This window comes from Kutzneria buriramensis (genome assembly GCF_003387475.1).
Classification (GTDB): Bacteria; Actinomycetota; Actinomycetes; order Mycobacteriales; family Pseudonocardiaceae; genus Kutzneria; species Kutzneria buriramensis.
On record NZ_QUNO01000023.1, the window covers coordinates 1 to 57,671 of the forward strand.

The 57,671-nt window shown below is 67.3% G+C and carries 28 protein-coding genes and 4 pseudogenes (1 of these 32 running past the window's edge); 18 read left to right on the forward strand and 14 right to left on the reverse strand.

Features of this window, described 5'->3' with window-relative positions; translation table 11 throughout:
* Nucleotides 1-291: 291 nt before the first annotated feature.
* The 6 genes and pseudogenes from BCF44_RS46640 to BCF44_RS46665 all read right to left on the reverse strand — a co-directional run bounded on the left by BCF44_RS46640 (nt 292) and on the right by BCF44_RS46665 (nt 11,241).
* Nucleotides 292-1,445: pseudogene (locus BCF44_RS46640) on the reverse strand (IS701 family transposase).
* Nucleotides 1,446-1,505: 60 nt separating this feature from the next.
* Nucleotides 1,506-2,311, reverse strand: a pseudogene (locus BCF44_RS46645) (IS701 family transposase); the annotation flags it as partial.
* Between the two features lie 1,169 nt (nt 2,312-3,480).
* Nucleotides 3,481-4,542, reverse strand: a complete 1,062-nt coding sequence (locus BCF44_RS46650; protein WP_116181010.1) for a Wadjet anti-phage system protein JetD domain-containing protein — start codon at nt 4,540-4,542, stop codon at nt 3,481-3,483.
* Entirely contained in the window at nt 4,539-8,966 is a 4,428-nt protein-coding gene (locus BCF44_RS46655) for a coiled-coil domain-containing protein (RefSeq protein WP_116181011.1), read from the reverse strand. The genes BCF44_RS46650 and BCF44_RS46655 overlap by 4 nt, the downstream gene beginning before the upstream one ends.
* Nucleotides 8,963-9,679 (reverse strand): hypothetical protein, encoded by a 717-nt coding sequence (locus BCF44_RS46660; RefSeq protein WP_116181012.1) that lies wholly within the window; start codon nt 9,677-9,679, stop codon nt 8,963-8,965. Before BCF44_RS46660 ends, BCF44_RS46655 begins: the two co-directional genes overlap by 4 nt.
* A complete protein-coding gene (locus BCF44_RS46665) occupies nt 9,676-11,241 on the reverse strand; it encodes a hypothetical protein (protein WP_147328929.1) in 1,566 nt (521 codons plus the stop codon). Before BCF44_RS46665 ends, BCF44_RS46660 begins: the two co-directional genes overlap by 4 nt.
* 334 nt (nt 11,242-11,575) lie before the next feature.
* Between BCF44_RS46665 and BCF44_RS46670 the strand changes: the two genes are divergently transcribed.
* The 5 genes and pseudogenes from BCF44_RS46670 (at nt 11,576) to BCF44_RS58240 (ending at nt 16,932) form a co-directional block, all read left to right on the forward strand.
* A complete protein-coding gene (locus BCF44_RS46670; RefSeq protein ID WP_116181014.1) occupies nt 11,576-12,754 on the forward strand; it encodes a hypothetical protein in 1,179 nt (392 codons plus the stop codon).
* A gap of 671 nt (nt 12,755-13,425) precedes the next feature.
* Nucleotides 13,426-13,991: pseudogene (locus BCF44_RS46675) on the forward strand (transposase); the annotation flags it as partial.
* A 194-nt stretch (nt 13,992-14,185) separates the two neighbouring features.
* Nucleotides 14,186-15,871 (forward strand): PP2C family protein-serine/threonine phosphatase, encoded by a 1,686-nt coding sequence (locus BCF44_RS46680; RefSeq protein WP_246016211.1) that lies wholly within the window; start codon nt 14,186-14,188, stop codon nt 15,869-15,871.
* A complete protein-coding gene (locus tag BCF44_RS58235; protein ID WP_246016212.1) occupies nt 15,868-16,470 on the forward strand; it encodes a cobalamin B12-binding domain-containing protein in 603 nt (200 codons plus the stop codon). The genes BCF44_RS46680 and BCF44_RS58235 overlap by 4 nt, the downstream gene beginning before the upstream one ends.
* A 156-nt stretch (nt 16,471-16,626) precedes the next feature.
* Entirely contained in the window at nt 16,627-16,932 is a 306-nt protein-coding gene (locus tag BCF44_RS58240) for a cobalamin-binding protein (RefSeq protein ID WP_246016213.1), read from the forward strand.
* 583 nt (nt 16,933-17,515) lie between these two features.
* Here BCF44_RS58240 and BCF44_RS46690 read toward each other — a convergent pair.
* Nucleotides 17,516-19,879, reverse strand: coding sequence for an SdrD B-like domain-containing protein (locus BCF44_RS46690; RefSeq protein ID WP_246016214.1), 2,364 nt, complete (start codon nt 19,877-19,879; stop codon nt 17,516-17,518).
* Between the two features lie 380 nt (nt 19,880-20,259).
* Here BCF44_RS46690 and BCF44_RS46695 point away from each other — a divergent pair, with 380 nt between their 5' ends.
* A complete protein-coding gene (locus BCF44_RS46695) occupies nt 20,260-20,952 on the forward strand; it encodes a hypothetical protein (RefSeq protein ID WP_246016215.1) in 693 nt (230 codons plus the stop codon).
* Nucleotides 20,953-20,959: 7 nt separating this feature from the next.
* Here BCF44_RS46695 and BCF44_RS46700 read toward each other — a convergent pair whose 3' ends face one another.
* On the reverse strand, nt 20,960-22,183 hold the full coding sequence (locus BCF44_RS46700) for a right-handed parallel beta-helix repeat-containing protein (protein ID WP_246016216.1): 1,224 nt from the start codon (nt 22,181-22,183) through the stop codon (nt 20,960-20,962).
* Nucleotides 22,184-22,578: 395 nt separating this feature from the next.
* Here BCF44_RS46700 and BCF44_RS46705 point away from each other — a divergent pair, with 395 nt between their 5' ends.
* Complete coding sequence (locus BCF44_RS46705) at nt 22,579-23,520, forward strand: Dyp-type peroxidase (protein WP_246016217.1); 942 nt, start codon at nt 22,579-22,581, stop codon at nt 23,518-23,520.
* A gap of 22 nt (nt 23,521-23,542) precedes the next feature.
* Here the strand turns inward: BCF44_RS46705 and BCF44_RS46710 are convergent, their stop codons facing one another.
* Nucleotides 23,543-25,117: a helix-turn-helix transcriptional regulator gene (locus tag BCF44_RS46710; protein WP_246016218.1), complete on the reverse strand. Its 1,575-nt coding sequence runs from the start codon at nt 25,115-25,117 to the stop codon at nt 23,543-23,545.
* 661 nt (nt 25,118-25,778) lie between these two features.
* Between BCF44_RS46710 and BCF44_RS46715 the strand changes: the two are divergent.
* Nucleotides 25,779-26,048 (forward strand): annotated as a pseudogene (locus tag BCF44_RS46715) (transposase); the annotation flags it as partial.
* Nucleotides 26,049-26,091: 43 nt separating this feature from the next.
* Here the strand turns inward: BCF44_RS46715 and BCF44_RS54980 are convergent.
* Nucleotides 26,092-26,373: a hypothetical protein gene (locus tag BCF44_RS54980; RefSeq protein WP_147328930.1), complete on the reverse strand. Its 282-nt coding sequence runs from the start codon at nt 26,371-26,373 to the stop codon at nt 26,092-26,094.
* Nucleotides 26,374-27,249: 876 nt separating this feature from the next.
* On the opposite strand from BCF44_RS54980, the gene BCF44_RS46725 reads away from it, so the two are divergent.
* Complete coding sequence (locus BCF44_RS46725) at nt 27,250-27,780, forward strand: HhH-GPD-type base excision DNA repair protein (RefSeq protein ID WP_379801285.1); 531 nt, start codon at nt 27,250-27,252, stop codon at nt 27,778-27,780.
* A 442-nt stretch (nt 27,781-28,222) separates the two neighbouring features.
* Here the strand turns inward: BCF44_RS46725 and BCF44_RS46730 are convergent, their stop codons facing one another.
* From BCF44_RS46730 to BCF44_RS46745, 4 genes are all read right to left on the reverse strand, one after another.
* On the reverse strand, nt 28,223-34,312 hold the full coding sequence (locus BCF44_RS46730; RefSeq protein WP_116181020.1) for a hypothetical protein: 6,090 nt from the start codon (nt 34,310-34,312) through the stop codon (nt 28,223-28,225).
* 66 nt (nt 34,313-34,378) lie between these two features.
* The gene (locus BCF44_RS46735) at nt 34,379-36,595 is read right to left on the reverse strand and encodes a hypothetical protein (protein ID WP_211353559.1); all 2,217 of its coding nucleotides are present in this window, start codon (nt 36,593-36,595) and stop codon (nt 34,379-34,381) included.
* A complete protein-coding gene (locus BCF44_RS46740; protein ID WP_211353560.1) occupies nt 36,592-42,570 on the reverse strand; it encodes a DEAD/DEAH box helicase in 5,979 nt (1,992 codons plus the stop codon). The genes BCF44_RS46735 and BCF44_RS46740 overlap by 4 nt, the downstream gene beginning before the upstream one ends.
* A gap of 581 nt (nt 42,571-43,151) precedes the next feature.
* Nucleotides 43,152-44,405 (reverse strand): PIN-like domain-containing protein, encoded by a 1,254-nt coding sequence (locus BCF44_RS46745; protein WP_116181022.1) that lies wholly within the window; start codon nt 44,403-44,405, stop codon nt 43,152-43,154.
* Between the two features lie 132 nt (nt 44,406-44,537).
* On the opposite strand from BCF44_RS46745, the gene BCF44_RS46750 reads away from it, so the two are divergent.
* From BCF44_RS46750 to BCF44_RS46790, 9 genes are all read left to right on the forward strand, one after another.
* Nucleotides 44,538-45,341 (forward strand): WXG100 family type VII secretion target, encoded by an 804-nt coding sequence (locus BCF44_RS46750; protein ID WP_116181023.1) that lies wholly within the window; start codon nt 44,538-44,540, stop codon nt 45,339-45,341.
* 12 nt (nt 45,342-45,353) lie between these two features.
* Complete coding sequence (locus BCF44_RS46755) at nt 45,354-45,980, forward strand: hypothetical protein (protein WP_147328931.1); 627 nt, start codon at nt 45,354-45,356, stop codon at nt 45,978-45,980.
* Complete coding sequence (locus tag BCF44_RS46760) at nt 45,977-46,759, forward strand: PP2C family protein-serine/threonine phosphatase (protein WP_116181025.1); 783 nt, start codon at nt 45,977-45,979, stop codon at nt 46,757-46,759. Before BCF44_RS46755 ends, BCF44_RS46760 begins: the two co-directional genes overlap by 4 nt.
* 159 nt (nt 46,760-46,918) lie before the next feature.
* On the forward strand, nt 46,919-47,761 hold the full coding sequence (locus BCF44_RS46765; protein WP_170218133.1) for an FHA domain-containing protein: 843 nt from the start codon (nt 46,919-46,921) through the stop codon (nt 47,759-47,761).
* Complete coding sequence (locus BCF44_RS46770; protein WP_116181027.1) at nt 47,761-49,248, forward strand: serine/threonine-protein kinase; 1,488 nt, start codon at nt 47,761-47,763, stop codon at nt 49,246-49,248. Before BCF44_RS46765 ends, BCF44_RS46770 begins: the two co-directional genes overlap by 1 nt.
* A gap of 122 nt (nt 49,249-49,370) precedes the next feature.
* Nucleotides 49,371-55,502 carry an Ig-like domain-containing protein gene (locus BCF44_RS46775; RefSeq protein ID WP_116181028.1) on the forward strand — a complete coding sequence of 2,044 codons (6,132 nt, stop codon included), beginning with the start codon at nt 49,371-49,373 and terminating at the stop codon, nt 55,500-55,502.
* A gap of 13 nt (nt 55,503-55,515) precedes the next feature.
* Nucleotides 55,516-56,484: an AAA family ATPase gene (locus tag BCF44_RS46780; RefSeq protein WP_116181029.1), complete on the forward strand. Its 969-nt coding sequence runs from the start codon at nt 55,516-55,518 to the stop codon at nt 56,482-56,484.
* Nucleotides 56,481-57,656, forward strand: a complete 1,176-nt coding sequence (locus BCF44_RS46785; RefSeq protein WP_116181030.1) for a DUF58 domain-containing protein — start codon at nt 56,481-56,483, stop codon at nt 57,654-57,656. Before BCF44_RS46780 ends, BCF44_RS46785 begins: the two co-directional genes overlap by 4 nt.
* On the forward strand, nt 57,653-57,671 hold the 5' end (the start) of the coding sequence (locus tag BCF44_RS46790) for a transglutaminase TgpA family protein (protein WP_147328932.1). The gene runs 2,210 nt beyond the window's last position; 19 of the gene's 2,229 nt are visible here — the first part of the coding sequence; it begins with the start codon at nt 57,653-57,655; its stop codon lies off the right edge, out of view. The genes BCF44_RS46785 and BCF44_RS46790 overlap by 4 nt, the downstream gene beginning before the upstream one ends.

The window sequence follows — 57,671 nt, forward strand, 5'->3', positions numbered from 1 at the left end:
GTGGACAAGCCTGTCACTCGACGCTTGGCAAGCACAGCAGCACGATCCACACCAAGATCATCTCACTCGTGATCCACAACCATGCACGAGGTCGTAAGCGATGTCTCGTAACCGGATCACAGACGCCATGTCGTGATCGTTGATCATGGTGGGATGTAGGTCATCTCGGCATCGCGCTCGGAGTGGATCGCCCCGTTCACCGGCCTACAGCACAGACGTGCTCGGGGTTGGACAGCCAGCGGTGTACCAGGTTGATCAACAACCATCGAATCTCCGGTAACGTGTAGCCGATCATGCCCTCCTCGCCGGTCCCGATTCCCCTTTTGTCGCAACAGCTCTGGCTACCGCCAGCCAGGCCAGCGCGAGCATGAAGAACGTGACGTGGGCATACCACGCCCGCCAGGACCGGACCTGGTAGTGATCAAACCCGGCCTCGTTCTTGGCCTGCTGGAAGCACTCTTCGACATGCCGACGACTGCCGACGACCCAGGCCAGGTCCACCAACCGTGAGCGTCGCGGCCCGTGGCAGACGTATTAGGCGATCTCGTGCTCGCCCTTGCTGTTGCGGGTCAGCGAGCGGCGCGCCATTAGCCAGTGCCCCCGGCCAGCCCGCCAGGCAGACCGGATCGGGACCCTTGCCCAGTCGTACTCGCGCGGGCCGTGCGCTCCGGCGCCGACCGACAGTCGCCGCCACGCCCGCGTCGGCAGCGCCGCGATCAGCTCGTCGACCCGACCGCGATCCCTGGCCGGCGTGGCCAGTGAGTCCTTGCACCGGATTGCCAACACGTAAGGAACGTCCTGGTCTTCCAGCCAGTCCCGAAGGTAGACAGCCTGTCCGTAGGCATCATCGGCGGTGACCCACGCGAACGGCACCCCCACCTCGATCGCGCGGGCCAGCATCGCGATCAACTGCCGGGGTTTGGTCGCGAACTCGACCTCGTCGGGGACGCCGGCGGCGCGGCAGCGGTCCCGATCAGTGGTCCAGGACTCGGGCAGACACAACTCGCGGTCGATCAGGGTGTGCCCATGGCGGGAGGCGTAGGCCAGGAAGGTGCCGATCTGGCAGTTCTCCGCGCGCCCCGCCGTGCCAGAGTACTGCCGCTGCACGCCGGCCGATCGGCGGCCTTTCTTGAGGAATCTGGTCTCGTCGCCGATCAACACGCCTTGGGCGCCGCCCAAGTGCTCGATCACATAGTCCCGGACGTCGTCGCGGACCCCGTCGACATCCCAGTCCGCCCGGCGCAGCAGGCGCTGCATCCCGTCCGGGACACCTCACCGGCGCGCTCGGCCAGGGTCCACCCGTTCTTGCGTTCCAGTCCAGTGACGAGGCCGGACACGTGCTCTCGCACCCGCGCGCGGGGGGGCGGACCGGGGGACCGGCCCGCGATCCGTTGGTGCACCCGGACTAACGCCGCGACCACGAGATCAACTACAACAGCCTCTATGATCCACTACGCATCAACCAAGTGCCGTTGCAGTACTACTCCAGCCGTAGATCGTGATCTTCATGGCTCCTGGAGCGATTGTCGCTGGTAGTGGGCTTGTTGGACGCGGTATTGGTGGCGGCGGCCCAGTATGACCAGTGCAGGATGTGCGCGATGTTCGCGGCCGGGGTGACCACGAGCGCGTTGCAGAGATGACGGATCTCGTTGAGTGTCAACGGGATCAGTCCGGAAGGGGCGGGACTGGCGCGGGCGGTGACCCTCACGATCGCGAGGAAGGCGTGCGCGAGCAGCACCAGGGTGGTCCAGCGGTACCACGATCTCCACGTGCGGCACTGGTGCTCGTCCAGACCGGTCTGCCCCTTCGAGGTTTGGAAGGACTCCTCGACCGTCCACTGTCGCCCGGCGACCCGCACCAGCGTGGCCAACGGCACCCGTCCGGGTGCGCAGCACCGGTAGAAGGCCAACTCGCCGGTGCGGCGGTTGCGCCATACCAGCAGCCACCGCTGCCCGGCGGGCTCGTCCCCGCTGGCGGCCAGGCCGATCCAGGCCCGGTCGTAGAACCGGTGTCCTTTCGCCCCTTTCTCGGCGGACAGGCGCTGCCAGGCGCGTTTGGGCAACCGCCCAACCAACTCGTCGGCCCGACAGGTGCCCGCGGCAGTGCTGACGCGGTGATCGCAGGCCACCGCCAGCACATACCCGAGCCGCCGCGTCTCCAGATCGGCCCGCAGGGTCGGGTTGCCGCCGTAGACCTCGTCACCAGCGACCCATCCAGCCGGCACGCCGCCGTCCAGGGCGCGCCCGATCATGCGGGAGGCCAACGCGGGCTTGGTCGCAAACACCGCGGCCCCTACTGCGGTGGCTCTCGCAATTCGCGGGAGTGCCGATTCCACAGGAGATGCTGGATCCCAGAACGCTCGCCGTCGCCGCGCCTGCGTGCCGCAGGCGGCGTAGGCGATCGGTTCGGTCGGGGCAAGTGGCTTCCCGGCGCTTCTCGTCAAGTACGACGCAGCGTGTGCGCCATGCTGGCAGAAGTCGACGGTCCGGAGCATCAGGACCCGACCGACGCGCTGGAATTGGCTGGTGTTGCCCTGAGACCTCAGTTTCTGGTGAACGCGGGTCTGTCGTGACGGTGCAGGAAGGAAATCGGCCGTGAGCACGAATCTGAGCACGGTGGTGATCGGTATTGCGCTGACTGTCTAAGATCTCGCTGCCCGTGACTACCTCGAAAGCCCGCTGGAGGAACGCGAGCAGCGCGGAACCCTCCACAGGATCGGAAGGTTCACGTCAGACAGAGGTAGATGGACAATTGTTACTGCCCAGACCGGGGCCGGCAATACCGTTGCAGGAGTGCAGGTCGAGCGGGCGTCGTCGGTGTCGGGCGCGGAGGCCAGGATGTCGCACCGGCGACGTCGTGATCGCCGATCACTTCTACGACAACGAGTCCGGAAGGGACACAGCCGGTGCGTTCCCGGCCGCAGATGAAGTCCGTTCCCCTACTACCGGTTGGTCCAGCGCGCCGGTCAGATCGCCCACGACCAGTTGTGGTAGCGCCGCATCTTCCCGGTCGCGTCCGGGGCCCTTCCCAAGCCTGCCGTCAAGCCGATCCCGGCCGGTGGAAAGGTGATCGCCGATCAGAGCTCGGTGATCACCCAGCTCCTGGCTCAGCATTGTGGGGACGCCTCGGCGGTTGAGATGGAAGGCTACAGTTCCTCCACAGCGCCTCCGTGAACACCGCTGAGGCTCTCGTGATCGGCGGCGTCTCCGACCTACCCAGCTGCAAGAACGAAGCCGCCGATAGGGAGTTGCAGCCGACGGCGTCTCGCCGTGCCGCGTCGCCGCCGGATGTCGTGGTTAATGCCGACCGGATCCTCGGGGGGGGGGGGGGGGGGGGGGGGGATGGTTACGACCGCCGTCGAGAGACCGAGCGACAGCGTGGACATGTCTGTCGGAAGGCGATCGTCCTCGTGGCAGCGGCGATCGAGAACGTCCTTGGATCCGACATCTTCACCGAAGATCTAGGACGGAGCGTCAGATGTCAGACCTGGTCCAGCAGCTGACCACGACGGTCTGTCAGCTGTTCGTACCCGACGGCCTCTTGCGGCAATCTGACACCGCGAACCAGGGCATCACGCCCGCGCGAGGCGAGTCCTGGTCCCAGCCACGCGGAGGCTTCCGCCGCGATCGCTGGTCGGACTGCCCGAGCGGGACGCTCACGGCCGAGTTCGAAGAGGAGCTCGTATAACCTCGCCGCCGGCTCGACTGCCGGAAGCCCGGCACGGGAGGCGGTGTCGTTGGCGGCCAATGGGATCTGCAATCCCTTCAGGTCGATGTCTCCGAAGTAGACGATGCGATCGGGCACGGGGGAGAGCAGCGGCACGCACTGCACAGCGGACGCGAACTGCCCGCCGGTCCCGTACCCGACGTGCCGCCCCGGACCGTTGACGGCGGCGCGCTGACGGGTGACGGTGAGCAAGGTCGTGTAGGTGTGATGGTTCTCGGCGATCAGCAACGCCGTGCCCAGTGGATCATCCCGCCCCGGGACCCATTGGGAGACAAAGGGGATGGGTACGCTGTGGCAGCGCAGCAGGTCCAGGGTCAGCGCCCCGGCTGTGAACAGCCGGGTGCTCATGAGCCGGTCGAGCTTCTTCTCGTCGCCGAACAGCTCCAGCGATCGCTCCCGCGTCGGCACGCTCGGACGGTTCGCGCCGCCCTTCCGTAAGAAAGCGGTCACCGTGTCCAGCACGGCGAATTCCTCGTCACGGCTGGCGATCCGGCCGGCGGCTTCCAGCGCCGCCGGCCATACCCGAGCAGGCGCTGCTGACCGTGCGACGCGTTCGCGAGCGGGCCGCCGCACCCACATTGGCAGGTGCGGCTCGTCTCGTGTGTCGAAATCCCGTGGTGAGCGAGGGAACGACACCAAGCCGGCGGCGGCGAGTTCGTCCAGCGCGCGGCGAACCTCGCCGCGCGCGGCCGGTGCCGTGGCAAGGCTGCGGTCGAACTCGACGGCAGCGGCGTACAGCGACTCGACCTCGATCTTCTGCTTGGTCGCCTCGACGACGTGTGCTGCGAGGTGTTGAGCGAGGGCGTTCAGCGTCATGCCGATGGCTCCGCTGTCGGCTCGTCGCCAGCGACACGCACGCTGGTGATGCCGTCGGCGGTCGTGTCGAAGCGGTCTTCCACGACAACGTAACGCCGGGCACGAAGCGTGCCCGGGGCGTTGCGCATCCGCAGCACATTGGGGAACTGGCCGACCGCGCCAAGATCCTCCACGCCCGTGGTGTAGACGAGTTGGACGCCGTGCGCTGCGGCGACGTCACGTTGCAGTCGTAGCAGGGCGACGTGGCTGGCAGTGCCCAGTGGGTTGTCTAGCACCAGCGTTCCGCCCAGTGCGGACGTTCCCTGCCCGCGGTTGATCGCCCGCAGCCGGGCGAGGGTGCAGTACAACGCGACGCAGACGGTCAGCTTCTCACCGCCGGAGAACTTGCCGAGACGCGTCACGTCGACGGGTTCCACCGCGAGATCGCTGTTCGGCTTGAGCACCTTGACCGTGAAGCCGCGCGGCGCGACGGCCTCGTGCACGCATCGCTTGAGCAGAGCGAGCCCTTCGGGTTTTGACTTCTCGGTCACGATCCGGTCCACGACCGCGTCGATCCGGGCTCGCAGATCCTCCTCGCTCACGGGGCGGGTGAAGCGGATCCGGAGGAAGTGCTCGTTGGCCCAGCCGCCCAGCGTGCCGGGTAGTTTCGAGTGCCGGTTCGCGGAGTCCAGGTTCGCTAGCACGCTCTGGACCAGTGCGGCGATCTCGACCACCACGATTCCTTGATCCCGGTCGAGGTCCGTGAGCTGGCCCTCGATCGTCTGCCGGCGCACGCGCATCTCCTCGGCCCGGCTGGCGGCGCGGGCGGAGAGCACGGAGGACTCGTCACCGGTGAACCGGTCCTTGATCGCACTGGGGATCATGGAGAACCGGTTCGCCGACGCCAGTTTGCGCACCTCCTGGACGGCCTCGTCACGCAGCTGACCCGTCGACGCGGCGGCGGCATTGGCGTTCACCAGTTTGTCCAGCATCCGCTCCGTCTCGGTATCGGCTTGCGCGCTATCACCGCTGAAGGCCTGTGCATCCTGCGGTGCCGCCACCGGCACGGCGGCGTCTTCCAACCGGTGAGCACGCTGGTCGAAGACCTGGGCAGCGAAGTTCGCCTCCGTCGCGGACCTGCCGGCCTCGTCCGCATCGCGGCCGAGCGCGGTAACCTGGCTGCTCATCGTCAATGCCCGGGCGGCCTGCTCCTGCGCCTGTTCGCGCGCTTCCGCTTCGGTGGCGGGCTCGGTATCCAACTGCGTGTGCCGGGCGCGATCTCGTGGCGTGTTGGTATCGAGTTCGGCCTGTGCCGCTTTGACCTCGGTCTCGGCGTGTGTCAACTGGACCTGGAGTTGTTCGGCGTTGCGTCGCGCCGTGTCCCTGGCGGTCGCTCGACGGGCGGGGTCCTGACCGTCGGGGGTATCGAGGAGTGCGGCGGCACGAGTTCGCGTGGCTTCCAGGTAGCCGGCCAGCTCGACGTCGGCTCGTTCGGCCCGACGGAGCAGGTTGTTGAGCCGTTCCGCCAGCACGGATTTCGCCACTACAGTGCGCCACTGCTCGTCCGCGCTGGAGAAGCGACTGAGCAGCGCCGGCAGCATCTCGCCCGTCTCGCCGAGAGCGGCGCGATCCGGGTCGAGCAGGGAGATCCTGAGGTTCTCTTGCTCGTATCGTGTTCGATCGGCCTGGTGCGATGCGGCACGGTCGCGGGCTTCGCGGTCGGTCCGACGATGGTCGTTCGCTCGTCTGGTCGCCTCGCCGGCGAATCGCCGGAATTTCCGGGCGTCGTCGTCGAGCTGCTCGATTGCTTGCCTGACGCCGGGTAGCTCGGCCACCTGTGCCGCGAGCGCTGTCAACCGCTGGATCCTACCCTCGACGGCGGTGAGCTCGTCGCCGATATCTCGCTCGGCGATTGCGTCCAGCTCGTCCTGACGCTCGAGTTCTTCGCCCTGCTCCTTGAGGTCCGCGTCGACTTCGTCGATACCCGCGATGGCTTGTCGGCATTCCTCGATGCCGGTCTCGAGCCCCTGCAGGTGTCCCTCCGGGCAGTCCTTCAGCATCGTGCCCAGGTCACCGAGCAGCGCTCGATCCGCCGCCGCCTGTTCGTGCAGCTCGGTCATGCGGCGGTCTTGTGCGTCGCGACGCAGCTCACGGTCAGCACGTGCTGCCTCTGCTGCGGTCGGATCGAACAGCGCGGGATCGTTGGGCACCACCAGCCACTCCGGCCGGGCACCGGTCAGCGCGTGCTGTAGCTGGCTCGCGGTGCACACGGACACGTGAGCAACCGACCATCCGTCCTGCGACCGGATCGCTCCGCGCACTTCCTCCGCGGCGGCATCCGCGACGACAACGCCGGCGGCGAGCTCGGCGACGACTGGGTTCTCCAACGCCCGGCCACGCTCAGGCTCGGGCACCAGATCGCGCAGCAGGTCCCAGCCCGGCCGGGCGGCCTTGCCTGTGGCCATCCGGATGGCTTCGACTGCCCGTTGGGCGTCACGCGTCGTGGGAAGGAAGGCGTCAGTACGCAGTCCTTCCAGGGCGCGGTCGTCGTCGGCCGCGTCCACCCGAGTGTCCACAATGGCTGATTCGGCCAGGGCGATCGCGTGCGTCAGCGCCGCCCGGATGCCAGCCGCTTCCGTCCACAGGTCCAGCCGCCCACCATCGTCGAGTTGCACGAGTTCGGCCAGCCTGGGATGCGCGGCCAGTTCATCGGCCCGTTGCCGGAGATTGCTGTGCTCGGCCGCGAGCCGGTCGTGCTCCGACACCTTGGTCGCCCGCTCGCGGGCGAGGGCCTGTCGTCGATTGGACAGCGAGCCGCGTATTGCCGGTCGTTCCGACCGGCGGCGCCGAATGGTCTCGAGGTCATCCTTCCTCGTGCGCTTGGTAGTTCGCGTCTCGGCGAGCACGACTTCCGGCGCTGCTTCGGAGCTCGGCAGGTCACCGAGCCGCACCGCCGCCTCGACGGCCTCGCCGATCTCGATCTCCTTGCCGCGGAGGTTCTCGGCTCGAACCTCCGCCTCGGTCGCCCGATCCCGATTGGCTTGCGCTCGGCGGTCTTCCTCGCCGGCTTCGCCGGCCGCGGTTTCAGCGCGGGAGAGCTCGGTATCCCCGGCCTCGGCTTCCGCGGCGGCCAGCTCGACGTAGCGGGCCTTCAATGCGGCGGCCGCCCGGTCACGTTCCTCCCGCAGCGGCGCGGTCTGCCGTTCCTCCTCGGCCATCTGCCTCCGGACGAGCGCTGCCTCGTGGTCGACCTGGGTTCGCTCGGCGAGCGGAACGACGGCCTGCCAGGCCAGTTCCTCGTCCCTGGCATCGGTATGGGCCGACGAGATCTCGTCCCGGACGCCGATCGCTGCGGTGTGACGGTGCAAGGCGGCGATTCTGAACAGCTCGTTCGCGATGTCGTTGACGCCCTTGCGTTCGCGGTCGAGCTTCAGCGCTGCCGCGCGCAGCCGTTCCTCCTCGGTCGTGAACCACGTCGCGTCGCTTGCGCGTCCGCGCGCCGTGGCCGCGAACGCGCCGGCCAGCCGGGCGGCGGCGTGCCTGGTGGTGGTGGCCTCGCTCTCGGCCGCGGTGGCGACCTCGTGGCGCTCGGCGAGCGTGTCCAACCTTGCCGCCACCTCGACACAGAAGTCACGGTCGGCGAGCAGATCAGGCTTGCGGCCGAGAATGTCGATGATCTTTCGGAGGTTGCTCGCGACGAGATCCGGCTCGGCGCTGTCCACCGTGAGATCGATCAGGAAGTCGATGAACCGGTCGGTGGAGGGGAAGTTGAACAGCTCGGCCACTCCGCCCTCGGAATGGTTCATCTCCTTCTGGTAGCCGAACAGAGCGGGATCCAACCCGCGCGAGGTGAGCGTCTCCATCCACTGGTTGCGCTGATCGGTCAACGCGAACGAAAACTGCTGCGGCCGGGTCGTCGCGATGTCGCGCAACAGAGCGACGAAGTCCTTCATCTTCCGGAGCTGGCCGGCCTCGTCGTGCAGTGGCAGCCGGTCGAGGTCGAGCTCGCCCGGCACCGTGAAAAACGAGTAGTACCAGCCCTTGAGCTTGTCGCGGTCCCGATCGGCGTCGAACGGCCGCCGGCGGTCCACCCACTCGTACACCGCGCCGGTGATCAGCCGAGGCGCGGCCGCAGGCAGCAGGCTGTTCTCGGACTGAGCAACCCATTCGGCAATGGTGTGGCTGGTGTCGCCGGTGCCGACGTAGTCCTCCAGGTAGCGCTTGACCGTCTTGCCCATGAAGTCCTTGCGCAGGGGTAGCAATAGTGCGAAGAAGAGGGACAGTAGGCTCGACTTGCCGCCGCCGTTGCGCAGCCAAAGGATGGAGTCGACCGGCTCGCCAAGACTGCCCACATCGGACGTTGACATGTCCAGGGTGACGTCGCTGAACCGGGCTGCGCGATCTCCCACGCTCGCCAGTCGCAGCCGGGACAGTTGGTACGTCACGACGTCACCTCGCCCCGTCGGATGGCGGCCAGCTCCTCGTAGGTGGCGTTGCCCGCGAGTTCCCCGGCCTGGATACGAAACCGTTCCAGCAGTTGGTACGCCTCCGGCCCGCGAGCGGGCGTCAGCCGTGCGAGCCCTTGGTCCGTCATCCAGGTCAGCACGTTCGCCACCCAGTACGGTGACGACGCCGCAGATCGGCGTGGTCGTCCTTTGCCCCTGTCCGCCTTGTAGCCGGGGGACAGTCGGTCGTAGCTGCGCCAGGCCTCGTCGAGCGCATCGTCTTCCGTCGGCGTGCGCTTGAACCGTTCGCAGGCCTCGCGAATGAAGCGTTCGATGTCCTCGACCGACACCCACCGAATTCGATCGTCGTCGAAGTCGGCCGGTGTCGGGAACGCGTAGGCCGTGATCGCGACGCTGACCAGGCCGACCAACAGCCGTTCGGTCACGCCGGTGACGTTCGGCAGGTCCGAAAGCCGGTAGGCGAAGACCGACTCCCGGCGCACGCCGAGCACCAGGCCGAGATCGGAGTCGGACAGCACTCGCATGTCGAGTCCGTCCAGGACACTGTCCACCGCGTTCCGGAACTCGACATCCGCGCGGTACCGGACGAGCAGGCGCCGGTAGTCGGAATCCGCGCCGGGCCGCATCTTGGGCCGCAGCGCGCAGGCGATGAGCACGCCCACGTCGGCGAGGTCTCGCTGGCTCAGCGTCATGATGCCTCCCGATCTCCTCCCACCTCGGTGGAATGCCGCTCGGCCCACCGCGCGAGCGAATGCTCGTCCTGGGCCACGATCAGGTCGTCGCCGGACCAGCCGGGCACGGCGATCTGTGCGCCGTCCGCATCGACAGCTGCCGTCGGGCCGAGCACGTGCGCCGCAGCGTCCACGGCCATGGACACGTTCTGCTTCGTCTCCGGTGCGTAGTTCCACAACGCGGCCAGGACGACCAAACGTTCGACTGCACCCCGGTCGACCCCCTCCGGCAGGGTGGCCTCGCGAACGGCGAACAGCAGGTCGGAAAGCCTCGCCGGCAGTTCGACGTCATCCACGACGGCTGCTGCCGCGGCCAGGACCTCGGGCGGCACCGCCGGCGGATCCGGGTCCCCGAGTTCCTCGTCCGGCACGGGTAGTTCTTCCAGCAGGGCTTCCCGGCGCGGCGCCAGCAGGTCGTCCACCAGATCGGCGAGCCGGACGATCTTCGGCGGCTGGGTGCCCGCCAGCAACACGCTGAACGTCTCGGCCGGGCCGGCAGCGTCTTCGGCGGGCATCGTCAGCAAGGGGAGGAACACGCCGTCGTTGATGTCGGTGTTGCGCAGTCCACCGATCGGCCGGAACGACTGCCTGGTCTGTTCGTCCAGGAACGTCGTCCGGGCGGTGACCAGCCGGCCGTGCAGCTCGGTGTGGCGCTGGCGGCATTCCTCGAGCAGTCGGGCGATGCGCGCCGCGGCCGCCGCGACTTCCGGCTCGACGTCGGGAGCATCCAACGCGCCCCGGACGTGATCGAGCAGCCTGGCCTCCCCGTCGAGTCTCTCCTCCACGTGGACGCGGTTGCGCTCGAGCTGCGCCGGCACCTGCTCGGCCCACTGGCTGAACACCGTCCGGATGTCGCGGGTGGTGTCGGTGAGAACGGTCCGCAGTTCATCCGCGTAGCGGACGGAAAGCAGCCGCGATCGCTCGGCGGCTTTCTCCGCCTGCCCGAAGGCGCCGCGTTTGAGCTGTCGTTTGAGCATCAGCTCGATGGCGGACTGCTCGTCCTCGACGTCGAACTCCAGCCCGCCCACCAGCGCGTTGATGGCGTCGGCGGACGCTCGCAGCACGTTGACGCCCCGCCGGTGGTCTTCGTGTTCGGTGAGCAGCCGGAACTCCACCGCGCTGCGCCTGTGTCGAACCGAGCCGTCCTGGTCCCGGCCGAACACGGAGACCGGGTAGCTGAACGGCGCCTCCCGCTCCCTGCGGTTGAGCAGCGAATCCACCACGTATCCCGCGACGGCCAGATGCTCGTCGTGAAGGCGATCGGGAGCGGCGTTGGCGGCCAGGCCGGCGAGTCCGAGCACGGTCTCGTCGTAGGTGACTTCCTGCTCGAATCCCTGCCTGGCGATCACCGCATCGATGGCCGCCAGCGACAGCGCGACGACGTCATACCCTCGGTCGCCCCAGGCCTGACGGGTGGCGTTGTCCGCTGCGCCGGCCACCGGGCGCGTGCGTAGTAGCACCCGGACGCGATCGCCGAACGAGACGTCGAAGACGGCCCGTCCGACCATCCAGGGCTCGCTCACCCGGTATGACCTCCTCGATGCGACCGGAACCCACTGTAAGACCCGCTGCTGGCCGTTTCAGGCGAGTTCCGGCGGTGATGCACCCGTTCGGTCCAATGAGGTCGGACGTGGTGAATGGCTCGCGTCGGACTGGGCATCAGAACGGCGCATGTCGTTCCGAAAAGTGCGGAAACATCTTCAGCGGAATTCGGGTTCCGAGGCTACGGTGGTCGCCGCCCGGGAAGGCGCCCTCGGTTCAGGCGAACACCATCAGGTGAATTATCGGCAGGTTCGTATCTGTAGACAATGGCCGAGCACGTGCTGATCGTTCGTGATGACTGAGAGGGTGGCTCCGATGTTCGTACAGCTGTACCGGCAGTACCTCGGCCTGCTGGTCATGAGCATCTTGTATGCGGCATGGGCATCAACATTGCGCGGCCCGCTGTTGGTCAACACATTGCATTTCTGGACCAACCACGCCGGTGCCCCGAAGAGGCGCTTGTGGCTGGCGCGAACGACCAGTGCCAGCATGTGGCTGGTCCTCTCGGCGATCTCCTTCGCGTTCGGCACGATGACCGCCTTCGCGCTGTACGAGTTTCTGCACAGCGTTCCGTTGTTCTGGGTCATGGTTGCGCTGCCGGCAGTTGGTGTGCTGCTCAATCTGGGCGTGGCCGTGTGGACCTACCCGATGAGCAGGGCCCGTCTCGGCGACCGAAGCGGCTGGGCTGAGGCGCTCGGGGAGGATCGGGATGCCGCGCTCGAAGCGATCGCCCGTACGGACTGCGCGAACGTGGCAAGCCGGCTGTGGTGGGCATACTTCCTGATGCTGCCAGCAATCTGGCCGTTCGCGGTGTGTCTCGGCATGGCTGATTTCGCTGGCGACGGTGCGGTCGCGGGGCAGGGTCTCTCGGGGCTGGCGGCCATCGCTGCCGGAGTCACCTCGGTCGCGTTGCTGGCGGCGTTGTATTTCGGCATCGATCTGACTTCTCCGCATCTCGGTCTGGTCCTCGTCGGGCTTTCGGTGATGCGGCCGGCCGGAAGTCCGCATCTTCCGCCGTTGCGGACGCTGCGGCCGGGTCGCTGGCGTGTCGGCCGGCACTGGACCGGATTCCGGATCGCCCGCCAGTTGGAGAGGTGCGCCGCGGCGACCGGGCGCCGGCTGGACGCCACCGATGCGGACCTGGTCCGCCGAGTCTTCGGCGCCGTCGCGATCGACCTTCGGCGGGGATCGCTCAGCGCCACAACGGATTCTGTCGAACAGGCGCAGTTCGTGACGCTCACGCGCTATGCCATCGCAGTGCTCGCCGTGGACGACCCGGTCGCCCTGGCGGCCAAGGGCGCCACCGTCGTCACCGCGGAGATGCCGGAGACACCAGGTGCCCGCAACCTTCTCGAAGCCGCCGGCACGATGCTCGCCAGCGTGTCCGACCGGATTGACGCGGTGCGCAAGGTTCTCGTCGGCACCGCAGTCATCGCCGCCGCCCTATGGCTTGTCATCTCCGGGCACCTGGCCGATTTCCGAACTCTCCGGTGACGAGCACGGCTGCACCTTGAACACCCTGTTCGCACCGGGGTCGCAGTTGCCGGGTGCGAACCGATTGGCCGATCAGGTCCGCGCTTTGCTGCGGAACGCGGTCGGACCAGACCGTTCTGCCGTGGTGACGTGATGATCGCTGAGGGCGCGCGGAGCGACGAGGTGCTGCTGATCGAGTCCGGCAGTGAGAACGAGCAGAGAATTTATGCAGTCGGGCCACTCGGGACGGCGGAGGGCTGGGCGAGCGTTGAGGATCTCGTGTGGGAACTGAGTCGCGAAGGTAGTGGTCCGTTGAGATGGTCCGTGGGTTCACGCATGCCGAACGCCTGCGCTAACTAGCGTCATCGGCGTTGTCACTCCGTGGCTAAGGTTCTAGGCACCCGCCAGCCCGTCGAGCAGTGCTTCGATCATGGCCGCAGTCGCGCCGGCAGGAAGGGGAACGATCTCGTCAGGGTTCTCCTCGATCATCGCGACCGCAGGGGTGCCAGCAGGGAGCAGACCGAGGAGCCACACAGATCGTGTCCGCCCAGTCCGCGGACGACCCGTCGTTGAGGATCAGCTTGCCATCATCGAAGTAGCTGCTGACCCGGTGGAATGACCCCGATGAGCTGATCCAGGCCCAGTGAGAGCCTTGTGGCCCACGCAGTGGGCGGCGGGAAGGCTCGAGGACGATGAGTACCAGGAAGCGACACACCCCGGAGCAGGTCGTGCGCAAGCTGGCCCAGGCCGACCGGCTGCTGGGCGAGGGCAAGGACGTCGCCGATGTCTGCCGGGAGTTGCAGGTCAGCGAGCCGACCTACTACCGGTGGCGTAACCAGTTCGGTGGTCTGAAAGCCGATGACGCCAAGCGGCTCAAGGACCTGGAACGGGAGAACGCCACCCTCAAACGACTACTCGCGGACGCCGAGCTGGAAAAGGCCGCGCTCAGGGAGATCGCGAAGGGAAACTTCTGAGCCCGCAACGCCGACGGGCGGCCGTGCACCACCTCATGCGGATGTTCGGGGTCAGTGAGCGGTTCGCCTGCCGGGTCACCGGGCAGCACCGCGCTACCCAGCGCCGCGAGCCGGTGGCACAAACCCCAGCCGATCCCGACGCGGCGCTGCGGGCATGGCTGCGGGACTACGCCAAGAACCATCCGCGGTGGGGATTCCGGCGGGCCTACCACGACGCCCGCGGCGAGGGCTGGATCGTCAACCACAAGAAGGTCCAGCGGTTGTGGCGCGAGGAAGGCTTACGGGGTTCGCCTGGAACGTCCTCTGAAGTCACCAACCTGTGCTGAACTCACGATCAGTCGCGTCCTCTATTCCGAAGAGCAGATGTCCTTGCCTCACGCCTGCTGAACCTGCGCGGCACGCGGCGAGCAGAACTGAACCGTGAGGCTGATCGGGACGTTCGTCGTGTCATCGGGTCTTGGAGCCGCGATGGCCAAGTTTGGCCGTTGGCGAGCATTGCCGCTTATGTCGGGTTCTGGAACGGGTAGCGTGCGACGACCAATCAGGTGGCGAGGGGAGCGCGGGTGCTGTTGTGAGCACATCGGAAGAGCGTTCGACGCGGCTGGCCGACGGCGAGTCCGGGTCGGCGATGCGGGCTGCGCCCTCGCCGGTCATAGTCGTTGGCCAAAACGGAGATCTGCTGGAACGGAACAAGACCACTGACCTGGTCTTCATCGCCGTCCGGCCAGGTGTGGCCCTGGACGACGAGGTGGCGTCCTGGCTTGCGGAGGTGCAGCGGGCGAACGCGCGGCAGCCGGTACGCGGGCAGATTGCCAGGCGCAGTTCCCCGGCGCCCGCGACCCCGCCGGATGACGCCATGGCGTGGTGGCTGCTCGACGAGACCATGGAGCAGCGGACTACGCGGCTGCTTGAGGTGGAGCGGGAGCGCACCGCGTTCCTGGCGCGCGCGTCCACCCTGCTGCTGTCGTCGATGAACCTCGGCCGCTGTATGGAGGTGACGGCACAGCTGGCAGCGGAGTGCCTCGGCGATGCCGCAGTGGTCATTCACCCGCCGAAGGGAACCACACTGACAACGGTCACGTGCGTGCGTGGCGGGCAGGTGGTTCGCGACACGGTCGCCGCCGACCTAGCGTCGATACCCGGTCTGGACGTCGCGCTGACATGGTTCCCGCCGGCTCCCTTGCACAGGACCGATCCCGCCACCGTGCCGGACTGGATCGTGCCTGCTGGACTCGGCCCGATCGGGTCCGCCGTGGTCGTACCGTTGCGCGGACAAGGCATGCCTTCGGGAGCGTTGGTGTTGCTCCGCAAATCCACCCGCGCGGTGTTCAGTGAGAACGCGGAAACATTCGTCCAGCTGTTCGCCGCCCATGCAGGCGCGGCGATGGCGACGGCCAGGCTTCACACCGAGCAGGCGAGCATCACCGAGATCCTCACGCGGGACCTGGTGCCGCCACAGCTGCACGAGGTGGACGGCATCGAGTTCGCCGGCGGGTACCAGCCATCTGCCACGACCGAGCGCGTCGGCGGCGACTTCTACGACCTACACCCAGCAGGCACGGCGGGTCACGAGTCCTTCCTGGTCCTCGGTGACGTGTGTGGGAAGGGCCTCGAGGCCGCGGTGGTGACCGGGAAGATCCGCAACACACTGCACGCGTTGCTGCCGTTGGCACACAACCACCAGCGGATCCTGACGATGCTGAACAGCGCCCTGCTTGGTTCGCACCACACGCGGTTCGCCACGCTCGTGTTCGCCTCGGCCGTCCGGGAGGGACCCGACGTCCGGCTACGCCTGACCAACGCCGGTCACCTGCCACCGTTGATCGTGCGCAACGACGGGACCGTGGACGAGGCCCGAACCCGCGGCCGCCTGGTCGGCGTGTTGCCGACGGTTCACGCGAACACCACCGTCGTGCGTCTAGCGCCCGGAGAGTCATGCCTGCTGTACACCGACGGTATTACGGAGGCGAAGGGCGGCCCGCTGGGCGAGGCGTACTTCGGTGAGCAACGGTTGAAGGACGTGTTGTCCGAATGCGCCGGCATCCCCGGTGAAGCGATCGTGGAACGCGTGCACATGCTTGCCGCGGAATGGATCGGCGACAACCAGCACGACGACATCGCCGTCCTTGCCATCACGGCACCCAGACACCAGGACACGCGATGACACACACCGCGTCCACCGCCATGATCGAGCGGGGCGACCGGTTGTGGCAGGCAATCTTGGCCGGTGACGAGCACGCCGCGGCCGGCATCGCGTTCGCCGCGCTGGACGAAGGCCTCGGCATCGAGGACGTGCTGCTCGAGCTGATCGCCCCGGTCCAGGCCAAGATCGGGCAGGAATGGGCGGCCAACCGGATCAGCATCGCGCAGGAGCACGCGACGACCGCGATCAACGACCGCTTGATCGCCGCGCTGACAGGTGATCCGGCCGCTCGCGTCGAGCCACGACGCGGCCGGATCACCGTGGCCTGCATCGATGGTGAATGGCACGGGCTGCCCGCCCGGCTGCTTTCAGAAGTGTTACGGCTACGGGGATGGCAGATCGACTTTCTCGGCGCCACGGTCCCGACCCCGCACCTGATCGCCCACCTGCACCTGGCCGGACCGGACGCGGTGGCGTTGTCCAGTTCGATCGCGACCCGGCTGCCCGCCGCACACGCGACCATCATCGCCTGCCAGGCCGCCGGTGTCCCCGTCCTCGCCGGTGGCGCGGCCTTCGCCGGCGACGGCCGGTACGCGTGCATGCTCGGCGCCAACGGGTAGGCACCGGACGCCCGCCATGCCGCCGACCTGCTGGCCGGTGGACTGCCGCATCCCCAGGCTGCCGAGCCCCACCGGCCTGTCGACGACCTGCCGCACCTGGCCGACCAGGAGTACACGCTGGTCACCCGGACTGCCCGCTCCCTGATCAAACAGACCATGACAGACCTGATGGAACAGCTGCCGGCGATGAAGCGCTACACCAGCCAGCAACTCGATCACACAGCCGAGGACATCGCGCACATCGTCGACTTCCTGGCCACCGCGCTCTACACGGACTCGCCGGGGCTGTTCACCGGGTTCCTGCGCTGGACCACTGAGATCCTGATGGCGCGGGGCGTGCCCAGCCAGGTCCTGTTCCCAGCGCTCAACGTCCTGGCCGCACAACTCAAGGACCTCACGCGCGCGAGCCGGCTGCTCAACGAGGCGCGTGCCGACCTCGACGAGTCGCTGGGTGAGGCGTGACAACGTGGACCTCAAGGGTCACCGCGACCAGCAGCGTCCTGGGCCAGCGCATAGTCAAGGTCCGTCTCGCCGGTGACCTCGCCTACGTGGCCGCAGCGGATCGCGACTGCGCTGGCGTCACGGCCTGCCGGTCATAGCGGCGAACAGGCATGCTCTGCCGTGGTGCGCCTGGCGGCAGGCAAGTCATGGCCTGGTGCCGCGTGGGTCGCAGTTCTGTTGGGTGTCTCCGGGGAGAAGCGAACCTGCGATGTCGATCTTCTTGTACTGCCTCTGACCTGGCGTTTCTCGGGGCCAGGGCGTTCACCTGGAACTTCCTCTGCAGTCACCAACCTGCGCTGGACTCACGGTCAGCCGCGTCCTCTCATTGCCGATACGCGGCTCGAACACGCGGCATCGAGCGCTGTGGTCATCGGTCGTCGCTGCCGTTGTACCGCCGGACGAGAGGCGCGGCGAGAGGGCCACCGTGTGGGTGCTGGGCGAAAGCTTGAAGTAGACAGCATGGATGGCCCACTGTCGTCTACCGGGACACGTGGTCTGCCCGCCCGCACGTCTCCGGATCGCGGGCGGGCAGACCACCTGGTTGTCAGCCTTGCTTGGCGCGCCGTTTCCGGCTCACGAACACGAGCGCCGCGCCCGCACCGAGGACCAGGACACCGAGGAGGATCGTCCACGGTAGGCCGGAGACACCGGTGTAGGCCAGCGAACTCGTGTGCGTGCCGGTCGGGGCCGGGGTCGTTGGCGGCACGGACGTCGGCGGTGTCGACGTCGGCGGTGGCGCCTGTGGGATGTAGACGCCGGCGTCGATCGTGTGGTCAACGCCTCCGGGGTTGGCCGGTGCTGTGACCGGTGCGTACCCGTTGCACAGTTGCCCGGTGGTCGGCGGGATCACGTTGGAGTCGTGTGCCCGGTCGCTGCCAGCCAGCGGGAGCGTGAACCGCAGATCCTTCGCCGGCGGCTGACTTGGCACCTTGCTGGTGTCCGCGGTGCACACATCGAACTGCACCGTGTACTTCGCACCCGGTGTCAACTGGTACGCGGCGCCGACACCGCCGAAGTAGTACTCGCCGGCGGCATCGGTCTTGGTCGTGGCTACCTGCTTGCCGCTGGCGTCCAACAGGTTGATCGTCGCACCCGGCAGCAGCACCTGCCCGGGATCCTGGATCCCGTTGTGGTCGCCGTCGAACCACACCACGTTGCCGATCTGGATCGGCGCGTTCGCCGCCTCATATGCGATGTCGCCGAGCCCACCGGCCTTGCCGAATCCGTTCTGTTCCTGACCGACGAACTGGTAGGCGTTGGCGGCCGGGTTGTTGCCGGGGCCCGCGCCGGTGTCGATGTTGTAGTAGCCGGTTCCGGCGGTTTCGATGTTGACGGTCGGGTCGAACTCCGTGCTGACGACCCATTGCTGCTGCGGAACGTAGGCCACCGACCCGAGCGCGGTTTCCTGGTGCGACCCCTGGGCGAAGTAGTCGCCCGGGAAGTATTCGACGACGCCGTTACCCTCGCCGAGGTCGTTGGCAGGGGTCGCATGGTTGGGACAGTTCCCGGTGCCTTCCCACGAATAGCCACCGGCGGGATTGGCACAGGCCATGTTGATGTCGCCGCCGGCCATACCGAGTTCCGCAGTGTTGTTCAGCGGCCGAGGGTCCAGCCCTTTCGCGCTGAGAACGTCCATGAACCGGTCACGGAACCCCAGGACCATTGAACCGTCACGAGCGAAAGCGAGGCTGGCCAGTTCGGGCTGCGGATCGATGAAGGGACCGCCGTCGTTGAACTTGTCCCAGTCCAACAGGTTGGTGTTCCACGGGTTCCAGTGGTTGTCCTGGTCAGACGCCGCCGGGGCGCCGAGGATGACGTCCCCGCGTTCGAAGTTCAGCGGGTGCGTCAGCACCGGGGTGAACCGCGTGCCGTCGTAGGTGTAGACAACGGCCTTCAGGTCCGCACGGTTCTGCGTGCTCTCCGCGCTGCACACGCCGCCGACGTAGAGCGTGTTGTCATGCGTGGCAACCGCGAACGGCCGCCAGTCGGTGGGCGCCGCGCAACCCGGGTCCGGGATCGGCACGGTGGACTCGGACTCGGACGCGGTGGCGCCGGTCGCGTCGAAGCTCACCAGGGTCCGGGTCAGCAGGTTCACCGCGTACAGTGTTGAGCCGTCCTCGGACAGGGCCAGGCCGCCGATGCTCTCCTTGCCCGGCGCGTTGGTGAACCCGGGGTCCTTGATCATGTTGGCGGTGTCGTGCGGGGTCACCGCGGCGCCGGGCACCTTGGCGAACAACGCCGGCGCACCACCGGTGGTCGGCACGGCGTAGATCGCATCCCCGCCGTCCGGCCCGTACGGGGCGTACCGCCGGGCGAACTCGCCCTGGAACAGCCGGTTGCGGTACTTGTCGTAGGCCAACGCGAACGTGGTGCCCACCTGCGACTGCGTGTCCAGCGTGGACGGGCACGCCACCGCGGTGGGGCAAGTGCCGCGAACGTCCCGCCCGAACGCCACCAACGCGCGAGTGTCCGTCCCGCTGGCGCCGTTCTGGATCGGCACGAAGTACCGCGAATCCGGCAGGGCGTAGTCGGCGGCGTCCCAGACCCCGGTGATCACCGAGGCGTTCTTGCCGCCCGACACGTCCACGAACGTGGTGAAACTGTCGAAATGGTTCTTCGCGGTCGAGGCCGGCGCCGCCCGCAAGTGGTTGCTGTAGGACGCCGGGACGGTGACATCGACGCGGTACTGGCCACCGGTCAGCTCCGCCGACGGCGACACCACGACCTTTCCGGTGGCATCCGTGACGCCCGCGACGTGATGGCCGCCCGGGTCGGCGACGTCGATGTTCATGCCCCGCTGCGGCACGTCCATAGTCGCGTTGATCACGCCGGTGCCGAAGAAGTCCCGCAGCACCTGCACGGTCAGTGTGCCGTCGGCGGTCGACGCGGCTGCCGGTCCAGCTGCCACAGTGGCGCTGGCTACCAGCAACAGGCCGGATAACCCCAGCCGCGCCAGCCTGCCCGTGCGCGTCCCGACTCTCCGGCTCAGTCCTCTGCCGGCTCGGCTCATAGGAATCGCTGTCCCCTTGTCATGTGAGCACCAGCCCCCGCCTGCCCGTGGCCCCGCTGGCACGCCGGGCACGAAAAGTGACCACGAACCGTCACAGCCAACCAGAAGTCCTCATCACGTTGACGCCACGGCAGGGTGATTCAGGGGGTGAATCGGCGAAGCTGTTAGCGTCGGGTCGCGTGCGGAGCAGCAAAGTCCAGCAACGTCTCCCGCGGCGCGCGACCGACCGGCGCCGATGGCCGCGGCCACGCTGTGTGGTTGTCGCAGCCATCGGCCTCGTGGCCACAGCGGTGGCCGCGTTCGTGGTCGTGGACAGCACTTCTGGCCCTACCGGCCCGCGGGCGTTGACCTCGGATGAGGCGAACCGACTGGCGATCACTCGGTTCCGCAACTACCAGACGGGGGGCCGCGCGGTGACGATCACCGTGCCGAGCACCGCCGGCGGGTTGGTGATCACGGGGTCCGTCGACTACCGCGCCAAGCTCGGTTACGGCGTGGTGCACGGCGCCGGCCGCGACACGTCTAGCGACGGGTTGGTCCAGTGGACGGCCACCACTGTGCTCGTCCACCCGATGGCGAACACCCCGGCGACGGCCCCGGCATCGCCGCCTGGGTCGGGCTGGTTCAGCCGCCCGCTGCAGTCGTCCGGCAGTTCGCTGGACAGTTCGCTGGCCATTGCGCTCAGTCTCGGCAGCGACCGGCCGGACAACGCCGAACTGCTGCCCCAGAACGGCGCCGCCTGGGTCGGGCCGGACCAGGTGGCCGGCCATCAGGTGGATGTCATGACCGGGCCGCACACCCACTCCGTGTCCGGGACGGCGGGCGACGTGCGCTACTGGATCGGCTCGGACGGCGCCATGTACCGGGTTCGGGCCGGTGTGGCCTCCGAGCCGCAGCCGGTGGTCATCGATTTCGACACCCAGAAATACGTTCAAGTTCAGCCGGTCCCCGGCGCCGGCCCGACGCGGTAGTCGCTGCTCAGGACATCTGCACCCGCGCGCCGTCGGCGAGCAGTGACACCGGCGGCAGCGGGATGCTCGCGGTGTCCGGCAGTTCCGGGACGGCCGGGACAGCGGTGGCGCCGGCGGTGGCAGCGTTGGGAAACTGCGGCTGTGTGCCCGGAGCGGCAACATCGGTGAACGGGATGCCGCCCGGCGCCTTCGGCATCGTCCAGGTGCCGGACGGCGTAGGTGACTGCGTGGAGACCGGGCAGCCAGCGGTCGTGGCGAGCTCGGACGGCACCGTCGCCCGCAGGTCGTTGCCCCGCAGGCAGTTGCCCCGCCCCTGCGTGCCGTCGGGGAATGTCCAGCCGACGTCGACACCGTTGCCGGCGAAGGTGTTGTCCACGATCTGGTTGCCAATGGGCGGCAGGTCGGCCGTCGCGGTGATCACCAGCCCCGCGTTGACATTGCCCGCGATGCGGTTGCGGAGGAACTGGTTGTCGCTGCCGCCGTCGATGCCGATGCCAATGCCCCACCCGCCGTCGGCCTGCTCGGGCGTCGACGGCTGCTGGTTGACCGCGATCAGGTTGCCGGCCACGACGGCTCCCTGCTGCGGGAGCAGCTTCTCCTGATGGTCGGAGTTGGTGGTGAGCCCGACGCGGTTGCCGACAAGACGGTTGCCGACCACGTACATGTCGCCGCTGGCGTTGGTGCCTTCGTAGCCGACCGCGTTGAGTTCGGCGATGTTGTCCCGCACCACGATCCGACACGGCTTGCACTGGCCGACGTAGATCCCCGAGTCCGCCCCGCCAGAGGTGTACGAGTGCTCGATGACACCGTCCTGCGCCGAGAACGCGTAGATGCCGTACAGACCGTTGCGGGTCGCGGTGACGTAGGAGACCAGGAACGACTTCAGGAAGGTGACGGGCTCGTCGCCGGTGTCGTAGCCGCCGTTCTGCCCCGGCAGTCCCGTGGCCGCCTTCGCCGAACCGGTGACCAGGATCCCGTTCTGGGTGTTCTCCTCCACGGTCAGGTTCTCCACGGCCACGCCGGGCGCGGCGACGATGATGCCGTTTGGCTGCCGCAACTGTCCGTCGATGACGACCTTGTCCCGGGACTCGCCGCGAAGCGTCACATTGGCCGTGGTGACCTTCACCGACTCGTGGTACACGCCCGGCGCGACCAACACGAGATCACCGGACTGAGCCAGCGACACCGCGGCCGAGATCGTCGGGGCGTCCGCCGGCACACGGATCGTCACGTGCGCACCGGCCGGTCGCCGGCCCTGGCCTGGTCCGTCACCACCGGTGCCACAGCCGCTCAACACGAGTGTCAGCGAGCCCAGCACCGCGACCATCACGCGAAGACCAAAACGCGGCATGACCCGAGTCTGGCATGGATGCCGGATTCGCCTGCGGCAGGGCGGGTATGGCACTCTCCGGACTCGTGCGCCGAGCCGATCGCCACCCGTCACGCCGTGCCTTTCTCGGTGTCACCGGTGCCATGGCATTAGCCGGCCTCACCGCCGGGTGTGAATCGCGTTCCGTCCCGTCGGGCCAGGTCGATGCCCCTGCGTCGGCCACGCCGGTGTCCCCGACGGGTCGGGGACAGGCGGGCATCACGCTCCCGCAACCGGCCCAGCCCAACCTCCTGGCCGTGATCGCCGACGTCGCCGACGGCGTGGCTGTAGGCCCGTTGCTGGCCGAACTCGGCCAGACCATCCGCGCGCTCGCCGCGGGTACCGAGGCGCGACTGCTGGGCCTACCACCGGGCGATCTCACCGTGACGATCGGGGTGGGGCCCAGGCTGGTGCGCATGGTCGATCCGTCCCTGCCCGGCGCGGCGGATCTCCCCGAGTTCTCCCGCGAGCAGATCGCCACGCAAGCACGTGGCGGTGACCTCCTGATCCAGATCTGTGCCAGCGACGTCGTGGTTGTCCCGGTTGTCGCCGCCGCGCTGCTGGGCCAAGCCGGTGACCGTCTGCACGAACGCTGGCGGCAGTCCGGCCGCCGCGGCGCGAACATTCCCGTAGACCAGGACCGGACCGCGCCACGAAACGTGTTCGGCTTCATCGACGGCATCGTGGGCCCGCACACGACTGCCGAACAACAACGAGACCTCTGGCTGGCCGGACCGACTCCGGTCGCCGGCGGCACCATCGCCGTGCTGCGCCGGATGGAATTGGACCTGCCGCAGTTCGCCACACTGTCGGTCGGCGAGCAGGAGGCCGTCTTCGGCCGGCGCCGAGACACCGGCGTCCCGCTCTCCGGTGGCGACACCGCCTCGGACCCGGACCTCGGCGCCAAGACGCCGGACGGGCGCTACCTCATCCCGGCAGACGCCCATATCCGCCGGGCGCACTCCAACGTGGTCGGCGTGGGGCTCATGCTCCGGCGCTCCTACAGCACCGACGAACCCGTCCCCGGCCTCCTGTTCGTCAGCTTCCAGAACAACCTGCGAACCTTCACCAACACCCTCACCCACATGGACAATTCTGATGCGCTGCTGCGCTTCACCACCACCACAGCCAGCGCGACCTTCCTGATACTCCCCGGTTTCGACCAGCAACGCCCGCTCGGCGCCACCCTGTTCCGCTGACCAATCAGTCCATAGTGGGATATCAGAGCACGCCGAGTTCGTACGCCCGCATCAGCGCGTCCTCCCGGCTAGACGCCTCGAGCTTGCGGTAAGCGCTTTTCACCTGCGTACGCACTGTGTTGACGGACACGACGAGCTTGCGCGCAACCTCCGCGACGGTCAGGCCGGCGTCCAGTTCCGTGAGCACCACGTGCTCGCGGCTGGTCAACTCGACCAGGCGGACGCGCTCGGGGAACACCGGCCGGGCACGGGCCAGCCGCCATGTCGCCTCATCCGTCAGGGGAATGTCGACCAGCCGGATCAGGTCGTCGCGATCGACCGGCGACAACGACGCGAGCGAAAGCACGTCATCGGGCGAGCGCACGCGGCTGACCAGCCCGACCGACTGGCGGGCCTCGTCCTTGTCACCCATGCGCAGCGCGGCGATCGCCCTGAGCAGCAGCATCTGCCGGGCGTCCCGGCGCGAGGTGGTCTCGTGCCAGGGCATGCGCGCGGCCATCGCACGGACAGCCTCGTACTCGCCGTTGAGCAGGCGGAGTCGAGCGGCGGGCAGTGCTAGCCACGACGTCTGTGGATCCGCCTCCTTGATCACGCGGAGCGCCCGGGTGGCCTGGCCGTTGGCGATCAGTAGATCGACGTGGGCGCGTCGCACCACCCGGACGGCGATGCCCTGTTCGACGAGTGCGGGCGCGTGACTGAGCCGGAGCGCGCCCAGGTGAGCCAGCGACGCGGCCGGATCACCGAGGTACAACCCGCGCGCCAACACGAGCGCCGCCGCGAAGGGCCAGACCTCCAACTGTTTCGTGCCGTCCCCGGTGATCTCCAGGCAGGTCGCGAGAGTCGCCTCGTCGTAGCGGTCCAACGCATCCCAGCCCTGCGCGACCGTCCCACCCGCGGTGAGCAGGAACCGGACCCGCTGGGATGGCGACTCGAAGTCCCGCATCCGGTCCAGCCACTGCCGCGCGAGGGCACCGTGACCGAGATGTCCGAAGATCATGGCGAGATTCGCGGTCGCGTTGAGGGCCGTGGCTGCCGTTGTCGGCTCGACCGTCGCGTGCTCATAGGCCTGGCGGTACAACGCGACCGCAGCCGGAAAGTCATCCATCAACGACCGCGTCAGGCCTCGCTGCATGGCCAGCCAGCCAGGGCGCGGCACCCCATCGACGCCGGGCAACGGGCTGAGCTGCGCAACGCGGCTGGTCAGGCGCTGCCCCAACTCCTCGGCCTCGGCGCACGCCCCGTGCATGCGCAACCCGATCATCGCCGCGGTGCCGACCGCGACGAGTGTTGCGATCGACGTCTCGCTCGCGATGTCCATCGTCGCCATCAGGCGGGTACCAAGTTCGGCGTAGTGGCGCAGATACGATCGAAGCTCGCTGACGTGTGGCTGGTTCGCCGCGTGGTAGGCGCCGATCCACGAGATCATCAGGCGGGGACGAGCGCGCAACTCCTCGTCCGGCACCTGGCCCAACACGAAAAGCAACCGACCGGCGAGTTCGCCCTCCACCGCGAGGATGTGCTGGTCGCACAGGGCTTCGAGCCCGACCCAGTCGCGCTCCTCTGCGATCCTGGCCAGCGCTTCCGGCAAGTTGGCCACCGAGACACGAGCGGGTTGTGTTCTGTGCGGCACCGTTTCTGCTCTCCCCCAGGCCAGGCCGATAGATCTCGCTCGCGAGTACGAGGTGCTCGGGCTTTCCCGCCTCGCTCACTTCCGGTGGACAAGACAACAACCTGGCACGCAAACGTAGCAGCCGTCATGTCCGACAACCGGGTGAACTTGGCCTCCATGCAGGCCAACGGATGGACGCGAAGACAGGCCTTGTCACCGCGCTGCTCGGCGATCACGCGATCGGCGCCGGATTCGATGTGCTGTCGAAGAGCTGCAACGGCTTCCTGATCGTGCAACTGGTGTGGGCATAATCTGGGTGCTGTCCTTTGGCGGCGAACACGATTCGGGATCCATCCGTGGTGCCCTGGCCCTCGCGTCTCGGCGCCGAACACTGCACGCCGTCGATCATCGGGGACGCGGGTGGGTCAGGTGGGGTAGTGACCACGCAGCCTGCCGCCAGCCCCAAGAACTCGAACGTGTTCTAATTTCGCCATGGGTGGGGTGGTGGAGGGCCGGGTCGACCCGGCTTTCCAGACCGCGCGCGACGTCTTCGAAGCGAGCTTCACCGACGGGCAGAGCGTCGGCGCGGCCGTGGCGGTGTTCGTGGACGGCCGGGCCGTCATCGATCGCCGACTGACACCCGGTCCATCGCGGCAGGGCCGTGCGCGCTTGGCTGGCGGCCAACACCGAGCGGGTCGAACTGCACGTGATGCCCGGCTACAGCCCCGAGTTGAACCCGGACGAGCTGTTCAACGCCGATCTCAAACGCAACAGGCCCGCCTCCCGTGCCCGCACCGCGGAGCAGTTGGCCCGGGACACGCGCCGCTTCCTGCGTCGACGTCAGCGCCAGCCGCACCTCGTCCGCGGCTACTTCCGGGCACCTCATGTCCGCTACGGGATCATGTATGCAACTGAATAGTTTGGCTCAATAAATGCCGCCAGATCTGCGATTTTGCAAAAAATCAGACCAGGTCTCCCATCTTGGCGATCAACTGATCGCCGGTCAAGCCTGTCAAGTTTGTGTCACGAGAGCGAGGTGCTGCAGAAGCGGAAGGCACGTAGCCTCTCGCTGTCTCAATAATCCCAGCCATCTGCCGGTCAACCCCCTTGGTGGCGACAGCAAAGGCTTTCGCGGCAGCCTGAATGGCAGTGTAAGAAGTCACCGGAAGACATCCCAAAAGGACTTTCAGTGGCGCGAGGTTGACAGTTTCAATGTCGTTTGATGCAACTTCCGCTCGATTCACTGTTTTAGCTCCTATCTATTTCTCTCAAATTTAGTAGGAAATCTCTCTGCGTGTCAACGTAGCGTGGAGCAGGGGTTTCAACGCCAGTCGATCGACCGAGTCTTCATGTGGGACACATCACAGCCATGAGTATTTAAGCCGAAAGTGATCTTTTCCTGTATGTTGATCACTAGTGGTCGAGGTAGAGGACGCGCGCCAGTTGTCGCCTGCGGAGCGGGAGGTACTGCGGCTGCGGGTGGTCGCCGCGTTGGAGTCTGGGAAAGTCGAGGGCTACCGGCAGGCAGCGGCAGTGTTCGGAGTTGAGATGTTCAGGATGGTCCACCACCCGTCGGACCGGCCAGGGTCGGTGGTCAGGAGGCCGCCGGGCTTGATCGGCGACGCGGTGACCCGCCCAGTCTCGTCCGCCCGCCCCAGCAGCCCGTGCTCCGGGTCGGTCTAGGACACGGCGGCGCGCCAGGCCGGTTCGCGATCCCCTCCAGCACGGCAGCGGCTTCCGCGCCGTCGAAGCCCTGCCCGGCCAGCGCCACCTTCGCGACGGAGTGGACCTCGACGCGCACCCAGGTGTCCCAGTCTGTGACCGCGCCGACCGAACGGCGCTTGCGGACACAGGTCTCGCACGGTCCAGCCGCACCCGCAGCGCGCCCTCGACCCGCTCCAGCACGTCGGGTGAGGCTGTGTGCGCAGGTCTGGCGCCGCCGTGGTGACGGCCGGGCTGGTGGTGCTTTGTTAGGTGCTGTAAAGCCTATTGCAGACGGCGAGGGCGACCGCCGCAGCTGCGACAAGGCACCCGGCCATCGAGACCTGTGCTCAGCCCTGGAAGCCCTCCCCTGCGACTGCAACGGCGTGGTTCTGTTCCCGCCACGCCAGCGGTCTCCCATCGCCCGATCAGGTGGACCTGCTGTCATACATCCGCGAAGGTATTGCGATCAACAAATCGGGATGGAGAAGGCGTTCAAGGGTCCCAAGGTCATCCTGGACCGGATGGGCGTGTTCGATGTGCATCGGATCGCCGAGGCCGATCCGGAGGAGTTCGCCGCCCTGGTCTCCACGCCGCCAGCCATCCACCGGTTCCCGGGCTCGATGGCCAAGCGCTTGCAGGCCCTCGCCCAGTTCCTGGTCGAACACTATGACGGCAAGGTCGAGTCGATCTGGAAGCAGGGCAAGCCCGACGGCGCCGAGGTGCTCAAGCGCCTGACTAAGCTGCCCGGTTTCGGCGACCAGAAGGCCCGCATCTTCCTGGCTCTCCTAGGCAAGCAGATGGGTGTCCGTCCTGCCGGCTGGCGTGAGGCCGCGGGTGCCTACGGCGAGGAGGGCTCCCGTCGCAGCATCGCCGACGTCGTGGACGCCACGTCGCTCGGAGAGGTCCGGGCATTCAAGAAGGCGGCGAAGGCGGCGGTCAAGGCTTGAATCGCGGTACGGCGGAGCGGCACGTTGCAACCAACCTGCCGTCGAGCGAGTGCGCAGGTTCGTGCCCCGGCAGGATTCGAACCTGCGCACCCGCCTCCGGAGGGTGGCCTCCGTTACTGACACCTGCATCTACCTGCAACTTTACCCCCAGCTACAGCCTCCGAGGCCACCCCGACCACACCGGTAAACGCTGCTTCGCGTCACACGTGGTGTCACGAAAGGCTTGACCAGAACGTTATGGAAGGCATGCCCGCTCGGGCGTGTTGCGACGCATCGGCCACGCCGACTGCGGTTAGAACCAACAAGGCCCTTCCGGGGGGCGACTCTGACCATCATCGCTGTCGCGGACACTGGCCTGCCCAACGCTGCCACCGTTGACGGCGTTCGAGCCGGTCCGGCGAATACGTCATATTCGTCGGACCAGCCGCGACTCGGCACGAACCTACTCCGCCGTGGCAGGCTTGTTGCTCCGGGCGGCTTTCCAGGCGGCGGCGAACACTGGTTCCAGTACCCACCTGCCATCCTCTGGCCGCTCCTCGATTACATCAAGGTATCGCAACAAATCGGCCAGCCGGATGCCATGGCAGTCATATTCGTCGAACAGCTCGACCAGATCCTCCATAGTCATTGGTCCGTCGTACTCGATCATCTTGGCGAATGCGGCGTTCACGGCCGGGTTATTGGTGATGCCGACTTCCTCGACGAGCTTGATAGCGTACTTTCCACTGGCCACGCCAGCGGTGACGAGCTCGCACACCCGCCGGGCGCTGTGCCTGGATGCGGCAAGCTGTGCAGCCTCGTCAAGCAGGGTTGGCCAGCCCCCAGTTGCATCCATCAACAGCTTCTGGTCGGTGTCGCTGAAACGGGAGATCTTCTCATTCTCTGATGCCGCCCAGGACCGCAGCCCATCCGCAGACAGTCGACGCATCACAATGATCTGGTCGGTGAAGGAAGTGAGGTTAGGCGCGTCCAGGCAGGTGAGGAGGTCACTCCTGCTCGCATCCGCCAGCACTACGACGGATCTGGTGACCCCTGCCACCGGCATAAGGTCCAGTGCGTTCTGCAATGACGTGATTGCATTGTCCAGTCGGGTATTGGACAGCTCCGAGACAACGACCCGATGTCGACTGCCCTCCGTGCCGCCGGTCAGTTCCTTCTTGAAGGTCCCCGGACGTAGTGCTTTGTGAATGGTGAACCGGGCCCCGATCCGGTCGGCTTCCTCCTCCAGAAGCATCTGAACGCGGTTGATACCGCTTGCTGGGGTGCCTACGACGACCAGCAGTCGATTAGCTCGCTCGATCACCGTGGCCAGCTGTCGTTCCGTCAGCGGTGAGATTGATCCGTCCTTCAAGGTGCGACGCACGTGCTCAGCCGACAGTCGCGTGACCTTCTCTTTCCAGTTCTCCCTGCACAATTCATCCTCGATCGTCTCTCTGGTACCCAGGAGTCGGAGGACATTGCTGGAGCGCAACCGCCATCGGCCGTTCCTTTCCGACAGAACGCCCAGTCCACTCATCTCCGACAAGAGGGAGCGGAATTCGTCAGGGCCCCGGTGTGGAAATCCATCGGGCCACCACGCACGGCATTCGTCGCGCAACGTGTTCGTGTCGATAGTGTGGTCTGCCCCGTTGTCCAGCGCGTCGAGCGCGACGATCAAGGCAATCAGTTTGTAACGGGAGTCGAGTTCGAGAGTGAGCTGGACGGTTTCCCGCACTTTCTGTCGAACAGTATCCGACCCGATGACCCGCTCAAGGTCCTCGTCGCGGATGAGATAGTCGGGCCCGTCGATCCCGCGACGGCTTAGCGACTCTCGTACCAGGGCCTCCCCAACGAGTTGTAGCAGTTTGGGTTGGTAGTTGCAGTAGGCCAGTACCCGGTGTACGAGCTCGTCGGACTCGAACGTGATACCGAGGGTCTCCATCGGGGTGAACATCAGCCGGTACGCGGGGTCCGGCGACAGCGGGCCGATCACGATCGGATCGCCGAAATGTGCGCCGGCCAGAGGCTGGTTGGGGAGGTGTGCGAACCGCTGTACTTGGTGCAGGCCGGCGAAAACCGGCTTGAAGCGCCGATCGGTCGCGTTCATCAGATCGCGCAGTCGGGTCGTGTGCCGGAAGCTGGTTTCGGCGTCCGCGTCGAAGAACATGTCGCACTCGTCGAGCAGCAGTAACAACCGCCGGCTTGGGTTGGTGCCCAGCCACGAGGTGACCGCCCTCTCGACGAACTGGGCACTGTCCCGGGGACGGCCCTTCGATGGGACTATACCGCGCTGGTCGAGTTCGCCGGCAATCATGCTCCACAGGTCGTCTACCTGATCCGTCGATCCGAACCCGACCGGCAGTGATAGGTACACCGCCGCACGTTCAGGAACGGCCTCGAACTGGCGAGCCGCCGCCTTAAGTAAGGCCGATTTGCCGAGTTGTCGGCCGCCGTACAGGAGGCTGGTTCCGAAACTGTCGGTTACCTGTTGCAACTCGTGCTTGCGGCCAAAGAACATCTCACGTGGGACATTGCCGATTGCATGTGGATGATAGGGGTTAGTCGCCGCAAACGGCAGCAGAATCCGTTCGGTCGTGGGGAACTGGCCGCCACCGGTTGTTGCTAGATAGGCGATCGCCGCGTCGTCGAGCACCATGATCGACCGATCCGGCTGCTCGGCGCAGGCCTTCGCCAGCAGGTTGCGCTGGTCGTGGGTCATCGTGCCGAATAGCGCGATCAGGATGGGGTCTGTAGTCAGATCTTGCGCGACCCAGGTCAGCAAGGTCTGTGCATCCTGGACATCCCAGCACATCATGATCTTCAGCTTGTCGTCGGTGCGAGACCCGAACGCTGGCATGAGCGCTTGCGGCATCCGTTTGAACCCTGTCAGCTCGAACCACTTGCGGTTCGGGGCGTAGGTCAGCTTGTACGGCGGTCGCTCACCAGTGAACTCAATACCGGCCAGCCGTAGCGCCGAGGCGAACGCCGCCTTCAGCTTGCCGTGGCGCTGTTCCCGGATGGTCTTCATCTCCATCCACTCCCGCAGCCCGTCCGCGGCAGCGGACCGGGAGGCGTCGGACAGGTGGCCAAACTCCAGACCGTGCGCGGACGTACCCTCCCGCGCGGCCCGGACGACGTCGGCGTCCACGCCCGTCCTGAACGAGCTGACGACGGCCAGGAACGCCGCCCGGTGCCCAGACGTCTCGGCCGTCGGCGGTTCCTCGCCGGCGAGGGCGTTGAGGAGGTACTCCTCGGCTGTCGCGAGATCGCCGGTGTCGATGCACGACTTGACGGTTTCCGCCGCGTTGTCAGCCACCTGACCCGCGGCGGCGTTGAGCTCCTGCTGTGCCCGTGCCCACAACGCCGCCTTCGCTTGCTCGGCGTACCTGGGAAGGTTCTCGGCGATACCGGTGAGCTGGCCGCGCACGATGCCAAGGTCGGGTCTTTCGATCTGTGCGGCTTCCAGCTGTGCAATCACCTGCGCGTACTCGACGGGGCCGAGTTGCCCCAGCCGCGCCGCCTTGTTGACGCGGGACGAGATGTTCTGGCGTAGCGTGCGCAACTCCTGCCGAGATCTGGTGATGCACTGCTCCAGCCAGTCGGACATCTCATCGGCCCGTACCGGATCGGTTTCGGTCTGGGTGTCGGCGATGACGTCGACAATGGTGCGGGCAGCCACGTAGTCCTCATGCGCAAGCCGGTTCTCGAAGGCATCCATCCAGCTGGTGATGGCGGCAGTCGAGATGTGGTCGACAGTGATGTCGTCCATCGGGACGAGCTTGCCGTCCATACGCAGCGACGGACAGCGCAGCAGGTCCCGGTTGACGACCACAATTGGGTCCGGTTCAGTCCCACTCAGGCTCCGGCCGTCAAGCAGTTGGGCGCTGCGGGTGAGACTGGACAGGCACGCATGCGCGGACGCCGCCATCACCACATCCAGTTTTGTGTCCGCCACCGTCTTCAGTTCGGACTCCGCGGCGCCGAACTCCTGGCGGACTGCGGCACGCAGCTCGGCCAGGATCGAGGGAACAGGTACTCTGCCTTGCTCGGTACCTAATTCGGAGCGAACTGCGTCGACCCAGCTGCCAGCGACCTCAAGCGACTCCATCGCGTGGTCTAGTAAGCGGCGGCGGGCGGAGCCTTCGAGGGGCCGGCTGCCTGATCCGCGCAGCCTTTCGTCCTCGCTGCGTAGTTCTCTGGCGAGAAATTCCCGCTTGAGGAGCTTGCGAAGCTTTTCCGCGACATCGTCTACTTCTTCCCGCCGGTCGTTGGCGGCAACGTTGAGCAAGGAGCCAATCAGTCCGTCTGGTGACCACCAGCTGTCTACGAGCTGGTTGGCCCGGGCGAACCGGATTGTGCGGGGCTTGGTGCGTTCGCGGTATGCGTGCGCGGAGGCGGTTGCGATGTCGTTGTCGGCGCCGGCGATGGGTGCCAGGGCCTTGAGAGTATCGCTGTCGGACAGCACGCCCTGAGCGGAAGCCGTGCCGATGGTTCTGGTCAGCTGGCCGACTGCCTGCAGTTCATGCAGGTTGTTGGCTACGTCCTTGACGATCTCGCCGGCTGCGGGATCGGCGATCACCAAGGCGGCGCGGACGGTAGCGGCTAGCAGGGCAAGTTGCGCTGGACGGTTGCCGTCGAAGTGGTGGACGCGTAGCTCACCAATGGCGTTGCGTAACGCTATCGCGGTTGGGCCGGTTTCGCTGCGGACCGCCTCGGACAGGGTAAGCAGCCGCAGCGCCAGCGCTATGGTGTCCAGTCTGGCCACGGCTGCTGCGTGGTGTGCCAGGCCGTACTCTCCATTGCGTAACAACGAAGCGATCTGCTGGTTATTGCAGTGATCTTCGCCGTCGTTCCCGGGCTCGGCAGTGGCGTCGCCCGAGGTACGGCCGTTGGGGATGGTGTCCTGGCTGCTATCGATGGGCTTGTCGCGGGCGGCGGTTTGCTCTGCGACCTTGCCTTGTCCGGCGAGCTCCGGGGATTGTGCGTCTGGTTCGGCTACGGAGGCGGGAGCGGGCCGGACTTCGTCGCCCAAGATAGTCGAATGCGCTGTAGCCACGGGTTCCTCGGTAACCGGTTCGGGGTGTTCCGGTCTCAACGGTGTCTGACGGGTGCCCGCGAGCTGTGAATGGCCGTTCGGCATGGGAAACCCCTCCGCCACCGCCGTGCCGGGGGCCTTGGGGCGGGGCATGCGGTCCTCACCGGGTGAGCGGGGCGGAACGGTGAGCTGGCCTAAGAGCGCCACCGCCACAATCGGCGTTAACTCTGCGGGGAGGTGCTGGTGCGCGATGGAGTAGCACTCCATCGCGGTGGAGGAGTCACCGGCCGAAGCCGCGTCGATGAGTCGCAGCAGTGCGGTCAGCGCACTGACGTAGTTGCGCTGGGCTTCGTCCCAGGAATGCGCCCGCACCAGCGCCTGCGTGAGCTCACTGATCTTGCCGAGCACGTCGCGGGAAGACTCGGGCCCAGTGATGGTGCCCAAGCGCCCGAGTTGGTCGCGGGTAGATCTCTCGTCGGATGCAGCGGCGATCGCCGCGCCCAGCATCTCCAGCAGTATCCCGCAGTCCTCTGTGTCCGCGAACTCTGCTGCGGCTGTGTCGAGACCGAGCTGCGCGTTTGCTCCGCGGAGGAGCGGCTTTACGCGCTTGACGAGGGCGTAGAGTTCGTGAATCGGCTCGAGGTGCCTGCTCGCCGGCAACCGCTTGTTCTCAAGGTGCCGTGCGAACTTCTCCGCCTGTGTGCGGGCGGCGGCTACGGCGTGTTCGAGTTGCATGGCTGCGGCTGTGAGGTCGTCGAAGCTCACGACGACCTCGGCAACGACGTCGGATTCCTGGTGCTGGGTATCGAGATTGGCTGCAGCGGCGCCTGCGTGGGGAACAACCGACTCCACGCTGCTGCCGTCCGCATGCTCGTGTTCGTCGTGTTCGAGCCAGACCGCTTCCAGAGCCACGCACCCTGCGGCCACGTCGGTGACGATATCCGTGGGCCACGTCGGTAGTGCCAGGCCGGAACCCAGCCCGCACCGAAGGGCGGCAACCAGTTCCGGTGCGTCGTACCAGTGCGTGACAACCATGAGCCGGACCGCATTGATCTGCGACTGATCTTCCACTAGCGCCGTCTTCAGGGCCTCGTCGTCGCGGTCTTCCAACCATCGTTGCAACGCGACGGACAGACCCCGCAGCGCCGATGTGGAGAAGTAATGCACGCCCTTCATTCGCTGTTCGGGTGATAAGTTGCGAATACGGTGCAAGCCCATCGTGGCGGTAGCCGGTGCCGGCTTCCTCGCCGCTGGCACCTTGAGATCGCGGAGGAAGTTAGTCCGCCCGGGGTTGGGCATGCGCCACACCAGCTCGGTGAACTCCTCCGGGCCGATGACCTCGAGAGCATCGTTCACCGGATCACCGAGGCGTTCCAGCTGAGCGGCGAGTTCGGCTTCGGCCGTGTACAGCGCCGTGTCCGCCAGGCTGGCCGCTTCGGTAGCCAGACGGGTGAATCCCTCCGAGGTGTAGATCAGCGGCTGGTTCTGGTTGCGTGCGCGGCGGGAACGGCTGGACATCTGGGATGAACTCTCCTGTCGACGTTGTAGATCCGGCGAAGCATGGAGGTCGTGGATGCTGATCGGTCATGTCAGCTGGACCCAGTAGGGTCCCAGTTCGCTTCCCCGGGTGTGGCCCTTGACGAAGGTGTAGCCGTCCGGAAGTTCTGGGTTTGCCTTCCGGCCGCGCAGCTTCTGGATGTAGCAGGCGTACGCCTCTCTGGCTTCGTCGCTGGCGCACCATCCATCGGGAAGTGCTCGTAGGCGCGGTGGAACCCAGTGTTGTTTGATCCTGGCGCGCAGCGCATCCTGTCGTTGCCGCTCGGCATGCTGTTGTGCCTGGCGCAGGGCGGACTGGTTGGGACACCACGCGAAGGTGTCGGGCTCGTCGCCGCCGGGCTCGCAGATTAGTTTTCCGGCGTCGACTAGCCTTTCGCAGGTGTGGATGACCTGCCACAGCAGCAGGGGGTGCACTAGGTCGTCCCCGAACAGGGCAGCAAGCAGTTGGGGGCCAGTGAGCCGGCGGGCCCCGAACGGCCCGGTGGCACCATGGCGACGCAGCACGGTGATGATGAGTGCGCGCAGCGGGTCGATCGCTTGTCGGGGTGCGGGCACGTCTGTGCCCGCCGCACCGATGTCTGTCATGGTGCCTGGGTCGTCTCCGAGAAAGGTGGCCAGGATCCGCAGGTCGGCCGCCCACCGGTAATCCGCTCCGTACGTGAGCGGCTCGTCAAGCAGATTCGTGGTCACTGACAGCCGGCGGGCACCGTGCGCCAGCGCGACCATGACCTTGATGCCGGGGTAGAAGGACAGCGGCCAGGCGATGCCGGTCAGCATGTCCTGTGACCGCCCGGCCCGGTGCACCCGCTCGTCCTCGGCGAGATCGTCGCCGTCGTGGTGCAGTTCCACGATGAGATCGCCATCGGCCACCATCGCCTTGAAGCGTTCCGGAAGCGGGAGGGTGTCGTTGTTGAGGTGGATCGGGCGCAGCGCCACTGTGTAGGCGATCAGGTTGTCGGAGAAGTAGTCGACAACTACCATGCTGCTGTCGTCGTGCTGATCTTCGGAATCTGGCTTGCCGGCGCCCGGCGTCGGCTCAGGAAGTGTGCCGTGCCGTCCGAGCCCGAGCGGCTGAAGCGGATCAACAGCGCGCAGGTCCACCGAGACAGGCGCGGCTTGGGTCCGCCATACCCCGCCGCTTTGCCACACATCGTCGACACGGACATGGACGCCGTTCGGGAGCAGTCCATCCACTGCGGACGTAACAAGGTCGGCGACGGCGAGGTTGGCGTGTACGAGCGCCTCGGCCGCGCCAGTGAACTCGAGCGGGTCGGGGACGAACTCGTCGTCGGAGCCTGCTCGCTTCGCGGCGTCTACCGTGCTCGCCAGCAGTGGCCAGACTCCGGTATAGCGAGGGCTGGGAGTGGGCCGGGCAATGGTGTGGATTAGCTCGTCGAGATCCGCTTTGCCAAGAAGCCTGTTGTCGCGACACTGTTCTTGGTACCGGCTGGTTGGAGTCGCGTAACCCGCCCAGCGGCGCAGGTGTGGTGCTTGCCCCAGCAGCGCATCGATCGTGTCCAATGCAGCGCGCAGCGCTGCGGCTAGGGTGTCGTCGTCTGGCTCGGTGAGCAAGCTACCGAGTGGGCCGCACACCACGAGTGACCGGGCTGTCGTGAGCATGTACTCGGTGTATAAAGCGATGTCGTCGAGGCGACCACGTCGCGGTTTCGGATAGTAGACGCGGCCGGTCAGGTGCCCGTGGTCGTCGAGCACTCCCCGGCGCCGCAGCCGTTGCAGTTCGTTGCGGTCGCGTCGATTCAGGAAGCCACCGAATGCATGCGGGTCAATGATCATCCGTTCGGGGCGGCAACCGTGCTCGTCGAACGAGTCTCGCGCGCCGGACAGGCGTGGGGGTATCCATCCGTCGGTGTCGGCTTCGTCTGCGCCGAAGCGGGCGATCACCTCTGCCCACAGTAGGTGTTCACCACGCTCGATGCGCACGAACGTGCCGACCGGCAGCACGGTAAGTGGCTTGGCCGTTGTGGTCAGCGGCACGAAGAGTTCCGGATCGACGAATGCCGCCCGGTAACCGCCGTTCTCCAGATCGAATCCGAAGTGCAGTGCATTGAACGCTGTGGTGGTGTGCAGAGGGATGCGGCGGACTCGGGCCACCTGGTCCAGATAGGTGAGAATCCTGGCGCGATCGGTGTCGGAGATGGCGTCGATGCCGCGCAGCAGGGCACCAGTGAACAATGGTTCGTCGTGCAGCGGTTGCCACACTTGTGCTTCTGGCATGGTGGTCATGGGGTCGCTCCTGCCTGCGTTGCCATGACGCGAGCGCGGTCTCGGTCGACGTGCCGTTGCAGCCGCCAGACTCGCTCGCCGTCGGCCAGCGTCACCTCGCCAGCGCTACCCAGTCGGGCCAGCGCGTCCTCGACGTGCCTGAGTTTGATGCCGGGATCGACTCCTCGGAGCCGGTGGTAGAGCAGTTGCGGCCATAACGGCCGCAGACGTCCCAGCTTGCCGGAGAGAAACGCCTCATCACCGCGAAGAACCCGGTGCAGCATGCCGGCGGTCAGGCCGCGGTAGTTGTCCCACAGCAACGCGCGGACGTACCGTTCGACCGCCGCCTGATACACGATGCTGTCCCGGTTGGCGGATGGCCGCGGTCGTGGGGTGTTTAACGCCCGCAGCAGCGCAGGCTGCGGTGCGGTGTCGTCCACGGTCGACCAGCAGCTTGAGCAGCGGCACCCCGCAGTGCTACAGGTACCCTTCGGCGCAGACTGGCCAGGCTGGCCGAAGTATTCGGTGAACGCCGTATTGGCGCACTGGGTTGTGTCGCAGTACCAGTCGCGCAGTGCGTCTATCTCCGCGGCCAGCCTCGCCCGCTGTGTGTTCATCCGGGCGCCGAAGTCGGCGGGTAGCATGCTGGCCCCACCAAGCGGCCGTACGGACACGAGTGTCCGTGTGTTGCCAGCTTGTGAGACGTCGACCGTACCCAGGTCGTGCATAGTCGCCAGCAGCGCCCAGGTGCCGGCGGCGTCGACGGCATGATCGGCGTATCCGGGCACCTGGGCGGTGAGCTGTCGGTGGATCTCGACGACTTGGTGCCGGCCGGGACGGGTCGCGGCAAGCTGTTGGACGCTGGTGATGGCGGCGGCAAGGGCCTCGTCGTCGTAGCGGACCGGATCGTCGACCGGTGTTACGGTCACTGTCGCTGGGAAGTCTCCGCCGTCGTCCACGGTGCCGGCCGTGGCGAGTGTCGCCAGTGCCCGGATGACGGTCGTCCGGTACGTCGCCACCGTCTCCGTCTTGCGGGCGTCGTAAGCCGACAGGCGGCCTGCGGCGATCTCGTTACCGATGACGGTGTCGGCGACCAGGTCGGGATCGAGCACGCCGCTGCTGCGGGCGGCGGTCAGCACGGCGCTGCCGATGTGTCGCTGAGTCGGTTCGGGCAGGCCTTGGGACGCCATCCAGGCGACCGTCTGGAAGCCCCTGCGGGTGCCGAGCGCCAGGCCGTGGGACGGCTCGGTGATCGCGGCCGGTGCCTTCCCAACCTGGTCGCGCCCGGCCCGGCCGAGCTGCTGGTACAGCCCAGCAAGGTCGGTGGGTGGGGACACGGCGAAAACGCAGCGGATATCCCTGCGGTTGACGCCGAGCCCGAACGCACTGGTGGCCACGATCAGCAGTGGGGCGAACCCCTCCTCATCCTTGGCTGCGGCGTCGCGGAACTCGGTGAGCACCGAGGCTTTCTCGGCCTCAGGCATCCGGCCGTGGAACCTGCGCACCCGCTTGGTGCCACCCTCGCCGACAAATTCGCGCAGATGCGCGTACAAAGCGTCCACCTCGCGGACGGTGAGGCAGTAGAAGATGGCGTGGTCGTCACAGGCCGTCGTGACGGCCTCGGCCAGGCCAGCCACGGCATTAGGTCCGGCGGTGCGCATGAACCGTCGATAGATCGCTAGCTCCGGGCGCAATGGGTCTTCGAACACCGTAACCAGCGGTTCACCATCAGCTGCTTCGGCGGGCAGACCGAACAGCCCGCTGCGCAGCCCTTCTCGGACTCCGCGGTTTGCGGTGGCGGTGACCGCCGTGACCCGCAGCCCGTGTGAAGTCCGCAGCTCGCTCAAAAATGCGGCGGCCCGGCGGAAGCTGGGGCGGAAGTCGTCTCCCCACTGGACGAAGGTGTGTGCCTCGTCGATGGCGACGCGGCGCAGGTTGCCCTTCTCGGCTCCTTCCCGCAACAGTTGCTGAAAGCGACGGTTCGCCAAGCGTTCCGGAGAGATGTAGACAAGCCTGATGCCGTGGTCGCGGACTCCGGTGAGCTGCTCGGCGACTTCGGTCTTTCCGCGGCGGCTGTTGGACTCCGCCATCGGCCCGACCAGGGCTCGGACGGCGCCGCCGATGGTCGCGTTGAGTTCGAGGGCCTGGTCCGCCATGAGCGCGACCAGTGGTGACACCACCACGGTGACGCCGCTCAAGGCAAGTGCAGGCAACTGGAAGGTGTAGGACTTGCCGAATCCAGTCGGCAGCAGCGCAAGTACATCGGTGTCATCGGCGACGGCACGGATCACTTCTTCCTGCTGAGACCGCAACGTCATCGGCTCGTCGCGGGGCCTGAGGCATCTGGCGATCTGTGTGCAGCGTTCCACGAGCAGGTCGCCCAGCGACCCGTTCGCACGTGCCGCTGCCTCGACATCCGGCTCGATGCGCGCCTTGAGGATCTTGCGGGTGGCGGGCAGAAGCGTGTGCTCAGCGAGCGACTTAGGCGTGCACAGCTCGTTGGCACGCTCGTAAGTGATCTTTTTGCAGTCGGCGAGGAATCGCCAGATCCGTTCCCACCCCTCAGCCATCGTGGCCAGATTCCCGCCTGCCGCCTCGCCGGTATCCGGGTCGGCCACCAGCAGACCGGGGTCCAGCGACTCCAAGAACACTTTCCGATAGCTGCGTCGAAGCGCGGTCCGCCCGTCGAGTTTCCGGTCGCTGATGACGATGACGCCGCGGTGGCCGGCTGATCGAATAAGTCGGCCGACCGCTTGCCGCAGGTCCATCGCGGCCAAGGGCAGGTAATACAACTCGGTGGCGGCTCGGTCGGGGTTGGGGTCCCCACTGGACGCGGCACGGCGGGCGACGGCGGCGCGGCGAGCCGCGACCACTGGGTCAGCGAACGGTGCGAACGGGAGCTTGTTGATCCACACCAGCGACAGCCGGTCAGCGGGAAAGTCGACGCCCTGCCACATGCCACGGGTCGCGACGCAGAACCCGCCGGACTCCGTGAAGGCATGCGCAGCTCGCGCATTGCCCAGGATCGGGGAAACTGCGACAGGAACGTCGGGTGCGGTTGCCGGCAGTTCGGCCAGAAGGCTCTCGGCGATCGCAGACGCCGTGCGGGTGGCGGTGGTGAGCACCAGCGCGCCACCTGTGAACGCCTCTGCGTGCTGTCTGCCGGATCGGGGTGGGATCACCTCCCGGCGAACGACCTCTCGTGCATACCCGGCGAGTTGGTGGCCGACCGCACGGACCGCGCCGTCGCTCTGCTCAGCCCAGCTGGGAAAGTCGGTCAGGCAGATCAGACGAGCCTGCTTGGCGAGGTCGAACGGGCCGGCAAGGCAATGCGCATCAACGTCGGAACCAAGTGCAAGCCGGCTGCGGATGTAGTCCCATCGGCCCGAGACTTGCAAGGTTGCCGACACATAGAAGATGCGGGCGAAACGTGCCTTGGCTAGTCGCCACTGCCGGTCGTAGGCGAGCTCGATCGGCGCAGACGTCACTGTGAAGGCGTACTTGCGGGCTGAGACACTTAATCCATGTAGTTCAAGCTCGGTGGCGTACACCACCCGGTTCGACGCCACCTGCTGCGGATCACCATGTGGTAACCGGGGCTGGTAGCCATCCGTACTGTCCTCACCCAGTTGCTCCTCCAGCGGATCGACCGGGGCATCCTGCTCGTCGCCCTGGCCCTCGTCCGCAGGCTCTGGTATGTCCGACGGGCTGTCTGGCGTGTCGCGCAGGGCGAGGATCTCGTCGGCATCAGCGACAATCCGCCTGGCGGCCTCGCTCAGGCGGTCCACCTTGGTCGACAGCGACTCGGCCCGTTCGCGTTCCCACCACGAGGCGGTCCGCATCTCCGGTGATCCGAGGTAGCCGGACAGTTGGCGGTGAATCCGCCCGGCGATATCAGCGAGCCTGGTGAAGCGGAGCAGCAGGTGCCGTGCGGGCGCGCTGCCACCGAGTCCTCCGAACGGGCTCGCCAGGGTCGCGGCTCGGTGGCCCGGCTCGCCGCCGGCCGCGTCGAACACCGCCTGAGCCGCTTTGGGCATTACCTCGGTGTCAAGTGTGCGCTCCAGATCAGCGATCTGCTCACCGATCGTCGCAGGCGCCCTCCGCTCGGCGTCCCACCAACGGAGCAGTTCCGCCATGAGGTTTTCCAAGGAGCGGTAGTCGACGTTGGCGCTTGCAGCACCCGTGGCGGCGTGCTCCAGAGAGTGCGCCTCGTCGACGATGAGCAGTGTGTGGTCGGCAAACACGTCCGGATTGCTCAGCAGCAGCGCGTGGTTGGCGATTACCAGCCTGTGGTTTGCCAGCGCCTCGGCGACGGTGTCGGTCATCCGAGCCAGCGGCGAACCGGAGCGCCCACCGTAGTCACCGTATTCCTGGCTCAGCTCGGTCAACCATGGCCCGAGTACTGGACCAGCGATGACTTCTATGTATTCCGCCAGGAAGACAGGCAGATCGGCTGGGTCGACACTGCGCGCCGTCCAGCCCTGGTATGCCGATGTGGTGCTGGTGAGCCGACGAATCAGGTACACCAGCAGCTCGCGGTATTCGGGCCTGGCCGCGAATCGGTTGCGGTCTGAGCGTCTTCCGGCCCTGACGCCGGACGTGATCGCGTCGGTGACCGCAGCGACCAGCGACCGCATCGACAGTCGGTTGCGTCTGCCTTTGACCAGGTCGCAGGCGCTGCCGAGGCCGCTGATGGCAGACGCGAGCCGGGTGATGTCCGTTGCGAGCTGGGACTGTAGCTGTTTGGTGTACGTCGCCAATACCACACGCCGCGAGCGATCGACGGCCAACCAGTCGAGGGCAGCGGCGAGGACGGCGAAGCTCTTGCCGGTTCCGGTCGGCGCCTCACACAGCGCGTCCCGGCCAGCCGCCACTTGTTTGGTTAGCACCTCCGCCATGAGTTGCTGGGCAGGCCGGCGTTCAACCGCGTTGCGTGACGCAGCTTGAGCCAGCGCATGCGGGTCCGTACGGCCCCTATCGTCGAGCATGGGTTTCGGGATCGATAGCGCCACCGTGGTTGTACCTCCGCGGCGCGTGGGGTCGTGCAGTCCGTCGCCACTGAGCGCTGCGGCAAGCACTTGCGCGACGGCACCGTCGCCGGCCGCGGGCGGTCCCGGAGGCTGAGTAAGCAGAGACGCGACTAGATCCCAGCCAGGAGACCCAGTACCGATCCCCAACAGCAGATCCCGGAGTGGTTTATCCCAGCCACCAACGACTTCCGCGGCGCGGCGCAGCAGCCTGGCGGTCAGATCGGCATCATCGGCCGCGTCGTGCCAGTGCAATCCGGACCGGTCCGCGCCGACCTCTTCCGCGAGGTCAGCCAGCCGGTGCGACTGGGCCCAGGGCCAGACAGCGTACGCGAGGTAAAGTGCGTCCACGTGCCGAAGCCCACCGAGCGGAGGCTGGTCCGCTCGTGCGGCCAGGTCCTCGAGCATCGGGAAGTCGGCGCCGGTGCCGTTGTAGGCAACGAGGACGTCTGCCCCATCCAGGTAGGCGCGCAGGGCAAGCAGCACCTGTGCGGCGGGTGTCTTACCCGCGTCGTACCTCGTGCGGACCGAGGCGGACCTCAGCTCATCTTCCCACTCCTGGTCCGGCAGCATGACCCATGCATTGAATCGCGGAGCATCGTCCACCCAGGCTGTGTCGGCAGACAACCGAACCGCACCGACCTCGTAGATATGGCGTTCCTTGCCGGATCGTTGGACGCTTGGCCGGACGACTGCCTCGACGTCGACGACGACTGCGCGGGGAACCGGTAAGCTCTCAGGCGGCGATTCCTCGGTGCACGGCCGGATTGAAACAGGTCCGGCCAGTCGTAGCATTCCGTGGTCGTCTATGAGCAGCCCTGCGCTGATGGCGGCAGCTACGACCCTGTGTAGTCGTTGAACCGTGAGGCCGGGCCAGCGACTGCGCGCTCGCGCAAGCAGCTCTGAATCGTCGCATGGCCCCTGTTCAGCGATCAGCCGGGCGATCCGTTCCTTCTGAGTGTCCGTCATATTTATGGCTCACCCAACGACGATTGTTGAATGCCGCGGTCGCGCCGAGACCAAGGTCGTCGGCCAATCTGCAGGCAACCTCTGCTGCTGCGGTGGTGGCTGCGCTATGGCATCTGAGGGCCAGGTAACACGCGCGTCGCCCCCCATCCAGCCTGGTCAGGAATACAACTGCGACTCGTATCGCCGCCGGAGTGCGTCACGTTACGTCATCGGACTGATGTTACGGCCTGGACGTACGACTGGCGGCCCGGCGACCGTCGAATGCGGTATCGAACGCGTTCAGGGCCTGCTTCCACCGCATCAACCGCCGCAGCGACCGATCCAGGTCGGGGCCAGGCTCATCACCATCGTGTAGACACGCTTCAGGGCGGCAGCCACGTGGCGGTCGGCATGCCGACCATCACCCAGTAGCTCTGATGATGGGCGGAGAGTGCTGTGAACTGCTTCAAGATCGCAGTCCGGCAAAGATGCCTCGCAACTGACGATGAGGCGTCCCCCGACGCAGCCTCACACGTTGCTGCCGCGAAGTTGTCGCCTTGAACCAGCAAGAAACTCTACTGCCAGGTGGAGATGGTCTTCGTTCACTCCGACGCCAGCTTGTCGAGCAGCTCCGGAACCTCGGCGGGCACGCTGAAGTAGGAGGCTTTCACACCGTCGGGATACTGTGCGACGAAGATCGGTGCCACCCCAGGCGGGATCTTCCCCTGCTTCTGCAGCGTTTCCGTCAACCGCAGGAACGGCCGTGTGAAGCCGCGAAGCATCCGATCGTCGGCGTATTCGCCCAGCTCGTAGACCTTCGCACGGCTCACCTGGCCGCCGTTGTCGGTAGTGGCCAGGCGAAGCGCGGCTGCCTGCACGGCGGCTTCAACGTCGAGGTGCTTCAACAACTCGGACACGGCATCGAGGGTCCAAGGACTGAACTGGTCAGCTGGCTCCCCCTCGGTCGTTGTAACGCTCTCCGCGTCGGCGGACGAAGCTTCGTCGACCTCGACCTGGAGCACCGAGGCGCGCTTGAGAAGGTCGGCCGGGCGCATCAGGAACAGGCGGTGGCCGGTCAGCTCGTGGTATTCCCGCGTCAGCTCAGGCCGGGGGCCGATGAAGGCGGACTGCTGCCGCCACCACCAGTCGTCCTTCTCGTCACGGGTGACGATGATCAGGTCCCGGTCCTGGCCCTTGGCCTGCCGGGTGGCCTGATACCAGATGAGGTAGTCGCCGGCGGCGCCGTCCGGCGATTTACTGGCGCGCTTCTCTGCGTCCCGATACCCCGGTGGCTCCTCGGCGTCGACGCGGCGGTTGGCCTCGGTAAGGCAGTCCTCCCACTCCTGAGGGTCGAGCGGGGCGGTCACCCGTCCTGCGAGTAGCGCCTCTAACTGCGCGAGCAGGGGATCGCCGGAGTTGGCGTCGGCATCCTGCAGGACCTTCTGGAGCTCGTCCTTCAGCGTGTCCAGGAATCCGTCGACCCGCGAGGTCAGTTCGGACAGCTCTTCGTCGTCCACCACACCGACCGCTTTGGCCCAGGTCGTCAGCGCGTCGTTCATCGACCGGCCCGACTTCGCCAGGGCGTCGGTGGCGGTCTTGGTCGCGGTGGCGGGGCTGCCCTGGGAACGCTGTCGGTGCCGCCAGAACTCGCGAAGCGCCTGGTGGGGCACGATCAGCCGATCACCAAGGCTCGTCAGCGTTTTGATCAGGTCTTGCGAGGTTTGCGGCCGGAACCGGTAGAGGTCGAAGAGCACGTTCGTGTCGACTGCGACGACGGCCTCGGCGAGGGCGGCGTTGAGTTCCTCAGACGATGCGATCCTGAAGCCGACGAACTCGCCGTCGTACAAGCCGTTCACAGAGAGCTGATTCGCCGTTCGCCCGGCGGACGTTACGTGCCGATCGGGTGGTAACGAGTTCGGTGCTGCTCACGATCAGGCCAGCACGCCATGGACCGCATCACCGAGTGCGACGTTCGACCTGGAGGACTCGTGGGGCAGCAGTTGGGGGCCGACCCAGACGAGTTGAGGGATCTGGGCGGCCGTATGGACAGTTCGGCCGATCAGGTGGACCACGTGACCGCCGGTATCACGGCGCTGCTGTCCTTTTCGCGCTGGGAGGGAGCCGATGGTGAGCGCTTTCGGTCGGAATGGCACGGCAGGCTGCGCGGGCAGTTGAGCGCCGCTGCGGCGGCGATGCGGGATTGCGGCTCGACGCTCCGGGACAACGCGGCGCAGCAGACCGATGCCAGCAAGGCGGAGGATGGCGGCGTTGCCCTGTCCTTGGGACTTGGCATCGCCACGGTGCTTGGGGACGTGGCCGGCATGTCGGAGAGGGCGTCGAAAGACTTGGTGGCCAAGCTTCCCAAATGGGTGCGCGGGCTGGCGTTCAACCCTGTCGCGGATGCCAAGGCTGCGAAGGTGGCCTTTGCCGGCCTGGGCGCCGGGCTCAACGCAGTCGGCATGGCCCTCGACATCGGCGATGCCGCGAGGACCGAGCCGGGCAGTGCGGACTCGTTCAACAAATGGGCGGACGTGGGATTCGACGGAGCCGCCACGCTGGCGTCGACGGCTGAGGTTGCAGCGATGGCCGAGCTCATTCCGGGCGCGCAGCCGATTGCGACGGCCATCCTGGCCATCGACGCGGTGCACCTGGTCTACGACGACGTTGTCGCCGTCGATCCCGAGTTGCCCAGCGAGGTCGTGTCCGCGGTGGGGCAAGCGGGGAAGAAGGCAGTGGACGCCGCCGAATCGGTGATCTCCGGTGGCGCGCACGCCGTGCTGAGCTGGCTGTAGAAGGGAATGCCCGTGCCCGACGAGATGATCCTCACCTTCGCGGAGATCGAGTTCCTGCTGCGGTCGCGGGAGCCGAAACTGGATGTGCGCAAGCTCCTGCGGATCAAGGCAGAGGCGGCCGGCGACGTGGTCGCGGCCGCCGGGTTGGCTTCCCTGCTGGCCCGGGACCTGTGCGTCGAGACCCATGGCAAGGTCAAGCTCGGCCGGGAGATCGCGGCAATCGCTGCCGTCCTGGTGACGGCCGACATCGCTGTGAACGCGCTCGGCTGGATCGGCGAGGACATGGTGCTCCTGCACGTGTTCAGCTGTCCCGGCGGTCAACTCTCGTTCCGGGCGGTTGGCCACGGCCGATTTGCCGTCGAGGTACTGGCGCCTGATCGACCGCTGAGCGCCGGGCTCGTCCGGCTGATGGACCTGTGTCTGACCGGTGACGGCGAATCCGCAGTGCTGCTCAAGATGGAGACCACCGCGAGCGAGCCGATCAGCATGGCCGTGGCCCGTGGCGTGAACGGCGAGTGGCACCTGTCGGACTCCGCCTTGAACGCCACGAGTAGCCGCGAGGTGACGCCGGAGGCGGCCCGCGCGCGGGTCGTCGAAGTCTTCGACGGGGATGCGGCCGCCGTGGGCGGGACGAGATGATCTCGACCGTCAGCGCGGGCGCCGCAACCGCTGTCGGGCGGCGACACCTGTCCAATGAGGATGGACATCTGGTCGCGGACGCGGTCTTCGCGGTGGCCGACGGAATGGGCGGCCACGCCGCTGGCGAGGTCGCGAGCGCGATGGCGCTGTCCCGCCTTCGATCGCTCGCCGCACAGGCCGACCTCAGCCCGGATTCCGTGCTGGCCGCGCTCACCGGCGTGAGCGAGGAGATCTTCCTCGCCGGCGCCGGCAACGCGGACCAGTGCGGAATGGGAACCACGGTGGCCGGGCTGGCCCTGGTGCGGATGGCCGGCGCGCCGCACTGGCTCGTGTTCAACGTCGGCGACTCGCGGGGATACCGCTTCGCCGGGGGAGTGCTCACCCAGTTGACGGTGGATCATTCCGAGGTCGCGGAGTTGGTTGCAGCGGGCACGCTGACCCTGCAGGACGCCCAGCGCCATCCGAGGCGCAACGTGATCACCAGGGCGCTGGGCAGCCGCCCGGCGCCGGAGATCGACGTGTGGATGTTCCCGCCCGATCCGGCGGAGCGATTCCTGCTCTGTACGGACGGCCTCTGCCAGGTCGTCTCCGACGCCGTGCTGGCCGCCGCGCTGGGAACCCATTCGGAGCCGCGCGCCGCGGCCGAAGAGCTGATCGCACTGGCGGTGGCGGCCGGCGCAGAGGACGACGTGACCGCGGTGGTCGTCGATCTCCAGGCCGACCTCGCCCGCGCGGACGAACGCACGGTTCCCCGGGCGAGCTTGCCGAAGGAGTCCTAGATGGCGCCTGAGGTCCGTTACACACCTGGCACCTGGACTTGTCTGGTGGGGCCGTCCATCTGCCTGCTCGCGGACTGGGCTCCGGACAGCGGAGTGTTCGCGCGGTGTTGGTCACTCGTGCGGGACGGGGCGTCCGTCGAGGACGTGCTGGACGCGGTTGTGCGGGACGGGCTTCGTGCGGTCGGAGATTTCGCCCTGGCGAGTTTCGGCAGTCGGCAGGGCCAGCTCGTGGTTCGCGGCAAGGCGGCGATCGAGGTCGCCGGCGCGGAGGCGCTGCACGCAGTGGACGTCTCCACCTGGCTGGAGCGGCCTTGGGACGCCACCGTGACGGCCGTGCTGTCGGCACCGGGTGTGTCGGCAGATGGGCCGGAACTGCCGTTGGTGACGGGCGTGGCGTTGGCGGGACGCATCGTCGTGGGGCCCGTTCCGGCGCCCGAAGCAGCGGCACCCGTCGAACCGGCGAAAGAAGAGCACGTCGTCGAGGAAACCTATGAAGACATCTTCGCCCAGCGGGAATCCGCCGATGTCACCCGCTACCGCGCTGCCATCCCACCTGTGCCGCAGACGGGAGTCATTGCTTCCGTCCCCTGGGAGCAGAAGGCGGAGCCGAGCAAGGTCGCGTCGACGGTGAGACGGGACCAGTTGCCGTCGGCGTCGCCGCGATCGAAACCGGGCGTGCTCCGTCTGTCCACGGGAGACGTCATCGCGCTGGACCGCGACGTCATCCTGGGCCGTGCCCCAACCTCAACGGAGAAGCCGGCCGCCAAACCGAATCTGGTTCAGCTGCCCCACGCGGGTGACGACATCTCACGCAACCATGTGCGGGTCCACATCGAGGGTGCGTCCGTGTTCGTCACGGATCTGGGCTCCACCAACGGAACCGCTGTCACCCCGCCGGGCGGTCCGCGGACGGTCCTGTCGCCGAACGTGCCGGTCGAGATCGTGGCCGGCACAGTGGTCGGCCTTGCCGACGTCGTCACCTTCCGGTTCGAGGCCGGCTGATGTCCGCCGCACCACCGGACGTCCCCGGGCATCGGTACGTCCGTCGGCTCGATTCCGGCGGATTCGCCGACGTCCACGTTTATCGCCAGCTCAGGCCGGACCGCGAAGTCGCGGTCAAGATCCTCAAGGATGTGGACCTCTCCGCGCAGGCACGTCAGCAGTTCGCCGACGAGGCGAGCGTGATGGCCGAACTGACCGGTCACGAGAACATTGTTCGGGTGCTGTCAGCGGGCGAGCTGCCTGACGGCCGGCCGTATCTCGTGATGGAGTTCTACCCCAACGGTGATCTGCGGGGCCGCCTGGAGCGCGGCCCGTTGCCGGTCGCCGAGGTGCTCGACATCGGCGTCCGCATCGCGAGCGCAGTTGCCACCGCCCACCACGAGAACATCTTGCACCGCGACATCAAGCCGTCGAACATCCTGCTGGACAAGCGCGGACGGCCGGCGCTGACCGACTTCGGCATCGCCAGCACGCTCGCGGCGGGGAGTTCCGCGCCAGCCGAGCACCTGTCGCTGCACTGGGCGCCGCCCGAGGTCGTGCGCAACGAACCGTCGACCAAGCTGTCGGATCTGTTCTCGCTCGCGGCGACGCTCTGGCATCTGCTCGCCGGCCATTCGCCGTTCGAGATACCCGGCGGCGACAACTCGGATGGTCCTGTGATGGCCAGGATCACCACCATGGCCACGCCGCCCACAGGACGTTCCGATGTGCCGCAACGACTTGAGCGTCTGCTCCAGCGGGCGATGGAGAAGGACACGCTTGCGCGTCCCGCGTCGGCAGTCGAGTTCGCGCGCTTGCTGCGACTCGTGCAGGAGGAGATGGGCAGCGAACCAACGCCCATGTCCGTTCCGGACGAAGGGCCGCGTGAGCCGGTGGTCGTGGCGCCGGTGGCAGCGAGTCCGACTCGCAAGGCTTCGGTGGTCGTCACTGCGGCCAAGGTCCAGCAATTCTTGCCGCCGGACACGGTTGCCCGCCCTCGCCGCCACGAGGAGAAGGCTCAACCGACGATGCTCCGGTCTGTTCCGGTGTCGGCCGAGCAAGCGGATGGCCCGTCGGAGAGGAAGGTTCCGCGTCGGTGGATCCTCATCGGTTCCGTGGCCGCGATGACAGCAGCGGGCGTCGGTGGGGCAGCCGTCGTACTGACCGGCGGCGGAAGTGCTCCGACGGTCGTCCCGCCGGCAAACTCCGTGCAACCACAGCAGAACGCCGGCGCGCTGGGCGAGAACGAGCCGCCGGGCACGCCGACTCTCGTCGTCGTGCGATCGAATCCGTCCACACTGCACTTCAGCTGGACATACTCCGCGCAACTCGCCAGTGACACCTTCCGCTGGCGCACCCCCGACGGTGCGAAGTCCGGAACGACCCACGAAAGTTCTTTGGACATAAGCGATCCGGCAGGGACGAAGCTGTGCGTTCAGGTGAAAGTCGTCCGGGTGACCGGCGACGACGGGACGACAGACTACTCGCCGGCCGCCTGTGGGTCCTGACCCTTCGCTCGATCGTGTGACAATCTCATTCGTTACGCCGTAACGGAATCGGCCGTGCGGCCGAAAGGTCGGGAGTGAGAGGGCGGCAGGGCAAGGGAATCCTCGGTCGGCATCGCGCCGGTATGGTCTCCGCGACTGTTCTGCTGGTGGGTGTGGTCACGCTGGTGGCGTTCATCCTGTCCAGCAACGGTTATCCGGTACGGCACGTCGATCTCAATGACGGCGGCATCTGGGTCACCAGTGACCAGGACGGACTGTTCGGCCGGCTCAACCGGCCAGCTGGCGCGCTCGACGCCGCCTTCTACCCGCCGGGTGGCGCCCAGCAGTCCTACCAACTGGACATCGGACAGGACGGCTCGAACGTCGTAGCCTGGGACCGCGCCGGTGGCAAACTCATGCCGGTCGACGTCAGCCGCGGCGTCACCCTCACGGATCAGGCGGTCGCCGTCTCAGCCGGCGAACAGATGGCGATCGGCGGCGGAACCGTCGCCGTTCTCGACGCGGCCACAGGGCGGGTGTGGGCCAGCCGAGCAGCCACCGGCACCGGCATCGACTCGCTCAGCCGCTTGGACGCGGCGGCCCCGACCGTGGCGACGTTGGGCCATGACGCCGGCAAGGCTGCCCTCGCCGTCGGCATCGACGGATCCGTCTACGCGGCTGGCAGCAACGGCGTGATCGCCACCGTTCGCCCGGACGGAGCGGACTTCGCCAAGGCCGAATACCACAACGTCGGCAAGCATCTCGACACCGTGCAGGTGACGGCGGTGGGCACAGTCGGCGTCGCTCTCGACCCCAGCAGCGGTTCGTTGTACCTAAACGACGGCCGGACGGCGCAGGCCGGCATTTCCGATCCCGGAGCGGTGCTCCAGCAGCCAGGACAGAGCGACACGACCGTGGTGGTCGCGTCGACCCGCACGCTGGTCACCGTCGATCTCGGCAGCGGCAAGGCAGCGACGCTCTACCACGGCGCCGACGGAAGCCCTGCGGCCCCTGTGCGACTCGGCGAATGCGTGCATGCCGCGTGGGCCGGCGCGTCCGGCGGCTACGTGCGGTCCTGTGACGGCGCACCGGCAACGCCAGGCAACCTGAAGGACGAGAAGACACTGGTGCGCCCAGTGTTCCGCGTCAACCGGAACGCCATCGTGCTCAACGACCTGGCCACCGGAGCGGTCTGGGACCTCCAACGCCAGGCGAAGGTGGACAACTGGTCGTCGGTGAAGCCGCCGCCGGAGAAATCCACCAGCGACAAGAACAACAACGAGGACAACGCGCAGGCGGCCGAGAACCTGCCGCCGAAGGCCGTAGACGACACGCTCGGCGCGCGCCCAGGCCGCACCACCGCCCTGCACGTCCTGGACAACGACTCCGACCCCGGCGGCAACATCTTGTCCGTCAGCTCGGTCACCGCTCCCGACAACCCCACCGCCACACTCTCGATCGCACCCGACGGACAGACCGTCCTCGTGGCGATGCCGCCCGGGGCCGGCGATGTCCACTTCAAGTACACCGTGGACGACGGCAAGGGCCTCAACGCGACCGCGGCTGTGACGGTCCAGTCCAGACCGCCGGGCCAGAACGAACAACCAGCGCTACGGGCCGGAGCGCCAGCGATTACCTGGACCGTGGCGTCGGGCGGCCGGCTTCAGTTGCCAGTCCTGGGAGATTGGCGGGACTTCGACGGCGACCCGGTCGTGTTGGTGGACGCGAGTGGCACCGGCGGCACCGCGGCCACCGGCCCCGACGGCACTGTCATTTACACCGCGCCGAAGGCCGGCGGCACGCAGACGGTGAACTACCAGGTCTCGGACGGCATCGGAGCGCCGGTGAACGCCTCGTTCACTGTGACTGTGCAGAGTCCCAACAGCACCACCGGAATCGCTCCGACGACCGCGCCCGACGTCGCCCGTGGCCAGGTTGGCCAGCCGATCGTCGTGCGGCCGCTGGACAACGATCTGCCCGGCTCTGACCCTACCAACCCGGCGGCGAAGCTCGCCATCGCCGGCACCGTCGCCAGCCCGGCCGGCACCGTGGTCGACACCGACACCACAGCCGGGACGTTGACGGTGACTGCCAGCCGTGCTGGCACGTTCCTCCTGAGTTACACCGCATCCTTCGGCAACGCGCCGTTCGCGAAGGGCAGCATCCGGGTCGACGTCACTGCGCCGCCGGGCTCGCCGCAGCTTCCGGTCGCCATACCCGACAACGCCGTTCTGCACGGGCAGACCGCCGCGCTCGTCGACGTGCTCGCCAACGACTTCGACCCGTCCGGGGACGTGCTCGCCGTGCAACACGCCGCCGAAGCCGATTCCTCGCAGTCGCTTCAGGTCGCCGTCGTTCGCGGCCGCTGGCTGCGGATCAACGCCCTGACCCCGTCGCTGCCGCCGGGCCAGCACCTGATCCGTTACACCGTCACCGACGGCGTCACGAGCCCCGTCACCGGCGAGGTCTCGGTGACCCAACTCCCGCCACCGGCCGACGACAATCCGGCGCCGCAGGATGACTACGCGACGGTTCGGGCGGGCGACATCGTCACGATTCCCGTGCTGGACAACGACAGCGATCCAGCGGGTGACCAGCTCACCCTCGTCGGCGACGTGGCTGGCAGCCCACATCCGGGGCAGCTGTCCGCCCAGACGGACAACGGGCAGCAGGTCGGCACGGCCTACGTTGCCGGCGGCGTGGTGCGCTACGTGGCGCCGGACTCCGTCACCAACCAGCAGACCGTGCTGGTGGCGTACACGGTGCAGAACCCCGCGGGCGACCAGGCGACCGGCTACGCCCACGTCACGGTCACGCCGGCCCCCTCACCTGCGAACCCCGACCGTGCCCCGACTCCGAGCACTGTGGACGCTCGTGTCGTCGCCGGCGACACCGTGACACTCACCGTCCCGACGACCGGTGTCGACCCCGATGGCGACAGCGTCGCTGTGACCGGGTTGAGCGGGCCGGCCACGCTGGGGCGGATCACTGCCGTCGGTGCGACATCTCTTACGTACCAGGCGTATCCGACCAGCACCGGCACGGACTCCTTCGGTTATTCGGTGGTCGACCGGTTTGGGAAGTCGGCGAGCGCGAGTATTCGTGTCGCGGTTGTCCCACCGGGCGACCCGCAACCCCCGGTCGCGGTCGACGATACTGCGACGGCGGCGCCGGGCGCTCGGCTGAACATCGACGTCCTGGCCAACGACCTGATCGCTGCCGACGATGACGTGACCGTGGAACCGCTGGCCCGCACCAACAAGCAACTTCCCGACGGTGTTTCGCTTGTCAGTGGCCAGGGACCGGTGGCGGTGACCGCGCCGCCGCTGACCGGGAAGCCGCTGGTTGTCTCCTATGGCGTCACTGATGGCATCGGTACTCCGTCTGTCGGCGTGCTGACCGTACGCAGCCAACAGGGCTACAACGTCCCGCCGGTCACCGTCGACTCGTTCGCGACGCCGCAGCCCGGCGCCGACACCGTCGACGTCGACGTGCTGGCCAAGGACTCCGACCCTGACGGCGACTCCTCACGGCTCGTCGTCGATCAGGTCTTCGACAAGCAGGCCAAGGTCTCCGGCGGGCACCTGACGGTGCCCGTGCTCGACCACCCTCAGGCGGTCGCCTACGAGGTGCGCGACGAGGGTGGGGCGCGGGCGGTCGGCCTGATCCACGTTCCATCCAAGGACTCCGGGGCGCCGTACGCCACCGCCGGCAAGATGATCACCGTTCCGGCCGACGGCAGCCAGGAGATCAAACTTGCCGACTACGTCACCGACCCCGCCGGCAAGCCGCTGCGGCTGACCACCACCGACCAGATTTGGGCGTCGCCAGCGGCCGGGCTCAACGTGCGCAACGACGGCGAGCAGCAGCTGGTGCTGACCGCGCACGCCGGCTACACCGGGCCGGCCGCCATCACCTTCCAGGTCACCGACGGAACATCCCTGACGGATCCGCACGCGCAGACCGCCATCGTCTCCGTGCCGGTCCAGGTAGGCCGAGAAACGCCGGTGCTGCGCTGCCCGACGTCGCCGATCACCCTGATCGAGGGCGGTCCGACGGCGAGCCTGAACGTGGTGTCGGTCTGCCACGTCTGGACCGCCGATCGGGGCTCGCTGTCCTCGCTGGCCTTCACCGCCAGCTGGAAGACCGCGATCTCGGGCGTGGACCTGGGCGTCTCCGGCGCACACACGGTCACGGCGACCGCCAACGGGTCGGCCAAGCCCGGTTCGAGCGGCGTGATCACGGTGAGCGCGCGCGGATTCACCGCCACCGCCGAGATCCCCGTCGTCGTGCAGTCGGCCGCACCACCCTCGCTCGCGGCCATCACCGTCGACGGGGTGAAGGCCGGCGGCACGGCCACCGTCGACCTCAGCGGCTACCTGCATTCCCAGCTGCGGGACCCAGTCGTCACCGCGATCAGCGTCTCCCAGGCGTCGGGCATGCCGGCCACGGCCAGCGCCAACGGCTCCACCGTCCGGCTGACCCCCGGCTCGGACTCGCACGGCACGATCACGTTCACGATCGTCGCCAGCGACGTCGCCGACCACGGCCGTGCCGACCGCCACGCCAGCGGCCTGATCACCCTGCACGTGCTCGGCGTTCCCGACGCACCCGGAGCCCCGACGCCGGGCAACACGGTGCTCAGTCGATCGGTCGAACTCGCCTGGGCGGCACCGGCCAACAACGGCGCGCCGATCACGTCGTACGAAGTCGACTACAACGGCGGCTCGCAGACCTGCCAGGCATCGCCGTGCACGATCACCGGGCTCAGTAACGGGACCAGCTACACCCTCACCGTCAAGGCGATCAACCTCGTCGGCGCCAGCAAGCCGAGCCCCGCGTCCGCCGCGGTGGAGCCGAACACCGTGCCCGGGGCCGTCACCGGGCTCACCACCTCGGCCCCGTCCGACGGAGCCCTGACGCTGAGCTGGGCGGCACCGCCCAACGACGGCACGCCGGTGCAGAACTACCAGGTCACCTGGACCGGCGGTGGCCACCAGACCGTCACCGGTACCTCCACCACGGCAACCGGGCTGGACAACGACAGCAAGTACACCTTCACGGTCATCGCTGTGAACAGCCAAGGCCCCGGCCCGGCCGCGACCGTCGAGGGCCAGTCGGCCGGCACCCCACCCAGTCCACCCGCACCGACGTTCACCGCCACAGACTCCGCGGACGCCTCCTCACGCGCGGTCGTGGTGTCCTGGACACCACAGGACCCCAACGGTCCCGGACCGACGACCTACACCGTCACCAGGACCGGCGGCGGAAGCAAAACGGTGTGCACCAACGTGTCCACCAACTCCTGCGACGATGACGGCCTCGCCAACGACGGCACGACCTACACCTACGCCGTGACCGCTGCCAACGCCGTCGGGCACACCTCCAAGCCCAGCCCCGGCGCCCAGATGGAGGCCACCGCGACTCCAGGGCCAATCACCGGACTCTCGGCGACCGCGACCGGCTCCGACGGCCAAGCGACGATCAAGTTCGACGCCCCAGCCTCACACGGCGCGAGTTCGACAGTCAGCTGCCGGTACTCCGGCGGCAGCTGCGGCACCTGGACCTTCCCGACGGGCGGCCAGACCGGCGTCACCGAGACCGTCAACGGCCTGCCGAACGGCACAGCGTCGACGATCACGCTGCAGGACTGCAACGGCAGCAGTGGCGGCGCGTACGCCGGAAGTCCCTGCGACAGTGCTGTTTCCGCCAACGTCACGACCTACGGGCCGATCAAGAACCTGAACATCACAACGTCGGCCAACGCACAGACTGTCAACTTCACCGTCTCCGTCGACCCCAACGGCAAGCCCGCCACCGTCACCGTGCAGACCAGCCGGCAGTCACAGACATTCACCACCGGCGTCGGCGCCTGGAGCTGGAGCGGCTCGGACAACGTCGGCTACAGCAGCAGCGACACCATCAACGTGACAGTGTCCGACCCAGGCCGCGCCACTGTCAGCGGATCGAAGACGCAGGGCACGCCGGCGCCGCCGCCCCCACCGCAGACAGTGACCGTGACAAAGGGCGCGCCGTGCGGCGCCAAGTGCGCCAGCTCGTGCACGGATCCCTCCTGCGCCTACATCCACGTGCAGACGGCCAACTTCAGCGGACCGGTCACCTGCGTGTTCAACAGCCAGCACGGCAACGGCGGCTTCGTGAACACGCCCTACGGCGCGAACGACAGCAAGGACTCCTACGACTGGTTCGGCTACCGAGGCCAATGGGTGAGTGCCACCTGCGGCGGGGTCACCGGCCAGATGACCTGGTACTAGATGGAGACACGAGATGACGATCACCACTGACCAGACCACCTGGTTCGCGCAGACCTTCGAGCGGATGGCCAGCAACGTCAGCCAGGTCGTCCTGGGCAAGCACCACGTCGCCCGGCTGGCCGTCGTCTGCCTGCTGTCCGAAGGACACCTCCTGCTCGAGGACTGCCCGGGCACAGGCAAGACCTCGCTGGCGCGGGCGCTGGCCAACACCGTGCAGGGCTCGCAGTCGCGCATCCAGTTCACGCCGGACCTGCTGCCCTCGGACGTGACCGGGGTGACCGTGTACGACCAGCGTACGCAGCAGTTCGAGTTCCACAAGGGACCGGTGTTCAGCAACATCGTGCTCGCCGACGAGATCAACCGGGCCTCGCCAAAGACCCAGTCGGCGCTGCTGGAGGTTATGGAGGAGGGACGGGTCACCGTGGACGGCCAGTCCCGGCCGGTCGACCGCCCGTTCATGGTGATCGCCACCCAGAACCCGATCGAGCAGGCCGGAACCTACCAGCTGCCGGAGGCCCAGCTGGACCGGTTCCTGATGAAGACCAGCGTCGGCTACCCCGACCACGAGGCCACCGTCGCGTTGCTGGCCGACTCCGCCGTGCGTGACAGGGCGTCACGGGCCCAGCCGGTGATCACCGCATCGGTGGTGGCCACGATGAGCTCGTTGGCAGACCAGGTCCATGTCGACCCGGCGGTGCTCGCCTACGTGAGCCGGCTGGCCGAGGAGACCCGCCGCCATCGACACGTCACGCTCGGGTTGTCGGTGCGCGGCTGCCTGGCCTACGTCCGATGCGCGAAGACGTGGGCCCTCGGATGCGGCCGGGAGTACGTGGTGCCGGACGACATCAAGCAACTGGCGCAGCCCATCCTCTCGCACCGTTTGCTGGTGGACCCGGACGCGGAGTTCGCCGGTGTCCGCGTGGAGAGCGTCATCGATGATGTCCTCGCCGCCGTCGCGGCCCCGACCATGAGGGCGGCGTGACCGTCTTGAGGCGGCTGGCGCCGCTATTGTCCGTGGTCAGCCCGCTGGGACGGGCGGTCGCGGTCGTCGCCGTGCTGAGTTGGCTGGTGGGTTGGCAACTCGGTTGGGCAGAGGCGATGGTCGCCGCCGCGGCCTGTGCCGCGCTCCTCGGGCTCTGTTCGCTGTTCACGATCGGCCGGATCGCGCTCGAGGTGACCGTGGACACGCAGCCGCGACGAGTGGTCGCGGGCACCCCGGTGGTAGTGGGCATCACGGCGACCTGCGCCTCTCGCCGGGCGCTGCTGCCCGTCGAACTCGACGTGCCGATCGGCGACTCCTCGACCCGGCTCGCGCTTCCTGGTCTCGCGAACGGCGCCGTCCATGAGGAACTGATCTCGGTGCAGACCACACGGCGCGGCGTGATCACCATCGGACCGGCCAGTTGCCTGCGCGGAGACCCGTTCGGGCTGTGCTGGCGGTCGACGACCTGGGGAGGCCCGACCGAGGTGTTCGTGCACCCGGTGACGGTCGCGCTCGCCCCGCTCGGCGTCGGCCTGCTGCGCGACCTGGAGGGCCGGACCAGCAACAACCGGTCGAACAGCGACCTGGCCTTCCACAGCCTGCGGGACTACGTGCCGGGCGACGACCGCCGGCACATCCACTGGCGTTCGTCGGCGAAGTTGGCCACCTCCGACTCGGACGGCCGGTTCCTCGTCCGGCAGTTCCTGGACACTCGAAGGACCCATCTGACGGTGGTCGTCGACGGTGATCCCGCCGCCTACCGGGATCCCGAGGACTTCGAGTCCGCCATCGCCGCCGCAGCCTCGGTGGTCGGCCGGGCCGCCCGCGACGACATGCGGACGTCGGTGTTCGCGGCAGGCCCCGTCGCTACGGTCCGGCATCCGCTCGACGCCTTCTGCCGCGCGGAACTCGGCGGCAGCGGACTGGTGGAGCTCACCGGCCGGGTGGCGAAGACCGCGCCGGCGACCAGCATGGCGCTGCTCGTCACCGGCGCGCGCACGGAGCTCTCGGTGCTCCGGCGGGCCGCTCGCGCGCTGCCCCCGCAAGTCAGCGTCGTCGCCCTGCGCGTGGACCCGACGTCGAAGGCCGGCGTATCCGTGAGTGGCGCACTCACGCTACTGACGATGCCCACTTTGGACAGTCTGCCCGCGCTGCTGCGGAGGTCGGCGTGAATCGAGCGGCTCTGG

Coding starts and splice junctions, on each gene's coding strand:
- BCF44_RS46670 (WP_116181014.1), top strand. CDS start 11,576: ATGTTCGTACAGCTGTACCGGCAGTACCTCGGCCTGCTGGTCATGAGC.
- BCF44_RS58235 (WP_246016212.1), top strand. CDS start 15,868: ATGACACACACCGCGTCCACCGCCATGATCGAGCGGGGCGACCGGTTG.
- BCF44_RS46760 (WP_116181025.1), top strand. CDS start 45,977: ATGATCTCGACCGTCAGCGCGGGCGCCGCAACCGCTGTCGGGCGGCGA.
- BCF44_RS58240 (WP_246016213.1), top strand. CDS start 16,627: ATGACAGACCTGATGGAACAGCTGCCGGCGATGAAGCGCTACACCAGC.
- BCF44_RS46770 (WP_116181027.1), top strand. CDS start 47,761: ATGTCCGCCGCACCACCGGACGTCCCCGGGCATCGGTACGTCCGTCGG.
- BCF44_RS46730 (WP_116181020.1), bottom strand. CDS start 34,312: ATGTCCAGCCGTTCCCGCCGCGCACGCAACCAGAACCAGCCGCTGATC.
- BCF44_RS46735 (WP_211353559.1), bottom strand. CDS start 36,595: ATGACCACCATGCCAGAAGCACAAGTGTGGCAACCGCTGCACGACGAA.
- BCF44_RS46775 (WP_116181028.1), top strand. CDS start 49,371: ATGGTCTCCGCGACTGTTCTGCTGGTGGGTGTGGTCACGCTGGTGGCG.
- BCF44_RS46780 (WP_116181029.1), top strand. CDS start 55,516: ATGACGATCACCACTGACCAGACCACCTGGTTCGCGCAGACCTTCGAG.
- BCF44_RS46650 (WP_116181010.1), bottom strand. CDS start 4,542: ATGACGCTGAACGCCCTCGCTCAACACCTCGCAGCACACGTCGTCGAG.
- BCF44_RS46740 (WP_211353560.1), bottom strand. CDS start 42,570: ATGACGGACACTCAGAAGGAACGGATCGCCCGGCTGATCGCTGAACAG.
- BCF44_RS46660 (WP_116181012.1), bottom strand. CDS start 9,679: ATGACGCTGAGCCAGCGAGACCTCGCCGACGTGGGCGTGCTCATCGCC.